Genomic DNA, 56,284 nt, shown 5'->3' on the forward strand with positions numbered 1-56,284 from the left:
ATCCCCGTGACCTTGCCACGCGGGATGCGAATATCGACATTATTGAAGATGCTGCGCGTACCGCGCTTGAAGGACACTCCCTTCAGCTCGACCGCGTAGGCGTTATCGGCGCTCATCTAAACTCCTTGCGATGCAGCCTCTGCCTCTCACCCGGACACCAAACTTCTTGTGAAGAAGCACGCGTTCCCTGGCGGGCCGAACTGGCGGCGAACTATACCACTGCTCATAGTGACCGCCCAAGACCGAAGGAGTGCCGGTTAAGTCTCAGTACAGTGAAATAAAGATGTTTTTTCTGCAAACACACGCGCACTTTGTAAGCACATGCAATAAAGCACAGCGATCAAGCGTGAGGGAACGCCACATAACCGCTATAATCGTTGCCTTTTCTCAGGCTACCCGACTTCAACCATGAGCCAATCCAGCGACCTGATCCAATCCGCCCAACGCACCATCCGCCTCGAACTGGAAGCCGTAGAGGGCTTGCTGACACATATCGACGCAGATTTCGTACGCGCTTGCGAGATGATTTTGGCCAGTAAAGGCCGGGTGGTCGTGGTCGGCATGGGCAAGTCAGGACACATCGGCAATAAAATTGCCGCAACCCTGGCCAGCACCGGCACCACGGCTTTTTTTGTCCACCCGGCAGAAGCCAGCCACGGCGACATGGGCATGATTACCCGCGATGACATTATCCTCGCACTGTCCAACTCCGGCTCGACCGCCGAAATCGTCACCCTGCTGCCACTGATCAAGCGCCTGGGCATCAAGCTGATCAGCATGACCGGCAACCCCGAATCGCCGCTGGCCAAGGCCGCCGATGTCAGCCTGGATGCCCGCGTGGCCCAGGAAGCCTGCCCGTTGAATCTGGCACCGACCTCGTCCACCACGGCAACCTTGGTGCTGGGCGATGCACTGGCTATTGCCCTGCTTGAAGCTCGCGGTTTTACTGCAGAAGATTTCGCCTTTTCCCACCCCGGCGGAGCACTGGGCCGACGCCTATTGCTGAAAGTGGAAAACGTCATGCACTCTGGCGATGAACTGCCGCAAGTCGTGCGCGGTACATTGCTCAAGGAGGCGTTGATGGAAATGACCCACAAGGGCCTGGGCATGACCGTCGTCATAGAAGAGGACGGTCGACTGGCCGGAATCTTTACTGACGGCGACTTGCGCCGCACCCTGGACCGCGAAATCGACATCCGCAACGCCACCATCGACGCGGTCATGACCCCGCACGGCAAAACCGCCCGCGCCGACATGCTGGCAGCCGAAGCCCTTAAAATCATGGAAGACCACAAAATCAGCGCGCTGGTGGTGGTCGACAAGCAAGATCGTCCGGTTGGCGCCTTGAACATGCACGATCTGCTACGCGCAGGAGTAATGTAATGACCCAGGAACTTCTCAAGCGCGGCAAGGGCATCAAGCTGGCCATTTTTGACGTTGACGGCGTATTGACCGACGGCCGCCTGTATTTCCTCGAAGATGGCAGCGAATTCAAGACCTTCAATACCCTCGACGGCCAGGGCATCAAGATGCTTATGGCCGCCGGTGTGCAAACGGCAATTATCAGCGGCCGCAAAACCCCGGTGGTCGAGCGTCGCGCACAAAACCTGGGCATCCCGTATCTGTACCAGGGCCGCGAAGACAAATTGGTCGTACTGGACGAGCTTCTTGGCCAACTCAACCTAAGCTATGAACAGGTTGCCTACCTGGGAGATGACTTGCCCGACCTGCCGGTTATCCGCCGGGTAGGTCTGGGCATGGCCGTGGCCAACGCTGCGGACTTTGTCCGCGAGCACGCCCACGGGGTAACCCGGGCGCGGGGTGGCGAAGGTGCCGCCCGTGAATTCTGCGAGCTGATTCTGCGTGCCCAGGGCAGCCTGGACGCAGCCCACGCCGCCTACCTATAGAGCTTTCTATGCTGAGCAAAAAGATTCGCCAAATAGTGCTGTTTACAGTGATTGCCTCGCTGTTTGCAGCTGCTGGCTACTGGAATATCAGGCCGGAACGTTTTCTCAATGCCCCTACCCTGGCGGTGGATGAAAACGCTATCGACTACTACGCCACCAATGCACACAGCCGTCAGTTTTTACCTGACGGCAAGCTGCAGTACGACATGACGTCCGAGAAGCTTGAACATTTGAAGGCTTCCGAGGTCACTCAGATGACCCAACCGAAAATGCAGCTCTACCGCGGCACGGCCTACCCGTGGAACGTGCAGAGCGAGCGCGGTGAAGTCAACCCGGATGGCACCGAGGTCGAGCTTATCGATTCGGTGCGCATCGCGCGCACTGACGAAAAAAACCGCACCACCATTATTACCAGTACCCGTATGACTGTATTCCCCCAGAAGGAATATGCGCAGACCGAGCGAGACGTTAGAATCGACGGCGCTGGCGGCGTAACCACTGGCAAGGGCATGAAAGCATATTTGAAAGACAGCAGGATGGACCTGCTGTCCAACGTAAGAGGACAGTATGAGTCTCGTTAAAACCCTCCCTTTATTGCTCAGCCTGAGCGCAGCACTGGGAAGCGTGAGCGCCTGGGCTCTGCCGAACGACACCGAACAACCTATTCGCATCCAGGCCAACGAGGCACAACTGGATGACAAGCAAGGTATTGCCACCTACAAGGGCGATGTCATCATCACCCAGGGCTCGATGAAAATCACCGGCAACACCGTCACCATCACCCGTAATGCTGCGGGCGAAATCGACGTGGTGACATCCGTCGGCAACCTGGCCTACTTCGAGCAACTGCAAAAAGCCACTGACCCCAAACCGGTACAGGCTTATGCCGTCACCATTCAATACCATGCACCACAAAACCGCATCGTACTGATTGACAAGGCCAAAGTGATCAACGACGGCAATACCACCGAGGGCGAGAAAATCGTCTACGACACGGTAAAACAGATTGCCAGTGCCGGTCGCGCCAATGGCGCCAATGTCACCGCACCTCGCCCGCGCATCGACATGGTGATCCAGCCCAAGAAGAAAACCGACCAGCAGAAGGCCCAGTAATGGCAACTCTGAAAGCCCAGCATCTGGCCAAAAGCTACAAGAGCCGTCAGGTAGTACGTGATGTCAGCCTGTCGATCGACAGCGGGCAAATCGTGGGCCTGCTCGGCCCCAACGGCGCGGGCAAAACCACCTGTTTCTACATGATTGTCGGCCTGGTGCACGCCGATCAGGGTCGCGTACTGATCGATGACCTGGACGTCAGCCACGAGCCCATGCATGGTCGCGCACGCGCCGGTATCGGTTACTTGCCACAGGAAGCCTCGATCTTTCGCAAGCTGTCGGTGGCCGACAACATCATGGCAATCCTCGAAACCCGCAAGGAGCTCGACAAGACCGGTCGTCGCAAGGAGCTGGAAAGCCTGCTGCAGGAATTCCATATCAACCATATTCGCGACAACCTGGGCATGAGCCTGTCGGGCGGTGAGCGCCGTCGGGTAGAAATTGCCCGCGCACTGGCCACGGCACCCAAGTTCATCCTGCTCGACGAACCCTTTGCCGGTGTCGATCCGATCTCGGTGGGCGACATCAAACAAATCATCTACCACCTCAAAGCCAAGGGCATTGGCGTGCTGATCACCGACCACAATGTCCGTGAAACCCTCGATATCTGCGAAACGGCCTATATCGTCAATGACGGGCAATTGATCGCTGAAGGCGATGCTGAAACGATTCTGGCCAACAAGTTGGTGCGGGAAGTTTACCTGGGTCACGAGTTCCGCCTATAAGCCCGGACACATCATGGGCAGCCAGGGCATCCGGGCAGTAAAAATGCGCCAGCATTTTATTGCCCGAATATTCAACGGGGTGCTCTCGATCAGTTCACCACCCGCAAACTAATTTAGACCGCCCCCTAGGCAAACGCACCGGTTTCAGGCATATAATTTGCTTATGTTTGGCGCTCACGCGCCCTGTAGTGGATGGCGCCATGTGCGCCGGCGAATAAGGTGTTAAGCCCCTGCCATGAAACCATCGCTAGTCCTGAGAATGGGCCAGCAGCTGACAATGACACCTCAGCTGCAACAGGCCATCCGCCTGCTCCAATTGTCGACCCTCGATCTGCAACAGGAAATCCAGGAAGCCCTGGAGTCCAACCCCATGCTCGAGCGCCAGGAAGAAGGCGACGACTTCGACAATGCAGACCCCCTTGCCGACAACATTGAGCAAAAGCCCAATCCCGACGTTCAAGAGCCCACCTACCAGGAAACTGCCCAGACCGTAGATAATCTGGAAGACGGTGACTGGGGTGAGCGCATTCCCAACGAACTGCCCGTGGACACTGCCTGGGAAGACATCTACCAGACCAGCGCCAGCAGCCTGCCAAGCAACGATGATGACGAGTGGGACTTCACCACCCGCACCTCGACCGGTGAAAGCCTGCAAAGCCACCTGCTGTGGCAATTGAACCTGGCTCCGATGTCCGACACCGACCGTCTGATCGGCGTAACCCTGATCGACTGCATCAACAACCAGGGCTACCTGGACGAAACCCTCGAAGAAATCCTCGAAGCCTTTGATCCGGAACTGGACATTGAACTCGATGAAATCGAAGCCGTCCTGCACCGCATCCAGCAATTCGAACCGGCTGGCATTGGCGCGCGCAACCTGGGTGAATGCCTGCTCCTGCAATTGCGCCAACTGCCTGCCAAGACCCCCTGGCTGAGCGAGGCCAAGCGCCTGGTCACCGACTACATCGACCTGCTGGGCGCACGCGACTACAGCCAGCTGATGCGCCGCATGAAGCTCAAAGAGGACGAACTGCGCCAGGTCATTGAACTGGTACAAAGCCTCAACCCGCGCCCGGGTTCGCAAATCGAATCCAGCGAAGCCGAATACGTCGTACCTGACGTGATCGTGCGCAAAGACAACGAGCGCTGGCTGGTCGAGCTTAACCAGGAGTCCGTACCGCGCCTGCGGGTGAACGCGCAATACGCCGGTTTCGTACGCCGAGCCGATACCAGCGCCGACAACACCTTTATGCGCAACCAGCTGCAGGAAGCACGCTGGTTTATCAAAAGCCTGCAAAGCCGCAACGAAACCCTGATGAAAGTGGCGACCCAGATCGTCGAGCACCAACGCGGCTTTCTCGAGCATGGCGATGAAGCCATGAAACCCCTGGTACTGCACGATATCGCCGAAGCGGTGGGCATGCACGAATCCACCATTTCCCGGGTTACCACACAAAAATTCATGCATACCCCACGGGGCATTTATGAACTTAAATACTTTTTCTCCAGCCACGTCAGCACCTCTGAAGGCGGCGAATGCTCCTCCACCGCGATCCGTGCCATCATCAAAAAACTGGTTGCAGCGGAAAATCAGAAAAAGCCGTTGAGTGACAGCAAGATCGCTGGTTTACTGGAGGCACAAGGTATTCAGGTAGCCCGTCGCACCGTCGCCAAGTACCGCGAATCCCTCGGGATAGCGCCTTCGAGCGAACGCAAGCGTTTGATGTAAGCCACGGACCCCGGCGTTTCAGTGGCAGGCTGCTCGGCCTGCCGCTTTATGCAATGGCATCAAAGGAGAAACTGTATGCAAGTCAACATCAGTGGACACCAACTGGAAGTCACCGAACCGCTACGCGCATACATCGGCGAAAAACTCGACCGACTGGAGCGTCACTTCGACAAGATTACCAACGTACAGGTAACGATGGCGGTCGAAAAACTGAAACAGAAAATCGAGGCCACCTTGCACATCCATGGAGGAGAAGTCGTTGCCAACGCCGAGCATGACGATATGTATGCCGCCATCGATCTGCTCACTGACAAGCTTGATCGCCAACTGAAAAAGCATAAGGAAAAGACCCAAAGCCTGCTCCAGGGCGCGACCGGTCGTTAATACTCCCTACCCATGATCCGACTTGAAAGTATCCTGACCCCCGGCCGTTCCCTGGTGAACGCGCCGGGCGGCAGTAAAAAGCGTGCACTCGAACATATTGCCAACCTGATCAGCCGCGAAGTGCCTGGTCTCGAAATGCAGGATGTTTTCGAGAGCCTTATTGCCCGTGAAAAACTGGGTTCCACCGGTTTTGGCAACGGCATCGCCATACCCCATTGCCGCCTCAAGGGCTGCGAGTCGCCTGTAAGCGCCTTGCTGCACCTCGACGCCCCCATAGATTTCGACGCCATCGATGGCGCGCCGGTCGACCTGCTTTTCGTTTTGCTGGTGCCAGAAGCGGCAACCGATGCACACCTGGAACTGCTCCGGCAGATTGCCAGCATGCTCGATCGCAAAGACGTGCGCGAAAGACTGCGCAACGCACCTAGCAACGAAGCGTTGTATCAGGTTGTTCTGGACGTACAGAACGGTCATTAATCATGCGCTTAGTCATAGTCAGCGGACGCTCCGGCTCCGGTAAAAGCACTGCCCTCGCCGTCCTTGAAGACAACGGTTTCTATTGCATCGACAACCTGCCAGCCGGCTTGCTGCCGGAACTGGCCGAACGCGCGTTGATTCACACTGAACTGGCCCAGCCACTGGTGGCCGTTTCGATCGATGCGCGCAACCTGCCGAGTCATTTGTCACGTTTTCCGCAGTTGCTTGAAGAGGTGCGTAACCGGCATATCCAGTGTGACGTGCTGTACCTGGATGCCGACGAAGAAACCTTGCTCAAGCGCTTCTCGGAAACCCGCAGGCGCCACCCGCTCAGCAGCGCGAGCCGCTCCCTTGCCGAAGCCATTCGCGATGAAACCCAGCTTTTGGGCCCCATTGCCGACCTTGCTGACCTGACCATCAATACCACCAATCTGAATCTGTATCAGTTACGTGACACCATCAAGCTGCGCCTGCTGAACAAGCCAGAGCCAGGCACCGCCTTTTTGGTGGAGTCGTTCGGTTTCAAGCGCGGTATGCCGGTGGATGCCGACCTGGTGTTTGACGTGCGCTGCCTGCCCAACCCGTACTGGAAACCCGAGCTGCGCGAGCAGTCAGGGCTGGACCAGCCGGTAGCCGATTATCTGGCGGCGCAACCTGATGTCGAAGAGATGTTCCAGGACATCTCCAGCTACCTGCTTAAATGGCTACCGCGCTTTGCAGCCAGCAACCGCGCCTATGTGACAATCGGAATCGGCTGCACGGGCGGGCATCACCGCTCCGTGTACCTGACCGAACGCCTGGGCAAATGCCTGCAAGAAACTCTGAAGAACGTCCAGGTTCGCCACCGCGACCTTACTTGAAGGATCTACCCCGCGATGCCTGCAGTGGAAATTGAAATCATCAACAAACTGGGCTTGCACGCCCGTGCATCGGCAAAGTTTGTCGGCATCGCAGGGCAGTTTCCATGTCAGATCCAGGCGGGTCGCACCCCTGAGTCGATGGTCGACGGCAAAAGCATCATGGCCATGATGATGCTGGCCGCCGGCAAGGGCACAACCATCCACATCAAGACCGAAGGTGAGAAGGATCAGGAGGCGCTGGACGCACTGGTTGCCCTGATCAACAACTACTTTGATGAAGGCGAATAAGCCTGAAGCTTTTTTGACGCAGCGGCAGGAAAACTGCCACCGTGGGAGGGAGCCTGTTCGCGAAGGTCGTTCGCGAGCAGGCTCCCTCCCACGGCAGGAATTGATCGACTAAAGAGTATCTGCAGAGATCGATTCAACCAAGCGCCGTATCCATCACCATCATCAAACAAAAGCCGACACACAGCCCCAGGCTCGCCAGCTTTTCGTGGCCATTGCGCCGCGACTCGGGGATGACTTCCTGGGTGACCACCAGCAGCATCGCACCGGCCGCTAATGCCAGACCCAACGGCAACAGCACCTCGGCCAAGTTGACCAGCCAGGCACAGAGCACCGCAAAGACCGGCTCAACCAAACCTGATGCCGCACCAATCAGGAACGCCTTGACCCGCGACATGCCCGCCCCTGCCAATACAAGGGCAATCACCAGGCCTTCCGGCACATCCTGCAACGCAATGCCCATCGCCAGGCTATCGGCATCCGGCATGCCGCCACCCGCCGACACCCCGACCGCCATGCCTTCAGGAATGTTGTGCGCCACAATGGCAATCACAAACAACCAGATGCGCGGCGCGATGACCGGCTCGCCGGGGCGACTGACAAATACCTCCGGCCCGGCGCCCGAGACCTTGCGATCCACCAGAAACAGGCAGAATGCGCCCAGCAGGATCCCTGCACTTATAAGCCCGCTGGCGGGCCAGGGTGACAACCCCAGGCTTTGCGCTGCCGCAATGCCCGGCACAATCAGCGAAAAGGCCGTGGCCGCCAGCATCACACCGGCCCCAAAGCCCAGCAGAGTGTCACTGACCGCCACCGGCATTTTTCGAATAACCAGGACAGGCACGGCGCCTAACGCCGTGCCCAGTGCACACAACGCACCGCCCTGCAGCGCCCGCAGCAGCCGGGGCTCCAGATCCAGCCAGACCAGCCCCTTGGCAACCAACAGGGCCGTACCCGCCAACAGCAAAAGCGTACCGAAGGCATAGCGAAACATTCGAACGCCACCGACCGCTAAAATTTGCGTGCCCATAATCCGCCTGAATCCTTTCGTTGCGCTTAGCCAATCGCCGCTTGATAGCGTCGCGCCACTTCCGGCCAGTTGATCACGTTGTAAAACGCGTTGATATACTCCGGGCGGCGGTTTTGATAGCGCAGGTAATACGCGTGCTCCCACACATCAAGCCCCAGGATCGGCGTATTGCCGTTCATCAGCGGGCTGTCCTGGTTGCCGCTGCTTTCGATTACCAGCGTTTTTTGCGGGGTCACGCTCAACCATGCCCAGCCACTGCCAAAACGCGTCAGCGCGGCTTTGGTAAAGTTTTCCTTGAACACCTCCAGACCACCCAACTGCTCATCAATCGCCTTGGCCAGCGCACCTTCGGGCTTACCCCCGCCTTTAGGGCTCATGACTTCCCAGAACAACGAGTGGTTGGCATGCCCGCCACCCTGGTTGATCACTGCAGCGCGCAGCTTTTCGGGCAACTGATGAACACTGGCCACCAGTTTTTCCACCGGCCACTTGGCCCATTCGGTGCCCTCTACGGCCGCATTGAGGTTGTTGATGTAGGTCTGGTGATGCTTGGTGTAGTGAATTTCCATGGTTTGCGCATCAATATGCGGCTCAAGCGCGTCATAGGCATAAGGCAATGCAGGCAAGGTGTAAGTCATTTCAATGTGCTCCTAAGTGATGGCCGCTAACTGTCGAGAACTCATGGCTGCTCTGAGCCACATTGCTTTTGAGCAACAGGTTGGAGCGCGGGTACTCGCCGTACTCACTGATAAAATTCAAAAGCTCTACGTAGGTCTTGCTGCTCTGACGCAGCGCCGCTTCACGCAATGCTGTCGGCAGGCGCGCGTTCTGCATGGTTTGCAACAATCGCTGATGAATCGCACAGAGGTACTCCACGCTCTCCTCCGGTTGATTGAGGCGCAAATGCAGATCCGCCAGGTTGTGGTGTGAAATGACGCAGGCGGCCACTGCTTCGTCGGCATCACTCCAGCGCTCGAACAGCACCTGGGCCAGGGCCAGCGCCTGCAGATAATGCTCGCGGGCATCGACCAGTTCGCCTTCGGCGAAACAGCGGTTGGCTCTTTCGATCGTGCGTTTCCAGTGATCCATGTGAACCTCCAAAGCAGTGTCGATGGATTAAACGCCGCCGGCGGTGAGTTTCTCGGGGTCGAGAAGGACCTCAAGCTGGCTGCGTGACAAATCCGTGTATTCAAGTGCCACATCGATTACCGGGCGCCCTTGCTGGTAAGCGGTCTTGGCAATTTCGGCGGCTTTTTGATAACCGATGATCGGGTTCAGTGCCGTTACCAGGATCGGGTTGCGCGACAGCGCTTCCTTGAGCTTGGCTTCATTGACCTTGAAGCTGGCGATGGCCTTGTCAGCCAACAGGCGGCTTGAGTTGGCCATGAGTTCGATGCTGCTCAACAGGTTGTGCGCAATCACCGGCAGCATGACGTTCAGTTCGAAATTGCCGGACTGACCTGCCACGGTGATCGCCGCGTCGTTGCCGATGACCTGGGCCGCGACCATCGCCGTGGCTTCCGGAATCACCGGATTGACCTTGCCCGGCATGATCGACGAGCCCGGCTGTAACGCCTCAAGTTCGATTTCGCCCAGACCGGCCAGGGGGCCGGAGTTCATCCAGCGCAGGTCGTTGGCGATTTTCATCAGTGACACTGCCGTGGCCTTCAACTGACCAGAAACAGCCACTGCGGTGTCTTGCGAACCAATCAAGGCAAACAGGTCCTTGCCCGGCGTGAAGGCCACCCCGGTCAGCTCGCTGAGTTGCTGACTGAATAACGCAGCAAACTGCGGGTGGGCGTTAATCCCGGTGCCCACCGCGGTACCGCCCTGGGCCAGGGCTTGCAGAGCTGGCTGCAGGTTGTGCAAATGCTCGATGTTAGCCTTGAGCTGCTGCGCCCAACCATTGAGCACCTGGCTCATGCGTACCGGCATCGCGTCCATCAAGTGGGTGCGCCCGGTTTTGACGTAGGCGTGAACCTCGATCGCCTTGCGCTCGATCACCTGCACCAGATGGCTCAGCGCCGGCAGTAACTGCTCGTGCAGGCCCAGTGCAGCGCTGACATGGATGGTGGTCGGGATAATGTCGTTGCTGCTTTGCCCGCAGTTGACGTGATCGTTGGGGTTCACCGGCTCGCCCAGCAGCCGCGTGGCCAGGGTTGCAATCACTTCGTTGGCATTCATGTTGGAGCTGGTGCCCGAACCGGTCTGGAAAATATCCACCGGGAAGTGCTCCATGAAATCACCGGTCAACAGGATCTGGGTGGCCTCGACAATCGCCTCGCCCTGGGCCGCGCTGATCTGCTTGAGTTCAACGTTGGCCAGGGCCGCTGCGCCCTTGGCCAGGATCAGGGCGCGAATGAATTGCGCAGGCATGCGTTGATGGCTGATGGGGAAGTTGTCGACTGCACGCTGGGTTTGCGCACCGTACAACGCGGATTCAGGCACACGCAACTCACCCATGCTGTCACGTTCGATACGAGTGTTACTCATCGGGAAATCCTTGCACCAGTTCTGTTAAAGAAATTGAAGGTTCGAGCTCGCAGGTTGCCAACTGCCAGGCAAAGCTTTGCCAGCGCTTGAGTCGGCAATTGCACAAGGCTTGGGTTTCGAGGTCGCGCAGCGGACGCCACGCGTTGTCCAGGCACAGATTGCGCCAGTGCCAAGGCAGCGCGGTGTCAGTGGCTGTATCTAGCATCAGGCGGAAGGTGGTGACCGCAATCAACCACGGGGAAGTGGCTGTACAGCCAGCAAGATAGCGGCCTTCAGCCAGGTAATGCTCGATCAGGCGCGGCTCGTCCGGCGCCAGCCCGCAGCGGATCTGGCGGCTCATCCAGCGCCAGCTTTCTAGATACGGCCCTTCACGCAACGCAGAACTCATGACCCAGGCTCACTCGATAATGAGATTCATTATTAAGCGATATTGATTATCAAAACAAGTCTGCTAAAGGACAGGATGCACAAACACAAAAAAGGCGTATCACCGTTGCAGTGATACGCCTTGGCATGGAACAGGCCAGTCTTAGCTGCCCGCCACCATCATGCGTTCAATCAGCACCGAACCGGTGCGGATGTTGCTGCGCAGCTCCAGATCGTTGCCCACGGCCACGATCTGTTTAAACATATCGCGCATATTGCCGGCGATGGTCACTTCCTGCACCGGGAACTGGATTTCGCCATTCTCGACCCAGAAACCCGCCGCGCCACGGGAATAGTCACCGGTGACCATGTTCAGGCCGCTGCCCATTAACTCGGTGACAAACAGACCACGCCCCATTTTGCGAATCAAGGCTGCCTGGTCTTCATCACCGTGTGTCACAAAGAGGTTATGCACGCCGCCGGCGTTGGCAGTGCTCGGCATGCCCAGTTTGCGCCCCGAGTAAGTGCTCAGGATGTACGAAACCAACTCGCCGTCCTTGATAAACGGTTTGGCGTAAGTGGCCAGGCCATCATTGTCGAACGACGAGCTGCCCATGGCGCGCATCAGGTGCGGGCGCTCATCCAGGGTCAACCATTCAGGGAAAATCTGCTGCCCCATTGCATCGAGCAGGAACGACGATTTACGGTACAGGTTGCCACCCGAGACTGCCCCCAGGAAACTGCCAAACAGGCCGCCAGCCAGTTCGGCCGAGAACAGCACCGGCACCTCGCACGTCGGTACCGGGCGCGAGCCCAGTCGCCGGGCAGCGCGCTCGGCGGCGCGCTGGCCAATGCTCACGGCGTCCATCAACAACTCGCCCTGGCAATTGACGTCATACCAGTAGTCACGCTGCATCTGGCCGTCGCCTTCGGCAATCATTACGCAACTGAGGCTGTGACGGGTCGAAGCCGAGCCGCCGATAAAACCATGGCTATTGCCGTACACGCGGCAGCCCTGATGGGTGCTGAGGGTGGTGCCATCGGCATTTTTGATCCGGCTGTCGGCCTCAAATGCAGCGGCTTCGCAGGCCAGGGCCTTTTCAATGGCCTGCTCGGGGGTGATGTCCCAGGTGTGGAACACATCAAAGTCTTTCAGTTCACGCGCCATCAGGCTGGCATCGGCCAAACCCGAGCTTTCGTCTTCCGAGGTGTGTTTGGCAATCGCCAGGGCGGCGGCGACGGTTTCGCGGATGGCATCCGGGCCGGTGGCCGAGGTGCTGGCCGAGCCTTTGCGCTGGCCTACATAGAGGGTGATGCCAAAACCCTGGTCACGGTTGAACTCTACGGTTTCAACTTCGCGCTGACGTACCGAGGTCGATAACCCCTGCTCCAGCGACACGGCGACTTCACAGGCGCTGGCACCCTGGCGCCTGGCTTCGGCGATGATTTGCTCGACCTGTTCCTGCAGTGCCGGCAAGGCCTGCGGGCCGACGCTTTGAACTGCACTCATGGTTTTCTCCACTCAAATTCTGTTTTCGGCAGGGCCGCCGAGCGACCGGGCCGGACAAGCGGCCCCCGACTGGTTATCATGGCGGCGTTTCTTTGCGGACTGCCACCATGGTTGATTCTTACGACGACGCCTTCGACGGCGAAAAAAGCAAATCGCAGGTCAAACGCGAGCTTCATGCTCTGGTTGATCTGGGCGAGCGTCTCACGACACTCAAGCCTGACTTGCTGAACAAAATGCCCCTGACTGACGCTATGCGTAAGGCTTTGGCAGATGCTCCAAAACACACGGCTCATATTGCGCGCAAGCGCCATATGATGTTCATCGGCAAACTGATGCGCGATCAACCGCTTGACGAAATTCTTGCCTTGATCGATCAAGTCGATGCCTCTTCTCGCCAGTACAACGAACGTTTTCACAACCTCGAGCGCTGGCGTGATCGCCTGATCGAGGGTGATGACGCTGTACTGGAAAAGTTTGTTGCCGAGTTCCCTGAAGCCGACCGCCAGCAAATGCGTTCGGTGATACGTCAGGCCAAACACGAGCTGGCTCATAACAAGGCACCGGCTTCAAGCCGCAAATTGTTCAAGTACATCCGTGGGTTGGACGAGACTCAACGCGGTCTGCGTTAAGACTCGTACCCGTGAAGGTTGCCTGGCAACCTTCACGGGACCTCCCCTCAACCGCCCGTACCGCCTACAGTGATCGCGTCAATCTTCAGGGTTGGCTGGCCGACACCTACCGGCACCGACTGCCCATCCTTGCCACACGTGCCTACGCCGCTGTCCAGCGACAGATCGTTACCGACCATCGACACCTTGCTCATTGCTTCCGGCCCGTTGCCAATCAGGGTCGCGCCTTTGACTGGGCGAGTGATTTTGCCGTCTTCAATCAGATAGGCTTCGCTGGTGGAGAACACAAACTTGCCGCTGGTGATATCGACCTGACCACCACCCAGATTGGCGCAGTAGATGCCCTTTTTCACCGAAGCGATGATTTCGGCAGGATCGCTTTCGCCGCCCAGCATGTAGGTGTTGGTCATGCGCGGCATCGGCAAGTGCGCATAGGATTCGCGACGGCCGTTGCCGGTGCGCGCCACGCCCATCAGACGGGCATTGAGCTTGTCCTGCATATAGCCCTTGAGCACGCCGTTTTCAATCAGGGTGGTGCACTCGGTCGGGGTGCCTTCGTCATCCACGCTCAGCGAGCCACGGCGGCCCGCCAGGGTACCGTCATCGACGATGGTGCACAGTTTGGAAGCAACCATTTCGCCCATGCGTCCGCTGTAGGCAGAACTGCCCTTGCGGTTGAAGTCCCCTTCCAGACCGTGACCCACCGCTTCATGCAACAGTACGCCGGACCAACCCGAGCCCAGAACCACCGGCATGGTGCCTGCCGGAGCCGGTACCGCTTCGAGGTTGACCAGGGCCTGGCGCAACGCTTCACGGGCGTAACCCATGGCACGATCGTCAGTGAGGAAATAGCGGTAGTCGGTACGCCCGCCACCACCATGACCGCCGCGCTCGCGACGGCCATTCTGCTCAACGATGACGCTGACGTTGAAACGCACCAGCGGCCGGATATCTGCCGCCAGCCCGCCATCGGTGGAGGCCACCAGAATCCGCTCCCAGACCCCGGCCATGCTCACGGTGACTTGCTGGATACGCGGATCTAGGGCGCGGGTGGCGGCATCGACACGCTTGAGCAGCTCGACCTTTTCTGCGCGGCTGATGACTTCCAGCGGGTTGTCCGGGCCATACAGCTGAGCCACGTCCTGAGTGGTGAACGCCTGCACCGTGCCGTTTTGCCCGGCACGGGAGATCGAACGGGCGGCGCGGGCGGCCTGACCCAATGCGTCCAGGGTAATGGCATTGCTGTAGGCAAAGCCGGTCTTCTCGCCAGACTGGGCGCGAACACCTACACCCTGGTCGAGGTTAAAGCTGCCTTCTTTGACGATGCCGTCTTCCAGCGCCCAGGATTCGGAAATCTGGCCCTGGAAATACAGGTCTGCCGCGTCGATACCCGGCCCGGCCAGGTCGCCCAATACGCTTTGCAGGCTTTCGATGGTGACACCTCCGGGTGCCAACAGGTGTTCGCTGACTGAGGTCAACAACTCGCTCATAATCACTCCGTCTTGGCCCCTGCTTCAGCATCTTTGAGTGCTGAACCCTCGGGCCTGAAAAATCTGTTCTGTGGGAGCGGGCTTGCTCGCGATGGCATCGATGCGGGGCAACGGTTACACCCTGTCGCCTGCATCGCGAGCAAGCCCGCTCCCACTTAAATTAGATGGGCGTTGAACCGCCGATGGCTCACCACCGGCATGCGCGCCCTGATATCCGCCTGCTCAAGCGCATCGCGGCGGGCCAGCAACACCCCCTCGCCCTGCGCCTGCTCGGCCAGCACCCGCCCCCAGGGATCGATAATGGCTGCATGCCCCCAGGTTTCTCGCGGGCCCGGATGCACGCCGCCCTGGGCCGCTGCAAGGATATAGCACTGGGTTTCAATGGCGCGGGCGCGTATCAGTATCTCCCAATGGGCCGCACCCGTGACAGCGGTAAAGGCCGAGGGCGCGGTAATCAGTTCAGCGCCCGCAGTGCGCAGCTCACTGTACAGCTCCGGGAAGCGCAGGTCATAACATACGCTCAGGCCCAGCTTGCCCACCGGGGTATCAACCACCACCACACGCTTGCCCCGGGCATAGTCATCAGACTCGCGATAGCGGCCACGGTTGTCAGACACATCCACATCAAACAAGTGCAATTTGTCGTAACGGGCCGCTTGCTCGCCCTCGGCGTTGATCAGCAATGAACAAGCATTGACCTTGGCTTCAGGCTGCCCCTCGGGGGGCAGAGGCAAAGTACCAGCCACTACCCATAACTTGAGGTCGCGGGCGGTCTGTTTCAACCAGGGCAGGATCGGGCCCTCGCCCAACGCCTCGGCGCGGCCGATGGCGGCAGTATCGCGACGGCCCATCGCGGCAAAGTTCTCGGGCAACACGGCCAGTTGCGCACCGCCTTGGGCAGCCTCTTCCAGCAGCCGGCGCGCCTGGGCCAGATTGGCCAGGACATCGCTCTGGCTGACCATTTGAATCACTGCCAGGGTCATGCTGCGCTCCTAGTGTTTCTCGAAAGGCTTGTCGAAAGTGATCTTCGGATCGTTCCACGGCCCTTGAATGCTGTATTGCACGCTGGCGAAGCGCGACACCTGGTCACCGATCAGCTTGTTGAGCAGGAACATCGCCCCGCCCGCTGCCGGCCCGCCCACCAACAGCGCTGCAAGGGGCAGGTTATTGGTCACGGGCAAGGTCACCAGCAGCTTGGCGTCGACCCGGTCGGTGACCATGTTCAATGTACCGTTAAGTTCCAGATTGGTGGACGGCCCGGTCATCAGGATCGGCTTGCCTGTGCTGTACACGCCGCTGCGGGCATTGAGCACGCCCTTGACCCGGTCATAGCTCAGGCCCTTGCCGAACAGGTCGGAGAAGTCCAGGCGCAGACGACGGCCAATGGCGTTGAAGTTGAGCAAGCCAAAAATGCGCAGCACCTGGGCGCTGCCGTCGACTTCCACAAACTGCCCCTTGTTGAGCGAGGCGTCCAGTGTGCCGGAGAAACGCTTGAGGCCAATCCACGCTGGCGAACCGGGCCAGTTGCCATCGATGTCCACATGAAAGTTGTCGCTGGTGACGCTGGGGGCAAAGCCCCAGTTCTTCAGCACCGTGGCCAGGTTGCCGCCACCCAGGCGCCCCTGGTACCAGCTTTTGCTGTTACCCGCCACGCCTTCCCAGCCGCCCGAACCTTCTAGCAGCATGCCCTTGAGCCCCAGATTGAGACTGGTAAGGCTGATGCCCCGGCTGTTGGGTCGAATGTTGAGTGACCAGGCACCAAGCAGGTCCGCCCCCTGGTAGAGCTGGCGAATAATGATGTCCAGGGCCGGTATTTTGCGCGGGTCGACCGCAGCCAGCGGGTCGGGGGCATTCTCGTCTGCCACCGTCTTGGGATCAGGCGCAGGCAGGCGAATGGTCTGCATGTTGACCACAATCGGTGCGTTGTTCGCATCCGGCAGGGTCACGGCGCCGATGGCCTGCTTGCTGTCGATTTGCAGCGCCCAGGAGGCGGCGACGCGCTTCATGACCAGGCGCACCTGATCCAATTGGGTGCCGAAGGCAATCAACTTGCCGACTTTAAAGTCCGCACTGCTGAGCAGTTGCTTGGCGCTGCCGCCGGGGTCATTGCCGGCATATCGTTCGACCAGCGCCTGCCAGGGGGCGACGTCCAGCTCCGACAGCACGCCGCGAATGCGCAGGCCCTTGGTCGTGGGCAAAACGGGTTTGCCATCGCCCAGGAACAACTCGCCACGCCCGTCTTCAAACTTGCCATTGGGGGCAGCAAAGGTCAGGTTGACCAGGTCGCCGTAGTCAAACCAGTACCGCCGCTCGGCCCCTTGCAGAGTCATGCGAAACACGCTGTTGCGGCTTTCATTGGCCGCCAGCCCGAAGGGTGCCGGCAAATCCACCACCGCGCCCTTGAGGCTGGAGCTGACGCGTAACTGGCTGTCGGCACCGTCCAGGGTCAGTTGCAACTGATAGGGCAAGTCACCGCTTACCGGGATCGGTTGATTGAACTTGAGCCAGTCCGTGAGTTTTTTCACCCCCACCTGACCGCTGGCCACCACCCGGGTGCTGATGCGGCCAGGCTTGCCGTCGGCAAAGATCTGCGCGGTGATCGGGCGATCGAACGCCCGGGCGCTGATGCCCTTGCCGCTCAGGCCCTTGGCACTGTCAAAGCGCAGGTCACCCTTGAGCTGGGTCAGTTCAAGCTCGGGTTCGCTGATTTTCAGGCGCGCCTTGTCGACGTTGAAGTCCACCAGGATTTTTGGCTCCACACCCTTTTCCAGCGGGATGTCCAGATCAACACGGCCCTTCAGCGAACCTTCACCCTGCCAGCCAGCGAACGTTTCTGCGGTACCTATCGGTGCTTCCTGAAGAATTTTCAGACCGTCCCCCAGCCCGCCCTCAAAGTCGCCATCCAGAAACAGATGGCTGACCTTGCCGGCAGGCACATGCGGGATGCTGACAGCCACGTTACGCACACGGGTGTCGAGTAGCTGACCTTTGCTGGCCATGATCCGCACACCGCTATCTTCAATAAACACATCGCCCGACACGTTACGCACATGGGGCCAGCCAGGCTGGAACGCCAGTTCTGCGCCATGCACCTTGAAAAACAGGCTGATATTGCGCGCCGCCGCAACGGCGTCATGGCTCAGCGAACCTTGATACTGGAAGAAGCCCTCTTCGACTGCGCCTTTGATAATCGCCGTGCTCAGCCACTCCGAAAGCGCCGGACTCAGTACTTCAGGCAGGTACTTGGGGGTAAAACGGCCGTCGCCATCTGTCAGGCCCACCCGCAGGTCCATGTAATCTTCCTGGGAATGGTCAAGGTGAATGCGGATCAAAAAGTCGGCCGCGATATTGCCCTCTTCCCCCAGCACTTTGATGTAGGGCGCAATCAGGGTGAAGCTGTCCTTGTTCAGGGTCCAGGTCAGCAGGGCATTGGCTTGCAGGTATTGCCAGGGCTTGGCGAAGATCGGGTCGAGGTGCAGCATGAAGTCTTTGCTGTCCAGGCGCAGTTCGCCCTTGCCCAGGTCGCCGCTGATCAGGCCACTGACATTGCGCGCCGCCGGAGCGCCGTGGGTGGCATTGAAGCCGACCTGCTCCAGATTGGCCGCAAAGCTGATTTTTTGATCGTCCGTGGCTGCTGGTCGATAATCAGCCAGCACATTGCGCAAGGTGCCGGTAACGCTCAATTGATCGATGACTTTGGCGACGGCTTCCGGCACGGGGGCCAGTGAGTCCATCAGCGGCGTGATCGGGGTCAGGTCCAGGCGGTCGGCCTGCAGGTGCCAACGCTCCTGCTCCTTGTCGGTGGCCGCGAACTGCTGCAGTTGCAGACGGGTTTCCCAACGGGTCTTGCCCAGGTTCATGGCCAGTGAGTCGAGCACCACCCTGAAACCCTGTTTGCCGCGCTCAGCCCAGGCATGCAGCGCCAGGTTCTCGATGGTCTCGGGTTTGCGATCGGCATAGGCACCACTGAACCGGGTCGCATTCAGGCGCGCCACCGCGCTCTGTACCGAGCCCTGGCTCCAGTTGAACCAGAACTCGCCTCCAGCCTTGAGCTCGGAGACTTTCCACGGTGCGATCAGCGTGGCCGGCAGCCACTTGGCCCAATCACTTTGCGGCAGGCTCACATAGGCCTGGGCCGCACCGTCACGCCAGTGGCTGGCCTGAACCTGTGTGCTGAGGCTCAGCGCCACGGGCTGGCCATCGGGCAAGGTCAGCCGCGCATCAAGACGCTGGTCCGACGCGCCGACGTCCAGCGTCAGCCCGACATAAGTCAGGGTCAGCGGGGATTGTTTGTAGGGTTCCAGGGTCACCTGGCTGTCGAGCACCGACAACCGCGCCACACGTTGCAGCTGGTTGAGCAACTGCTCAGGGTCAAGCGGCTGGTCATCCTGCACCGGCAGCCCTTCGAGTGCCCAGTGGCCGTGTTCATCCTGGCGCAAGCTCAGTTGCAGACCATTGAGTTGCACGTGACCAATACGGATATCACGGTTCAACAGGCTGGCCCACACATCGGGCACCACCTGCACTTCATCCAGACGCAGGGCGCTGTTGCCCTCACCGACCATGACGTCGTGGGCCTTCAATACCGGCGCCATGCCGCTCCAGCTTCCTTCCAGGCTGCCAATGGTCAATGGCATGCCCAGCGCTTCACGGGCTTTGCTCTGCACTTCAACGCGGTATTCGGCGATCAGGGGGGTCAATTCACGGCCGATACTGACGTACAACGCCGTCAGGACCAAAACCAGAGCGCACGCGCCCAGCCCCCAACGGGTCAGCGCGGCAAAAAAGCGTGTCAGACGCTCCATGTCAGGTGGCCCCTTAAATAATGATCGTAGGGGTCGGTTTCAGCCCCTTTTCGACGCTATGTGACGCTAGATACTTCAGAGCAGCACCACGTCGTATTGTTCCTGGGAGTACATGGTTTCGACCTGAAAACGAATCGTGCGACCGATAAACCCTTCCAGCTCCGCGACATTGCCTGACTCTTCGTCCAGCAAACGATCCACCACTTTCTGGTTGGCCAGCACACGATAGCCGGTCGCTTGATAAGCCCGGGCCTCTCGCAGGATCTCACGGAAGATTTCATAGCAGATGGTTTCGGGGGTTTTCAACTTTCCCCGGCCCTGGCAGCACACGCACGGCTCGCACAACACTTGCTCCAGGCTCTCGCGCGTACGTTTGCGGGTCATCTGCACCAGACCCAACTCGGTAATGCCGATGATGTTGGTCTTGGCGTGATCACGCTCCAGCTGTTTTTCCAGGGTGCGTATCACCTGGCGCTGGTGCTCTTCATCTTCCATGTCGATAAAGTCGATGATGATGATCCCGCCCAGGTTGCGCAGGCGCAGTTGCCGGGCAATCGCGGTAGCCGCTTCGAGGTTGGTCTTGAAGATGGTTTCCTCAAGGTTGCGATGCCCCACAAACGCGCCGGTGTTGACGTCGATGGTGGTCATGGCCTCAGCCGGGTCGACCACCAGATAACCGCCGGACTTGAGCGGTACCTTGCGGTCCAGGGCCTTCTGGATTTCGTCTTCAACGCCGTACAAATCGAAAATCGGCCGTTCGCCCGGGTAGTGCTCAAGGCGGTCGGCGATTTCCGGCATCAGTTCGGCAACAAATTGCGTGGTCCTCTGAAAGGTTTCCCGCGAATCGATGCGAATTTTCTCGATCTTGGGGCTGACCAGATCACGCAATGTACGCAGCGCCAGGCCCAGGTCTTCGTAGATCACCGTCGGCGCGCCAACCGTCTTGATCTGGGCACCGATCTGGTCCCACAAACGACGCAGGTAGCGAATATCCATCAGGATCTCATCCGCCCCGGCACCTTCGGCCGCCGTACGCAGGATAAACCCGCCGGCTTCCTTGATGCCTTCCTGGGCCACGCAATCACTGACCACCTGTTTAAGCCGTTCGCGCTCGGCTTCGTCTTCGATCTTCAGCGAAATGCCGACATGGGCAGTGCGCGGCATATACACCAGGTAGCGCGAGGGTATCGACAGTTGAGTCGTCAGGCGCGCACCTTTTGAACCTATCGGGTCTTTGGTGACTTGCACCACCAGGCTCTGGCCTTCATGCACCAGCGTACCGATGCTTTCAACGGCCTGGCCTTCACGCAGGGAAATTTCGGAGGCATGAATAAAAGCAGCACGATCCAGACCGATATCCACAAAGGCAGCCTGCATGCCGGGCAAAACCCTGACAATCTTGCCTTTGTAGATATTACCGACAATGCCCCGGCGCTGGGTACGTTCGACATGCACCTCTTGCAGAACACCGTTCTCTACCACTGCCACGCGCGATTCCATCGGCGTGATGTTGATCAGGATCTCTTCACTCATGGCTGGGTCTCGTTCAGGCGTCATCACAGTAGTGCCACGTCTCGTAGGTGCCGTATTCAGCGCACGGTAAGGTTTTGCCAACAGGGTATGCCGAAATGCCCGAGCAGTTCTGCGGTTTCGCACACAGGCAGGCCCACGACGGCGGAATAACTGCCATTCAGGCCCGCCACAAACACCGCAGCCAAGCCCTGAATGGCGTAGCCACCGGCTTTGTCCAGGGGTTCACCGCTGGCCCAATACAGGCTGGCTTCTTGTTTGCTGATGTTTCTAAAGCGTACCTGACTGCGTACCACTCGGGTTTCACAGCGCCCGGCGTCAATAATCGCGATCGCGGTCAACACCTCATGCTCCCGGCCAGACAGCGCCATGAGCATAGCCAAGGCGTCGGCCTCGTCGACCGGTTTACCGAGAATGTGTTCATCGAGCACCACGGCCGTGTCAGCCCCCAGTACGCAAAACGCAGCGTCCGGCATGGTCGTCAGCAGTTGTTGGCGCCCGGCCTGGGCCTTTTCGCGCGCCAGGCGCTCGACATAGGCCACAGGGGATTCATTCGGGAGGGGAGTTTCGTCAATGGCTGCGCTGACCGTTTCAAACGGCACGCCGATCTGAGTCAACAACTCGCGTCGGCGCGGTGAGCCAGAGGCCAGATAAAGCGAGGTCATCAAGACATCTCCCTGTCGAGGTGCACAAACCAGGAAATGGCTCGTATCCGGTTAATTGATTTTGAAGCGTCTGCACAGCCCGCGCAGCCCGTAACTGACCCAGGGCCACAGCAGGGCACTGACCACACCCGGCAACACCAGCGCCAGCGTTGGCTGGCGATTGCCGGTCAACGCACTGAGCCACAGTTGGGCAAGCTGCGCCAGGCCGAACACAACCAGAAGCACCAGGCATTGCTGCCACATCGGGAACACCCGCAAGCGCTGCTGAAGGGACAGCACCAGAAAGGTAATCAGGGTCAGGGTCAGGGCGTTCTGCCCCAGCAACGTGCCATACAGCACATCCTCCGCCAACCCCAGGCAAAACGCGGTGACCATGCCCACTTTGTGCGGCATGTACAAGGCCCAGAAAGCCAGTAGCAATGCCAGCCAGAGCGGGCGCAGGATTTCCATGAACTGGGGCATGGGTGAAATACTGAGCAACAGGCCAATGGCAAATGTCAGCCAGATGATCCAGCCGTTACGCGAACGGGTACTCGCCATTTATTGCCTCTCCCGGGTAGTGGCCGGCACGGCGGCTGGCGGCTTGGCGGCAGGGGTTGCAGCGGGCGCAGGTTTTTTCACGGTCTTGGGCTCGGCAACAGCCGCCGGAGCTGGAGCCACAGCCGCCGGGATAACGGCCGCTGCAGGCGCAACCGGCTTGGGCACCGTCGCCGGAATGATCGGCGGCGGTTCACCGTTTTGTTCAGCCTGCTGAGCCTTGGCCGCATCGTTGGCCCGCTCTTCAGGGGTACGGCTGTCACTGAACACCAGCAGCAGGTAACGGCTGCGATTCAGGGCTGCCGTCGGCACGGCCCGCACAATGGCAAAGGGCTGACCCGAATCGTGAATCACCTCCTTTACCGTTGCCACCGGATAACCGGCCGGGAAGCGCTGCCCCAGGCCCGAGCTGACCAACAGGTCACCCACCTTGATATCCGCCGTATCGGCAACATGACGCAGTTCAAGGCTCTCGGGGTTGCCCGTACCGCTGGCAATCGCCCGCAACCCGTTACGGTTGACCTGCACTGGAATGCTATGGGTGGTATCGGTCAGCAACAGGACACGCGAGGTGTAGGGCATCAACTCAACCACCTGCCCCATCAGACCGCGGGCATCGAGTACCGGCTGGCCCAGCACAACGCCGTCACGTTCACCCTTGTTGATGATGATGCGATGAGTGAAGGGGTTGGGATCCATGCCGATCAGTTCGGCCACTTCGACCTTTTCGTTGACCAGCGCCGAAGAGTTGAGCAACTCGCGCAGGCGAACGTTCTGCTCGGTCAAGGCCGCCAGCTTTTGCATGCGCCCCTGAAGCAGAAGGTTTTCGGTTTTGAGTTTCTCGTTTTCAGCCACCAGCTCAGTGCGGCTGCCGAACTGACTGGCCACGCCCTGCCACAAACGCTGCGGCAGATCGGTGATCCAGTAGGACTGCATCAGTACCAGAGACATCTGGCTGCGCACAGGCTTGAGTAACGTAAAGCGAGCGTCCACTACCATTAGCGCGACCGATAGCACGACCAGCACCAGAAAGCGCACGCCCAATGAGGGGCCTTTGGAAAAGAGCGGTTTAATAAGCCGCTCCTCCCGGGCAGGTGTTCAATTTATTCATACGGCTTCAAGCGGCCTGGATGAAGATTGACAGAAGATAAACGCCAAAAGGCAGCACTGCAAAGTGCTACCTTCTGATGATAACGAAAGGGCTGCATCACGCGATCTTATTCGCTGGAGAGCAGATCCATCGTGTGTTTATCCATCATTTCCAGCGCACGGCCACCGCCACGCGCAACACAGGTCAACGGGTCTTCGGCAACAATCACCGGCAGACCGGTTTCCTGAGCCAGCAACTTGTCGAGGTCACGCAGCAAGGCGCCACCACCGGTCAGTACCAGGCCACGCTCGGCGATGTCCGAAGCCAGCTCTGGCGGAGACTGTTCCAGCGCGCTTTTCACGGCCTGAACGATGGTTGCCAGCGACTCTTGCAGAGCCTCGAGCACTTCATTGGAGTTCAGGGTGAAGGCACGTGGTACGCCCTCTGCCAGGTTACGGCCGCGTACGTCGACTTCACGTACTTCACCACCCGGGTAGGCAGTGCCGATTTCCTGCTTGATGCGCTCGGCAGTCGATTCACCGATCAGGCTGCCGTAGTTACGGCGCACATAGGTGATGATTGCTTCGTCGAAACGGTCGCCACCTACCCGTACGGATTCGGCGTAAACCACACCGTTCAGGGAGATCAGCGCGATTTCAGTGGTACCGCCACCGATATCGACAACCATCGAGCCACGAGCTTCTTCAACCGGCAGGCCTGCACCGATGGCCGCAGCCATTGGTTCTTCGATCAGGAACACTTCACGGGCACCGGCACCGAGTGCCGATTCACGAATGGCGCGACGCTCTACCTGAGTCGATTTGCAAGGCACGCAAATCAAGACTCGCGGGCTAGGTTGCAGGAAACTGTTTTCATGCACCTTGTTGATGAAGTACTGCAGCATTTTTTCGCAAACGCTGAAATCGGCGATAACGCCGTCCTTCATCGGACGAATGGCAGCAATGTTGCCCGGTGTACGGCCAAGCATGCGCTTGGCCTCGGTGCCGACAGCAACGACACTTTTCTGGTTACCGTGTGTCCGAATAGCCACAACTGATGGCTCATTCAGGACAATACCGCGCTCGCGCACGTAAATAAGGGTGTTGGCAGTGCCCAGGTCGATGGAAAGATCGCTGGAAAACATGCCACGCAGTTTCTTGAACATGGGAAAGGGACCCTAGGCAACGCGTGGGTAAAAAAGTGCGGCAAACTCTAACAACGACAGGGATTTTGGGCAAGGCGCCAATATGTTAAATTGGGCGCTTTTCTGAGCACCAACACCCACAATCGCGGCCATATGACCGTAGAAATGCGGTAGTGTTCCGACAATCTAACACACGGATAGCATCCGTCCTGTTTTCCACTGGAGAATCCCATGGCGCTAGACCGCTCCGACGTGGAAAAAATCGCACATTTGGCCCGTCTTGGCCTCAATGATGCCGATATTCCACGCACCACCGAAGCCCTTAACAGTATTTTGGGGCTGATTGATCAGATGCAGGCCGTCGACACGACCGGTATCGAGCCTCTGGCCCACCCACTGGAAGCCAGCCAGCGCCTGCGTGCAGACGTCGTGACTGAGAGCAATCATCGCGAGGCGTATCAGTCCATCGCACCGGCGGTCGAAAACGGCCTCTATCTGGTTCCGAAAGTCATCGAGTAAAGGGAAAGCGCCTGCATGCATCAATTGACTCTGGCCGAGATCGCCCGCGGACTCGCCGATAAAAAGTTTTCTTCCGAAGAGCTGACCAAGACCCTGCTGGCGCGTATCGCCCAGCTCGATCCTCAGCTCAACAGTTTTATCACCCTCACCGAAGACCTTGCCCTGGAGCAGGCCAAGGCCGCTGACGCACGTCGCGCCAACGGTGAAAGCGGTGCCCTGCTGGGCGCCCCGATCGCTCACAAGGACCTGTTCTGCACCCTGGGCGTACGCACCAGCTGCGCCTCGAAGATGCTCGACAACTTCAAGGCACCGTACGACGCCACAGTGGTAGCCAAGCTGGCCGCTGCCGGCGCCGTAAGCCTGGGCAAGACCAACATGGACGAGTTCGCCATGGGTTCGGCCAACGAATCGAGCTACTACGGCGCGGTCAAAAACCCGTGGAACCTTGACCACGTACCCGGCGGTTCGTCGGGTGGTTCGGCCGCCGCCGTTGCCGCCCGCCTGTTGCCTGCCGCGACGGGGACCGACACTGGCGGATCAATCCGACAGCCGGCAGCCCTGACCAACCTCACAGGCCTGAAACCGACGTACGGTCGCGTTTCGCGCTGGGGCATGATCGCCTACGCCTCCAGCCTCGACCAGGCCGGCCCGCTGGCTCGCACGGCCGAAGACTGCGCCATCCTGCTGCAAGGCATGGCCGGTTTCGACCCGCAAGACTCCACCAGCATTGACGAACCCGTACCGGACTTCAGCGCCAACCTCAATGGCTCGCTGAATGGCCTGCGTATCGGCGTGCCTAAAGAGTTCTTCAGCGAAGGCCTCGACACGCGTATCGCCGAGCTGATCCACAACAGCATCAAGGAACTGGAAAAACTCGGCGCCGTGATCAAGCCGATCAGCCTGCCGAACATGCAGCACGCGATTCCTGCGTACTACGTCATCGCACCTGCCGAGGCCTCGTCCAACCTGTCGCGTTTTGACGGTGTGCGCTTCGGTCATCGCTGCGAAAACCCCAAGGACCTCACTGACCTGTACAAGCGCTCGCGCGCCGAGGGCTTTGGCCCGGAAGTACAGCGCCGGATCCTGGTGGGGGCCTACGCCCTGTCGGCGGGCTACTACGACGCTTACTACCTGCAGGCGCAAAAAATCCGTCGCCTGATCAAAAACGACTTCATGGCGGCATTCAACGAAGTCGACATCATCCTCGGCCCGACCACGCCTAACCCGGCCTGGAAAATCGGCGCTAAAAACAGCGACCCGGTTTCCGCCTACCTGGAAGACGTCTACACCATCACCGCCAACCTCGCGGGCCTGCCGGGCCTGTCGATGCCAGCCGGTTTTGTCGATGGCTTGCCAGTGGGCGTGCAGTTGCTTGCACCTTATTTCCAGGAAGGTCGCCTGCTCAACGTCGCCCACCAGTATCAGTTGAACACTGACTGGCACACGCGCTCACCTGCCGGCTTCTGAGGAGAAACATATGCAATGGGAAGTTGTGATCGGGCTGGAAATTCACTCCCAGCTCGCCACCCAATCGAAGATTTTCTCCGGTAGTGCCACCACCTTTGGTGCAGAACCGAACACCCAGGCCAGCCTGGTAGACCTGGGCATGCCCGGCGTATTGCCGGTACTGAACCAGGAGGCCGTGCGCATGGCCGTCATGTTCGGCGTGGCAGTAGATGCCGAGATCGGTCAGCACAACGTGTTTGCCCGCAAGAACTATTTCTACCCCGACCTGCCCAAGGGCTACCAGATCAGCCAGATGGAGTTGCCGATCGTCGGCAAGGGTCACCTGGACATCACTCTGGAAGACGGCACCGTCAAGCGGGTCGGTATTACCCGCGCGCACCTTGAAGAAGACGCCGGCAAAAGCCTGCACGAAGACTTCAGCGGCTCCACCGGCATCGACCTGAACCGCGCGGGCACACCGCTGCTGGAAATCGTTTCCGAACCGGACATGCGCAGCGCCAAAGAGGCCGTGGCCTACGTCAAAGCCATGCACGCCCTGGTACGTTACCTGGGTATCTGCGACGGCAACATGGCCGAAGGCTCGCTGCGTTGCGACTGCAACGTATCGGTGCGCCCGGTGGGTCAGGCCGAGTTCGGCACCCGCTGCGAGATCAAGAACGTCAACTCGTTCCGTTTTATCGAGAAGGCGATCAACAGCGAAATCCAGCGCCAGATCGAGCTGATCGAAGACGGCGGCAAGGTTATCCAGCAAACCCGCCTGTATGACCCGAACAAGGACGAAACCCGCGCCATGCGCAGCAAGGAGGAAGCCAACGACTACCGTTACTTCCCCGATCCCGACCTGCTGCCGGTGGTGATCGAAGATGCGTTTATCGAACAGGTTCGCGCCACCCTGCCAGAACTGCCACCGCAAAAGCGCGAGCGCTTCCAGTCGCAGTTCGGCCTGTCGGCCTACGACGCCAGCGTTTTGGCCTCCAGCCGCGAACAGGCGGACTACTTCGAAAAAGTCGTGAGCATCAGCGGCGACGCCAAGCTGGCGGCCAACTGGGTCATGGTTGAGCTGGGCAGCCTGCTTAACAAGCAAGGCCTGGACATCGACCAGTCACCGGTAAGCGCCGAACAGCTGGGCGGCATGCTGCAGCGCATCAAGGACAACACCATCTCCGGCAAGATTGCCAAAGTGGTGCTTGAAGCAATGGCCAATGGCGAGGGCAGCGCTGACGAGGTCATCGAAAAGCGCGGTCTCAAGCAAGTCACCGACAGCGGCGCCATTGAAAAGGTGCTGGACGAAATGCTGGCGGCCAACGCAGAGCAGGTCGAGCAATACCGTGCGGCAGACGAAGCCAAGCGCGGCAAGATGTTCGGTTTCTTTGTCGGCCAGGCGATGAAAGCGTCCAAAGGCAAAGCAAACCCGCAACAGGTCAACGAGCTGCTGAAAAGCAAACTCGAAGGCTAAGCCACTCAACTGTGGGAGCGGGCTTGCCCGCTCCCACAGATTTTTGTGGTTATTTCCCGCAACAGAAGGATTCCCCCATGAAGCAGCTACTCGGCGCCTGCGCCCTGCTCAGCTTGCTCGCCGGCTGTGCCAGCCATGACATAGACCCCCGCGGCTATGACAAAACCGGCATTGCCTCCTATTACGGCGCTCGCCACCACGGCAAGCGAACCGCCAGCGGTGAACCTTTCGACCAAAATGCCCTTACCGCTGCCCATCCCGCCCTGCCTTTCGGGACGCGGGTACTGGTCACCAACTTGAGCAACGACAAATCCGTCGTGGTACGCATCAATGACCGCGGCCCGCATACGCGCAGCCGCTTGATCGATCTTTCACGCCAGGCCGCCAGGCAGTTGGATATGCTGCGCAGTGGCACGGCTAAAGTCCGGGTCCAGGGCTTGAGCAACTAAGCGAGGGGGTCACTATTTTCGGCTTGAACGCATTATCTGCGTGGAGCGTGCTGCAACTGTTCGGCGGCCTGGTGCTGTTGATTGCAGGTGCGCAGCTGTTGGTGCGCTGCGCAGAGCACATTGCGAGCAAATTGAAGGTACGGCCACTTCTGGTCGGCTTGACCGTGGTAGCAATGGGCAGCAGCGCCCCCCAGATGACGGTCAGCCTGCAGGCCGCGCTCAATGACACCGCGGACATTGCCGTGGGCAGTGTCATTGGCAGCAATATTTTTAACATCCTCGTCACCCTCGGGCTTTCGGCGCTGATTATTCCACTGCGGGTGTCGCGACAGCTGGTGCGCCTGGACATTCCGTTGATGATTCTCGCCAGCATCATGGTGTTTGCACTGGCCCTGAACCATCAACTCGACCGCCTGGACGGCGCACTGTTGCTGGTCGGCTTGCTGGTGTACCTGTTCTTGCTGCTGCACCAATCCCGCCACAGCGGTCACCACCACCCCGGCCGCGACACCCCTCACGCTTCATGGCTACGCACACTCACGCAGATGGGCTGCGCCTTGCTCCTCCTCGGCTTTGCCGGCCACCTGCTGCTGGGCGCTGCCGTCGAGGTGGCGTCAGAGCTGGGCCTGTCCGAACGCATCATCGGCCTGACCATCATCGCCGTGAGTACCTCACTGCCCGAGCTGGCCACTTCCCTGATTGCTGCATTTCGCGGCCAGCGTGAAATTGCGGTGGGCAACGTCATTGGCAGCAACGTGTTTAACCTGCTGGGCGTATTGGGGCTCACCGCCCTGCTGGCGCCCGCGCCACTGTCGGTGTCGCCCAATGCACTGGCCTTCGACCTGCCGGTAATGCTGGGCGTCGCAGCACTGTGCCTGCCGGTGTTCTATAGCGGCTATCGGGTGACACGGGCGGAAGGCTTGCTGTTTCTCGGCTTGTATCTGGCGTATGGCCTGCACGTAGTGTCATTCACCACCGGCATGCCGCTGGCAGGCAAGCTCGAGCATCTGATGCTGTTTTACATTCTGCCGGCTTTGTTGCTGTTTCTGCTGTTCAGCACTTTGCGTGCATGGCGCCGACAACATTGAGGCGTGGTGACTACCACTTAATGCAGGAACAAAACCTACAACAAAGACAGTTACATCCTGCTGAAGTATTTAGATAACTCCCGTAAACATGGAGGATGCCGCGCGATACATGCGCCTCTGGTATTTACGGGCCTGCCATGAACTCACTTCGCTCCCTCGTTTTACTCGCCCTCACCCTGCTGACAAGCGGTTGCAGTTACGCATCGGATGCCGCGATGGCCTGCTTCATCAACAACGGTCAAGATTTCAGTAAAGTATTGGGCTGCTACAAACAGGCTCAAGCTGATCAGGCGCTGACGCATAAGTTCATCGGCTCAACATTGTTTCCCGGGGTGGAAAGACGTCGCTTCGAGCTTCAGTCCCAGCGCTGGACAGGGCATGACTTCGCTCGCCCGACCGACTGGGTTCACACTGTCGATATCTATATTCCGCAAGCTGCATTGAATAGCCAGGCACTATTGATCGCCAATAACGGGATCAATATCCCTGCAACCGACAAACCCCTGCAACCTTCAACAGACTTTACCGAAGAAATGGCACTCGGCATTGCCCGGCAAACGCAAACCATTGTGGTCTCTGTCAGCAATATCCCGAATCAGTACCTGACCTATACCGATGATGACCTGGCGCGTCGCGAAGATGACAGCGTGGCCCATAGCTGGTCTCTGTTTCTAAAAAACCCTGAGACCCGGCCATTTCTTTCGCTGCACATTCCCATGATGCTCACACTGGTCAAAGCCATGGACCTTGCCCAGCAGGAGCTCAAGCCATGGCAAATAGATCGTTTTATTGCTAGCGGCGCGTCCAAACGGGGGTGGGCGGTATGGATGACGGCGCTGACAGACTCGCGGGTGAGCGCAATAGCCCCCTTTGTTATCGATATTCTCAACACCAAAGCGGTTCTGAAACACACCTATGGTGCTTATGGTAAAAGCTGGCCGATTGCTTTCAATGCCTATCACCACGAAGGCATTACGCAACAGTTAGAAACGGCTGATTTCGACAAACTGATGCAGATAGAAGACCCTCTGCTCTATGTCAAATCATCAACCGACAGGATGACAATCCCCAAGTACATCGTGAATGCCAGCAGCGATGACTTTTTTCTCCCGGACAACGCACGGTTTTATTTTGACGCGTTGCCTGGAACAAAAATGCTCCGTGTCGCACCCAACGCAAGCCATTACGGGATCAAGGCATTTATCGAGAGTTCGTTGATTGCTTTACCAACCGACTGCAACAGAAACGTCCATTACCGACCCTAACAACCATCGAAAAAACCGAATCGGCAAGTTCAAAAATGCAACTTGGGTTTTCTGAACGCCCCACCAAACTGGTTCAATGGCGCGCGTTCAATCTCAATGATCGTGATTTCCGACTGGCCTGCGGTATCAGGTACGAAGCCACCTCGATTGTCATGACCGAAAACAACACGCTTACCGTTGAGTTGAACTCACCCGAAGAGGGCTGGAGCGCCAACTACATAGAGGCCACGATGGCCGACGGCCTGGTCATCAGTACGCCTGTACTGGTTTTGCCGCACACCTATCCGACCTGGACACCCAAACAAATCGGGCCTGCATGCAGAAACCTGAACGATCCAGCCTGAGATTAAATCCAGCCGCCCCACTGCAACACAAAAATCCCGATATTGGTGGTGATAGCCGCCATCAAGGTGGTGATCACGATAATCGCTGCTGCCAGCTCGTGATTACCATTGGCTGCCCGCGCCATGACATAACTGGCAGCCGCCGTAGGGCTGGCGAAGTACAGGAACAAAATCCCCAGTTCCGGCCCGCGAAAACCGCAGATCCAGGCGCCGAGGGTTGCCAGCAGCGGCATGCTGACCATTTTCACCAGGCTGGCGCTCAGCGCCATGTCGCCACTTTTGCGCAGGCTCGCCAATGACAGCGTGCCACCGATGCAAATCAGCGCCAGCGGCAAGGTCATCGCCGCCAGATACTCACCCGATGCCTGCAACCAGCCAGGCAAGCTGATCTTGAACAGCGCAAAGGGCACTGCAGCCAGAACACTGATGATCAGCGGGTTCTTGACCACACTTTTGCAGATACTCCACGGATCGGACTTGATGACCGGGCTGTAAACCGCCAATACGATGGTCGACAGGGTGTTGTAGAGCAGGATCACCAGGCCGGCGAGCACTGCCCCCAGTGAAATCCCGTAGTCGCCGTACATGCTGGCCGCCAGAGCCAGGCCGATAACCCCGTTATTACCGCGAAAAGCGCCCTGGGTGTAGATGCCGCGATCTTCCCGCGGGCAGCGCCAGATTGACCAGCCCCACGCCAGGGCAAAGCTGAACAGGGTCGCCGCGACAAAATACGCCAGCACCTTGGGCTGCAAGGCAGCCCTGAGGTCGGCGTGCAAAATACCCAAAAACAACAACGCCGGCATGGTGACGTTAAACACCAATGCCGACGCCGTATGGATAAAGTTGTCATTGATCCAGCCCACGCGCTTGAGCACCACGCCTAAAAACAGCATGGCAAACACGGGAGCCGTAATGGAGAGCGTCTGAAGGAATATAGCCAGCATGTCGGCGCTCTCGTGAAGACAGGACAGGTTGAAGCCTTCCAGGGGTCAGCTTCAACGACCTTTATTACATACCTTTGACGGCATAAATGCCGGCAGCATTACGCCAGTAGCCTTTGTAGTCCATACCATAGCCAAACACGTAACGGTCAATGCAAGGCAAGCCCGTGTAGTCGGCCTTCAGGTCAGGACGCGCCTTGCGGTCATGTTCCTTGTCGATCAATACCGCGGTATGCACCTGACGGGCACCGGCGTGTTTGCAGAAATCAACGATCGCGCTCAGGGTGTGACCTTCATCGAGGATGTCATCGATGATCAGTACATGACGGTCTATAAACGAGACTTCAGGCTTGGCTTTCCAGAACAGGTCACCACCCGTGGTTTCATTGCGATAGCGTGTCGCATGCAAATACGACGCTTCAAGCGGAAATTGCAGATGGGTAAGCAGCTTGCCGGAAAAAATCAGGCCGCCGTTCATCACACAAAATACCACTGGATTGGTCTCGGCCATTTCAGCCGTGATTTGCGCGCCAACGCGGGCAATGGCTGCCTCGACTTCAGCTTCGGTGTACAGGCAGTCAGCCTCTCGCATGATTTGACGGATATGCTCGAGATCAGCAGACATGACGCTCTCCAGGGGGTGTTGTGCAAGAAAAGCGGGCAAAGGTACGCATCCGCTTGGCTCAGATCAAGCATTTATGGACTAACGTGCAGTAATGTCTGTAGGACATCACCCCGGATTAGATTAATCTAGGCCGGTTTTTTTGCCTGCCCCCGGAGTTTTTCCCTATGCCTATCCGTGAGATACGCCATCCGCTAATCCGTCACAAACTCGGCCTGATGCGTCGTGCTGACATTAGCACGAAGAATTTCCGCGAGCTCGCTCAGGAAGTCGGCGCGTTGCTGACCTATGAAGCCACAAGTGACCTGACCCTCGAAACCTACGATATCGACGGCTGGTGTGGCACTGTTCAAGTTGAAAAAATCGCCGGTAAGAAAATTACCGTCGTCCCGATCCTGCGTGCAGGTATCGGCATGCTTGAAGGCGTCCTTAGCCTGATCCCGGGCGCCAAGGTCAGTGCTGTCGGCATTGCCCGCAATGAAGAAACCCTCCAGGCCCACACTTACCTGGAAAAACTGGTACCGGAAATCAACGAGCGTCTGGCGATGATTATCGACCCGATGCTGGCCACCGGTTCCTCGATGGTTGCCACCATTGATCTGCTGAAAAAAGCAGGCTGCAAGGAAATCCGCGCCATGGTGCTGGTTGCTGCGCCTGAAGGGATTGCAGCTGTTGAAGCCGCTCACCCGGACGTAACCATCTACACCGCCTCCATTGATGAGCGTTTGAACGAGCACGGCTACATCATTCCGGGCTTGGGTGATGCCGGCGACAAGATCTTCGGCACCAAGCAAAAGGACATTTAACATGCAGGACGAGTTCAACGACCCGCTCTGGCGCCAGATCATATCTGGCGCGCAGATGCTCTTCGTGGCCTTTGGCGCGTTGGTGTTGATGCCTTTGATTACAGGCCTGGACCCTAACGTTGCGCTGTTCACGGCGGGTCTCGGGACTCTGCTGTTCCAGATCGTGACCCGGCGCCAGGTGCCGGTCTTTCTGGCTTCGAGTTTCGCTTTCATTACTCCGATCATTCTCGCCAAGGGTCAGTTCGGCCTGGCCGCGACCATGGGCGGCGTGATGGCAGCCGGTTTCGTGTACACCTTTCTCGGTTTCGCGGTAAAGCTCAAGGGCACCGGTTTTATTGACCGCCTGCTGCCACCCGTGGTGATTGGCCCGGTGATTATCTCGATCGGCCTCGCGATGGCACCCATTGCTGCACACATGGCCATGGGTCGCGCTGAAGATGGCACCGAGCTGATTCACTATCAGACGGCCATGCTGATCTCGATGCCAGCACTGCTGACCACCTTGATCGTGGCCGTATTCGGCAAAGGGATTTTCCGTCTGGTGCCGATCATTGCCGGCGTGCTGGTAGGTTTTGGCATGGCGTTCTACTTCGGTGTTGTCGACACCGCCAAGATCGCTGCCGCCCCCTGGTTTGCGCTACCGCACTTCACCGCGCCCGAATTCAACTGGCAGGCGATTCTGTTTATCGTCCCCGTGGCACTTGCCCCGGCCATTGAACATATCGGCGGTGTCATTGCCGTAGGCAGCGTAACCGGTCGCGACTACCTGAAAAAACCGGGCCTGCACCGCACACTGTTCGGTGACGGCATTGCCACCACTGCAGCCGGCTTGCTGGGTGGCCCACCCAACACCACGTACGCCGAAGTGACAGGCGCGGTGATGCTGACCAAGAACTACAACCCGAAAATCATGACCTGGGCGGCGATCTTCGCCATCAGCCTGGCATTTATCGGCAAGTTCGGCGCACTGCTGCAAAGCATTCCAGTGCCGGTGATGGGCGGGATTCTGTGCCTGCTGTTCGGTTCGATTGCGGCGGTGGGCATGAACACCCTGATCCGCCATCAAGTCGACCTGAGCGAAGCACGCAACCTGGTAATCGTCTCGGTGACCCTGGTATTCGGGATTGGCGGCGTACTGATCGGTACGGGGATGGGGCCTGAGGACTTCGGTCTCAAAGGCATCGCGCTGTGCGCCATTGTGGCGATTGCGCTGAACCTGATCCTGCCGGGCAATGACAGCTGGAAGCACAAGAAAAAAGGTGACGGCCCCGTCATCTGACCTGTAATCCTTGTGGGAGCGGGCTTGCTCGCGATGGCATCACCTCTATCCAACAGATAGACCGCGTTGACTGCATCGCGAGCAAGCCCGCTCCCACAGGGGTTTTCTACAGGGCCAGCGGCGCCCTCTCACACAACGTGTTCAACGCCTGCGCCCACTGCGGGTGGTCATTGAGACACGGCACCAGCACCAACTCCTCGCCCCCCGCCTCGATAAACTGCTCGCGTCCGCGATCGCCAATCTCTTCCAGGGTTTCAATGCAATCGGCCACAAACGCCGGGCACATCACCAGAATCTTCTTTACCCCTTGCTTGGCCAACGCATCCAGACGCGCCTCAGTGTAGGGTTCAATCCACTTGGCCCGGCCCAGACGGGACTGGAACGCCACCGACCACTTCCCTTCAGGCAAGCCCATGCGCTCGGCAAAGGCCTGTGCGGTGCGCAGACACTGCGCCCGATAACAGGTGGCAAGTACCGCAGGCGATGCATTCTTGCAGCAGTCATCATTTTTGAAGCAGTGGTTGCCGGTCGGATCCAGCTTGTGTAAATGCCGCTCGGGCAAGCCGTGAAAGCTCAGCAGCAAGTGATCGTAATCCTGCTCCAGATGCGGTTGGGCACTTGCCACGAGAGCATCGAGGTATTCGGGCTGATCATAGAACGGTTGCAGGATGGAGAACTGGACAGGCAGCTTTTTGGCCTTTACCACCCGCTTGGCCTCTTCAATCACCGTGGTCACGGTGCTGTCGGCGAACTGCGGGTAAAGCGGCGCCAGAGTGACCTTTTTGATGCCCTGCGCAGCAATACGGGTCAACACGGTTTCAATCGATGGCTCGCCGTAACGCATTGCCAGCTCGACCGGGCCCTGGCTCCACTCTTTGGTCATGGCCTGTTGCAAACGGCGGCTCAGTTCCACCAGCGGCGAACCTTCCTTCCACCAGATCGAGGCATAGGCATGGGCCGATTGCTCGGGCCGCTTGATCAGAATCAGCGACACCAGCAAGCGTCGCACCGGCCACGGCAGATCGATGACGTACGGGTCCATTAAAAACTGATTCAAGTAGCTGCGTACATCCGCTACCGAAGTAGACGCCGGCGAACCCAGGTTAACCAGCAACAGCGCGTGATCGGTCATGCAACTTCCTATTTCAGGGGCGGGCGGCGACATCTTCGAGCGCCGCACGCAAATCGGTGAACTGAAAAGTAAAACCCGCTGCCAGCAGTTTTGCCGGTTGAGCCCGCTGGCCACCCAGCAACAAACCGGCCATCTCGCCGAGCAGCACACGTAACACAAAGGCAGGCATGGGCATAAAGGCCGGGCGGTGCAACACGCGACCCAGCACCTGAGCAAATTCGCCATTGCGTACCGGATGCGGCGCGCAGGCATTATAAGGACCGCTTGCGGCATTCTCATGCACAAGAAAATCAATCAGGGCGATTTGGTCATTGATATGAATCCACGGCATCCATTGCCGACCATTGCCTATCGGCCCGCCCAGCGCCAGCTTGAACGGCAACAACAGGCGCGACAAAAAGCCGCCTTCGGCCGCCAGCACCAGCCCCGTGCGCACCAGGACCACGCGCCCCCCCAAAACCTGTGCCCGCTGAGCGGTCTCTTCCCAGGCGATACACAAGTGGCTGGCGAAATCCTCACTCACCGTCGGCGACTCTTCTGTCAGCTCGCGCTCACCACCGTCGCCATACCAGCCCACCGCCGAACCCGATACCAGCACTGAAGGCTTTTGCGCACGACTTTGCAACCAACCCACAAGGGTCTCGGTCAAGGTGATGCGGCTGCTCCACAACAAAGCCTTGCGCTTGCGGGTCCAGGGCCGATCGGCAATCGGCGCGCCGGCCAGGTTGATCACCGCATCAATCGGCTCCTCACCAAGCTCTTCAAGCAGGGCAATCCCTTTGACCTGGGCACCGCATAATTGAGCCACCTGTTCGGGGCGCCGGCTCCACACACTGAGGCGATGGCCTTGCGCCAGCCAGTGACGACAGAGCTGACGCCCTATCAAGCCTGTACCGCCGGTCAGCAAAATGTGCATGAGTTGATCCTCACAAGGAGTTTTATCGGGAGCACTGGTCTATTTTTATATAAAGACCTTTTATCGGTCGTTGAGCTGATTTAAGAATAGGCCACATGGATCTGAAGCAAACACTAAAACCTATACTAAAAAACATAATTGTACAGGTATTGCCGACGGCGTAGTCTGTGCAAACAGAGATCGGGGGCCACAATGACTGTACCCATCGCAATTATCGGTGCCGGCATAGCCGGGCTGTCAGCCGCAAATGCCCTGCACAAGGCGGGGCATGCAATTCAATTGTTCGATAAAAGCCGGGGCAGCGGTGGACGCATGTCGAGCAAGCGCAGTGATGTCGGGGTACTGGACCTGGGGGCTCAGTATTTCACCGCACGCGACCGCCGTTTTGTCGATGAAGTCCAGCAATGGCAAGCCGAAGGCTGGGCCGCCGAGTGGGAACCGCACCTGTACCACTATAAAAATGGCCTGTTAAGCCCCTCACCCGACGAGCAAACCCGCTGGGTGGGCACGCCGCGCATGAGCGCCATTACCCGAGGCCTGCTGGGCCATTTGCCCGTGAGTTTCTCCTGCCAGATCACCGACCTTATACGCGGCGAAAAACGCTGGCACTTGCTGGATGCCGAAGGTGAGGAACACGGCCCGTTCAGCCACGTCATCATCGCCACTCCGGCACCACAAGCCACGTCCCTGCTGGCCAGCGCACCCAAGCTCGCAAGCGCTGCTGCCGGTGTGAAAATGGAACCGGCCTGGGCCGTGGCACTGGCGTTCGAATCCCCCCTCGACACGCCCATGGAAGGCTGCTTCGTGCAAGGCAGCCCGCTGGACTGGCTGGCCCGTAACCGCAGCAAACCCGGGCGCGACAGCCAGCCTGACACCTGGGTCCTGCACGCCACCAGTGCCTGGAGCAAACAGAACCTCGACCTGCCCAAAGAGTCAGTGATCGAACATCTGCACGGCGCATTTGCCGAGTTGATGCACTTCCCTACTCCCGCACCGATTTTCAGCCTGGCCCACCGCTGGCTCTACGCCCGCCCTGCTGCGGCGCATGAATGGGGCGCGCTGGCCGACTCCGATCTGGGCCTGTATGCCTGTGGGGACTGGTGCTTGTCAGGTCGCGTGGAAGGCGCCTGGCTCAGCGGCCAGGAAGCAGCGCGACGGCTGATCGAGCATCTGGATTGAAGCCACAACACGCGCCGCAGCAGCTGCCGCAGGAACGAGCAGCTGCTACGCGGGGTTAACAACCCTCCAAATACCTGTACAAGAAATTTGACTTGTACAACATCTGGCATATGATGAACTCAAGTTGTACATCACCAAAAAGATGTACAAGTAATTCTTGGAGGTTCGTCACATGCCCAGCCCCGCATCTGCCCGGCACAAACCCAAAATAGCCATCAGCGCCTGCTTGTTGGGGGCTGAAGTGCGGTTCAACGGCGGGCATAAAGAGTCACGCCTGTGCAGCCAGGCCCTGACCCAACACTTCGAATTTGTCCCGCTTTGCCCCGAGGTCGCCATCGGTCTGGGCATTCCGCGCCAGCCGGTGCGATTGGTGGGCAACCCCTTACAACCCCAGGCTGTCGGCACGGTCGACAGCACGCTGGACGTGACCCGGCCCCTGCACGACTACGGCGTGGAAATGGCCGCGGCGCACACCGATATCTGCGGCTACATCTTCATGCAGAAGTCACCTTCCTGTGGCCTGGAGCGGGTCAAGGTGTATCAGGACGGCGGACGCCCTGCCGAACTGAGCGGGCGCGGCATCTACGCCCGGGCATTCTGTGACGCTCAACCCGATTTACCCGTGGAAGAAGACGGCCGTTTGAACGACCCGGTGCTGCGGGAAAACTTCATGACCCGGGTGTACGCCTACAGCGCCTGGCAGGCACTACTCAAACAGGGCGTTACCCGCCGCTCACTGACCGAGTTTCATGCCCGCTACAAATATCTGCTGATGGCCCATCATCCGGTGCAGTACAAAACCCTCGGCAACCTGCTCGGCAGCCTTGGCAAGCAAGACCCTATGGGCATCGCACCGCAGTACTTCAGCGAACTGATGAAAGCCCTGAAAAAATGCGCCACCCGCCGCACCCACACCAATGTGCTGCAACATATCAGCGGCTACCTCAAGCAAGCCATCAGCGCCGAAGACAAGCAGGAAGTCCAGCAACTGATTGGCCAGTACCTGCACGGCATCGTGCCACTGGTGGTCCCGTTGACCCTGCTCAAGCATCACTTTCGCCTGCACCCCCACCCGTACATCTCGCGCCAGGTTTACCTGCAGCCGCACCCGGAAGACCTCAGCCTGCGTAATGCCATCTGACCATGAATGATGACCTGATCATGTCCAACACCCCTGGTACGGACTACAGCCAGGCACTGGCCGAAGGCTGGTTGCCCATCCGCGAAGTATCGCGCATCACCGGAGTGAATGCCGTGACCCTGCGTGCCTGGGAACGCCGCTACGGCTTGATCGTGCCGCACCGCACGGCCAAGGGCCATCGCCTGTTCTCGACCGAGCATATCCAGCGCATCCAGCAGATTTTGTTGTGGCTCAACCGTGGCGTGTCGGTCAGCCAGATCAAGCCGCTACTCAACGCGCCGCCTACTCTCGCCCCGGCACCTGACAGCGACTGGCAGGCGTGGCGGCAAACCATGATTGAAGCCATCAGTGAGCTGGCCGAACGCCGCCTCGACGACTGCTTTAACCAGGCAATGTCGCTCTACCCTGCCCGCCCGCTCTGCGAACAACTGCTGCTGCCTCTTTTGAGCGAGCTGGAACAACGCTGGCAAGGGCAGTTCGGTGCGCAATTGGAGCGGGTGTTTTTCCACTCCTGGCTGCGCAGCAAGCTGGGGGCACGGATTTATCACAACAACCGTTCGCTCAAGGGCGCGCCGGTACTGCTGATCAATCATTCCGACCTGCCCTTCGAGCCGCAACTGTGGCTGACCGCCTTGCTGGTCAGCAGCAGCCACTGCCCGGTCGAAGTCTTCGACGCACCTGTGCCCGGCGGCGAACTGGGCCTGGCTGTCGAGCATTTGAAGCCCCGCGCCGTGGTGCTGTATTCCAGCAAAACCCTCAATACCCATCAACTGCCCCGACTGCTGCAGGGTATCGACTGCCCGATCCTGATCGCCGGACCGACGGTATGCATCCACTTCGACCAGTTGTCCGTAAGTACAACCGAGATCGCAGGATTGTATCTGGCCCACAACCCGGTAGAGGCCCATCAACGCCTCAGCCAACTCGGCCTTTATCGCTAGGAAATGATATGCAACTGATCTGGCTGCGCACCGACTTGCGCCACGACGACAACACCGCCCTGAGCGCCGCTGCCAAACGCGGCCCCACCCTGGCCGTATACCTGATCAGCCCCGAGCAATGGCTGGCCCATGACGATGCGCCAAGCAAGGTAGACTTCTGGCTGCGCAATCTGCGCACGCTGAGCAACAGCCTGCAACAGCTCAATATTCCTTTGCTTATTCGTACTGCGCCCAGCTGGGACCAGGCGCCTGCGGTGCTCCTTGAGCTGTGCCAGCAGCACGGAGTTGAGGCGGTACACACCAACCAGGAATATGGCATCCATGAAACCCGCCGCGACCAGGCAGTTGCCCGGGCCCTTGAAGCCCAGGGCATCGAGTTTCACGGTTACCTCGACCAACTGTTGTTCCAGCCGGGCAGCATCCTCACGCAGTCGGGCTCGTACTTTCAGGTCTTCAGCCAGTTTCGCCGCATCTGCTACAACCGCCTGCACATGGCCTTGCCCAAGCTGGTTGCCAGGCCTGAAAAACAATCACCGCTGAATATCCAGAGCGACGTCATACCCAAGTCTGTCAGCGGTTTCGCCGTACCCAGCGATTCGCTGCGCGCATTGTGGCCAGCAGGCGAGGATCAGGCTCGCCAACGCCTGGCACAGTTTGCCGATGAGCAGATCCACTACTATCAGGACGAACGCGACCTGCCCGCCAAACCCGGTACCAGCCAGCTGTCGGCCTACCTCGCGGCAGGCGTGATCTCACCCCGCCAATGCCTGCACGCCGCATTGCAAAGCAACAACGGCGAGTTTGAAAGCGGCAGCCCGGGGGTATTTACCTGGATCACCGAGCTGCTGTGGCGCGAGTTCTACAAACATATCCTGGTGGGCTACCCACGGGTCTCACGTCACCGCGCCTTTCGTCCGGAAACCGAATACCTGCCCTGGCGCCACGCGCCGGATGAACTGGCCGCCTGGAAACAGGGCCGCACTGGCTTCCCGATTATCGACGCGGCCATCAGGCAACTGCTGGAAACCGGTTGGATGCACAACCGCCTGCGCATGGTAGTGGCTATGTTCCTGACCAAAAATCTGCTGATCGACTGGCGCGAGGGCGAGCGCTTTTTTATGCAGCATCTGATCGACGGTGATCTGGCCGCCAACAATGGCGGCTGGCAGTGGAGTTCATCCACGGGAACCGACTCGGTGCCGTATTTCCGTATTTTCAACCCGATCACCCAGTCCGAACGCTTCGACCCCGAGGGTAAATTTATCAAGCACTGGCTGCCCGAACTGGCCGAGCTGAACAAAAAACAGGTGCACAACCCCGCGTCGGTGGGCGGGCTGTTTGGCGTGGCGAATTACCCGGCGCCCATCGTCAACTTGAGCCAAAGCCGCGACCGCGCCTTGAGCGCGTTCAAAAATCTGCCCTCCCGGCAAATGCTGGAGGCCAGCCATGGCTGATCGGCGGCGGATCTGGCTCACGGGCGCGAGCAGCGGCATTGGTGCGCAAATGGCCGAAGAGTTGCTCAGTAGTGGCGCCCGGCTGGCATTGACAGCCCGCACGCTGGCGCCTTTGAAAGCCTTGTCCGACCGTTACCCCGGACAGGTCTTGCTGGTGCCCGGCGACCTGACCGACAGCCTGCAGGTACGCGAAATTGGCAAGCGCATCATCCAGGCCTGGGGCGCGCTGGACACCGTAATCCTCAATGCAGGCACCTGTGAGTATGTTGATGCCCGCCACTTCGACGCCGCACTGGTCGAGCGCGTGGTGCGCACCAACCTGCTGGCCAACAGCTATTGCCTGGAAAGCGCACTGCCACTGCTGCGCGCAGGCTCGCGCCCGCATCTGGTGGGAGTGGTCAGCTCGGTCACCTTATGGCCATTGCCACGGGCCGGGGCCTACGGTGCGTCAAAAGCCGGCCTGCGCTACTTGCTCGAATCGTTGCGCATCGATCTGGCCCAGGAACAGATCGATGTCACCCTGGTCAGCCCCGGCTTTGTCGATACCCCGCTCACTGAACACAATGACTTCCCGATGCCCATGCGCTGGCCTGCACACAAGGCGGCACGGCATATTTGCCAGCGCCTGGAAAAACGCCCGCTGGAGATCGCCTTCCCGACGCTGTTCATTGCCTCCTTGCGGCTGCTGGCAAACCTGCCAAAGCGCCTGCAAGTGGCGTTAGGCAAGCGTCTGGCACGTACATCCGACGGTAAGCCATCATGAAAATAGCGATCATTGGCAGCGGGATTTCAGGGCTGACCTGCGGCTACCTGCTGCATAAAGAACATGATGTCAGCGTGTTCGAGGCCAGCGACTGGATCGGCGGGCACACCCATACCGTCAATGTGAGCGTCAAAGGCCAAACCTATGCCGTGGACACCGGCTTTATTGTGTTCAACGATTGGACTTACCCTAATTTCATCAAATTGATGGAGCAATTGGGTGTTGGCTCCAAAGCCACTGAAATGAGTTTTTCAGTCCACGACACCGACAGCAACCTCGAATACAACGGCAATACCCTCAACAGCCTGTTCGCCCAGCGCAGCAACCTGTTGTCGCCCAGGTTCTGGGGCATGTTGCGCGATATTTTGCGTTTCAATCGCGAGGCCATTCGCGACCTGGACGAACAACGTATTGCCAGCAACACCCGGTTGGGCGACTACTTGCGACTGCGGGGTTATGGCTCGCGCTTTATCGAACACTATATCGTGCCGATGGGGGCTGCGATCTGGTCGATGTCCCTGGTCGAGATGCAGGCCTTTCCATTGCAGTTCTTTGTGCGCTTTTTCAAGAATCACGGCCTGCTCAGCGTCAGCAATCGCCCGCAATGGCGTGTGATTGAAGGCGGTTCCAGTAGCTACCTAAAACCCTTGAGCGCAGGATTTGCCGACAGGATTCGCCGCAACTGCACGGTTCTCCAGGTTGAACGCAATGCCGAAAGCGTTCTGGTGCACAGCGTTGGCGGTACTGAATCTTTCGACAAGGTGATCTTTGCCTGTCACAGCGACCAGGCCCTGAAGCTGCTGTCCAAGCCCTCGGTTGCCGAACAACAGATTCTGGGAGCCATGCCATACGCCGACAACGAGGTCGTGCTGCACACCGATACCCGATTACTACCCGACCGAAAGCTGGCTTGGGCTAGCTGGAATTATCGCCTGGGCGGTGCAGGGCAAAAACGTGCAGCCGTAACCTACGATATGAACATCCTGCAAGGGATTCAGAGCGAGACCACTTTTTGCGTCAGTCTCAACCAAACCGCAGCAATTGACCCGCTCAAAGTGCTGGCCAGCTACACCTATGCCCACCCGCAATACAGCCTGGACGCCGTCGCCGCGCAAGCGCGCTGGCAAGAACTGCTGGGCGCACAGCACAGCTACTTTTGTGGCGCTTATTGGGCCAACGGCTTCCATGAAGACGGCGTGGTCAGCGCCTTGCGCGTGGCCCAGGCCTTTGGTCAGCAATTATGAACAGCGCCCTGTACAGCGGCTGGATCGGCCATCGGCGCTTTGCTCCAAAGCCCCATGCCTTTCGCTATCAGATCGGCCTGTTGTATCTGGATCTGGATGAGCAAGACGCTGTACTGGGGCTTTCACCACTGGCAGGCAAAAGTCGCTTTGCGCCCTTCTCGTTTCGTGAAACCGATTACCTGAAAACCTTCACCGCAACCGGCATGCGCCTGATTGATGCGGTACGCCAGCAAGTTTCCAGCGCTTTGGGTTATACGCCGCAAGGCCCGATATGCGTGCTCACACAAGCCCGCAGTTGGGGGCTGTCCTTCAACCCGGTGAGCTTCTTCTATTGTTACGAAGCTGACGGAAAACTGGCCGCCCTCCTGTGTGAAGTCACCAATACGCCTTGGCGCGAACGTTATCACTATGTGCTTCCCGCCAATGGAGACGGTTTTTCCCACGTTGCCGTGGCCAAAGCCTTCCACGTATCACCTTTTCTGCCACGGGATCTGGAATACCACATGAGCTTCAGCCCGCCCCAGGCCCGGCTCGGGGTGCATATGGCCGACTGGCAAGGTGATCTGAAACTGTTTGATGCCACCCTCAACCTGCAACGCACTCCCCTGGACCGCCCGGGCCTGCACCGCTATCTGCGGCAGTTCCCGTGGATGACCGCCAAAACCTGCCTGGCCATTTACTGGCAAGCGTTGCGCCTGTTTCTTAAACGCACACCGATTTTTTCCCACCAGGCCGCCGACGGCGCCTTTCGCATTGCCGCCCTGCAACCCAAGGATCAACGCCATGAAGAGCCCTAGCCTGGTGAGCAAAACCTCACTGTCGACTACCCATAACCTGACCAGCGCACTACTGCGTCGCGGGGTGCTGCGCCAGCTCAGTCAATTGAAAAGCGGGCATCTGGTGGTCACCGAAAACGGTGAACGCCTGATCTTCGGTGACAGCGGCGCGGGCCTGGTCGGCGAGGTGCAGATTCACGATACAAGTGTCTGGGGCATGATCGCCAGCAACGGCTCGATTGGCGCCGGCGAAGCCTTTATTCATGGCTACTGGAGTTCACCTGACCTGACCAAAGTGATCCGCGTACTGGTCAGCAACATGGACGTGCTTGATGCCATGGAAGGTGGCCTGGCCCGCCTGGGTCGCCCGCTGATACGCGGCTTGCACTGGATCAATCGCAACACCCGCAAGGGCTCGCAAAAAAACATTGCTGCGCATTACGACCTGGGTAATGACATGTTCGAGCAATTCCTCGACCCGACCATGATGTATTCCGCCGCGCAGTTCTTAACGGCTGACGACACCCTGGAGCAAGCCCAGCTTAACAAGCTGCAGCGCATCTGCCAGAAGCTCGACCTCAAGCCCGCAGACCATTTGCTGGAAATCGGTACCGGCTGGGGCAGCATGGCGCTGTATGCAGCGCAACATTACGGCTGCAAGGTGACGACGACTACATTGTCCAAAGAGCAATTCGACTACACCCAAACCCGCATCGAGGCGCTGGGCTTACAAGAGCAAGTAACGTTACTGCTGGAGGATTACCGCGACCTGACCGGGCAATACGACAAGCTGGTGTCGATCGAGATGATCGAAGCAGTCGGCCATCACTTCTTGCCCAGTTACTTCAAGCAATGCGCCCGCTTGCTCAAGCCCCACGGCCTGATGCTGCTGCAAGCCATCACCATTCGCGAGCAGCGTTACGAGCAGGCAAAAAGTAGCGTGGACTTTATCCAGCGCTACATCTTTCCCGGTGGTGCACTGCCTAGCGTGCAAAAAATGCTCGAAATTGTCGGCAAGGACACCGATATGAATCTGATGCATATGGAGGATTTTGGCCTGCACTACGCCAAAACCCTGCGCTTGTGGCATGAGAACTTTCGCCGCGCACACGGCCGTTTAACGGAATTGGGCTACGACGAATACTTTCTGCGCCTGTGGGAGTTTTACCTGTGCTACTGCGAGGGCGGCTTTCTCGAGCGCAGCATCGGCACCGCACAATTGTTGCTGGCCAAGCCGGCGGCCATGCCCGAACCATTGCTTGGCCGGTTCAATGCTTAAAAACCTGGTAAATGCCGGGCTGTTCCAGCTCGGCTGGTTTGCCTGTGTACTGGGAGGCAACAGCCTGTGGTTGCTGCTGGCCGCGGGCGCCCTGCTGGTGCATCTGCTGTTTATCAGCCGCTCATTGGCAGAAGTGCGCCTGGTAGTGGTCGTGTGCGTGCTCGGCAGTACGGTGGACAGCCTGTTGCTCAATGCCGATGTTTTCGCCTTCAAGCAGCCCGGCATAGTGATTCCGTTCTGGCTGATGTTGCTTTGGGCCCTGCTGGCCATCACCTTGAACCACTGCCTGGCGTGGACTGCCAAGCCCTGGTGGCGTGCTGTTTTGCTGGGAGCCATCGGTGGACCGCTGTCGTATTACGCCGGGCAACGTCTGGGCGCGGTGCAATTCCCGCTGGGCCTGTGGCCGACGCTGGCCGGGTTGAGCCTGTTGTGGGCTGGGTTGTTTGCGGTCCTTGTAGCGATTGCCGACAGGCTACGTCCGGTTGCGCAGCAAGCGTAAATCCTGAGAGCGAGTTTCATCTGGCAAACCGCAATGGCTGACTTTACGACGGCTGCGGCAGCTGCAAGGTCTGAAGGAAATTTTAACTGTGGGAGCGAGCCTGCTCGCGAAAGTCGTTCGCGAGCAGGCTCGCTCCCACAGGGAGGGTTGACCGGCAACAGAGTATCTACGGGGGGTTATACATCTGCGTTCATCAGCACATTCACACCTGATGCCAGCACTGCCTTACACTGCACGCCTATGACCAACATCCCCCTGACCGAAATTACCGAACCCGCCGTTACCTGTTCAACGTGCGCGGCATGCTGCTGCCAGCTGGAAGTGATGCTGATCACCGATACCGGTGTGCCCGAGCGTTTTATTGCAGAGGATGACTGGGGCGGCGAAGTGATGCTGCGCCTGGATGATGGTTGGTGTGCGGCTTTGGACCGCAACACCATGATGTGCACCATCTATGAGCTTCGACCACTGATTTGCCGCGAGTTCGAAATGGGCGAAGTCGAATGCCTCAATGAACGCCAGGGCATTGCCACGGCGTATCGCTAAATACCTGCCCCTACAGCGGCATGGTGTAGTGCAGCGCATAGCTTTCTACGCCGTCATTGGTGCTGGAGATCCCGGCATTGGAATAGTGGGTCGCACGTATCCCGACCTCATGACCACCGGCAAAGCGCAGGCCAAACCCCAAACGGTCTTCAAACTGGAAAGCTGTTCCCAGACGGTTGCCCTCCACTTCAGTGTGCGAGAACAACGCCACCCCGATCCCGGCTTCGAGATAGGGCTTAACGCTTCCACCGGCAAATTCGTACACCAGCACGGGCGAGAACGACAGGCTATTACTCGCGGATGACTTGTCACCTTCCCAGTAGGTGTAAGCCCCATCCCAATAGCCGGTCAGACGCCCCACATCACTTTGTAGCCAGCTTTTGTCCCAATCAGATTTCAAGCCCAGACGGTAGGTCATGGTCGATTCGCTGGTGTGCCCCACCGCAAATTCAAGCCCGGCAGCCTGTGCAGTAAAACTTTGCCCCAGTGCAGCGGCTGCAAGCGCAGCCAAACAAAACAGTCGCTTCATAAGAAAATCCTATTTTCATATGCCCATGTCAGTAGTTATGCGCTTCATCAGGCAGGTGTCATGAAGCATAAGTTCTGTTTTTTTACAGACCGAAGCTTCGCACAACGCCAGATTTATTCCACAACACAGGCAGGATATTTCCTAAGTGTTCAGGAGAAGCGCTGGTCCAGAACTGCGTTTCAGCAGGCGGGCCAGCTGCCAGCAAGCCGCGCTCAGCCAACAATCGCTTGAGCTGGCGCGCCACGGCGGCACCGGTGTCGATCAGGGTAATCGAACCAGGAAGCATCTGGCTTAGCAGAGGCTTGAGGAAGGGGTAATGCGTACAGCCAAGAATAATGGTGTCACAGCCCGCGGCCAGCAACGGTTCGACATAACCGCGCAACAAAGTACGCAAGGTATCGCTGTGCAGGTCGCCGGTTTCGATCAGCTCCACCAGGCCCGGGCATGGCTGAGTGACAACCCGCACATCGCTGGCAAAACGATCGAGCAAGGCAGCAAATTTGGCGCTCTGCAATGTGCCGGTCGTGGCGAGTACGCCTACCACTCCACTGCGGGTGGCCGCTGCCGCCGGTTTGACCGCTGGCTCCATACCGACCATGGGCCAGGTCGGGTAACGCTGACGCAAATCCGCCACCGCAGCCACCGTTGCAGTATTACAGGCCAGCACCAGCGCCTTGGCGCCTTGCTGCTGGAAAAATTCAGCCATTACCGCGCAGCGCTGACGAATGAATTCGGGGCTTTTTTCGCCATAGGGGATATGCCCGCAGTCCGCCACATATAGCAGCGACTCGTTGGGCAATAGCGCGTGGATCTCCTTGAGTACCGACAAGCCACCGACGCCGGAGTCGAAAACGCCAATCGGCGCCTCACTCATGGCCAGTACCGCATACGCTGCAGGCCGGGTCGCGCTTGACCCGCAATTCGCGAAAACGCGTGCTCGAGGCATCGACCAGCAACAGCCGGCCCACCAGTGGCTCACCAAACCCGGCCAACACCTTGAGCGCTTCAAGGGCCTGCAAGCTGCCGATCACCCCCACCAGGGGACCAATGACGCCGGCTTCGCTGCAGGTCAGCTCCTCTTCGCTGCCATGCCCGTACAGGCAGTGATAGCAAGGACTGGCGCTCTGGCGCGAGTCAAACACCGACAGCTGCCCCTCAAGGCGAATCGCCGCGCCACTGACCAACGGCTTGCGCGCCGCAACACAGGCCTTGTTCACCGCTTCACGGGTGGCAAAGTTGTCGCAGCAGTCGAGCACCAGATCCACCGCGGCAACGGCCTCGGCCAGCGAATCGGCATCCAGCGCCGAGCGGTGGGCAACCAGCTTGAGATGCGGATTGATCAGGCGCAGTCGGCGCAACGCCGAGTCCACCTTGCTCTCGCCAACATTGGCAGTGTCATGAATGATCTGACGCTGCAGATTGGTCAGGTCAACGCTGTCAAAGTCAGCCAGATGCAGCTCGCCGACACCGGCGGCGGCCAGGTACAGCGCGACGGGCGAGCCCAGCCCACCCAGCCCGACAATCAGCACACGGCTGTTTTTCAGCTTCAGCTGGCCATCGATATCAACCTGTTGCAACAGGATCTGTCGGCTATAGCGCAACAGCTCCTCGTCGGTCAGCACGGCAGGCGGCCCAATGTAATGCGTTCGTGGCCGCCCAGGTCCGTGCGGCTTTCAACCTCGGCAAAACCTGCGTCCTGCAACAGTTGGCGCACAGCTGCAGCCTGATCGTAACCGTGCTCCAGCATCAACCAGCCACCTGCATTCAAGTGCTGCGCAGAAGCGGTAATGATCTGGCGGATATCGTCCAGGCCATCGGCACCGGCAACCAGAGCGCTTTCAGGTTCGAAACGCACATCGCCTTGCGCCAGGTGAACATCACCGGCAGCAATATAGGGCGGGTTGCTGATAATCAGGTCAAAACGCTGGTCGTCCAGCGCGCTGAACCAATGGCTGGTAAACACATTGACGTTGTCGAGCTGCAAACGCTGGCGATTGCGCTCGGCCAGAGCCACGGCCTCAAGCACGCGGTCAACTGCCGTAACGTGCCAGGCGGCACGTTCACTGGCCAAAGCCAGGGCGATTGCGCCGCTGCCAGTGCCCAGGTCCAGCACTTTGGCCGGGGTTGCGGGCAGCAGGGCCAGCGCGGTTTCCACCAGCAGTTCGGTGTCCGGGCGCGGGATCAACGTATGCGGCGCCACTTCCAGATCAAGGTTCCAGAAACCCTGCTGCCCCAGAATATAGGCCACCGGCTCACCGGCACGGCGGCGCAGCAAGTACTCGGCGAAGGTCAAGGCGGCTTCGCTGCTGACGATTTTTTCGGGCCATGTGTGCAGATAGCTGCGCGACTTGCCCAGGGCAGCGGCCAGCAGCAGCTCCGCATCAAGACGGGCCGTAGGTGAATCAGGCAGTTCAGCAGCACGCAACAAGCTGGCAATAATAGTCATTTATTCACCCAGGGCTGTCAGTTGATCAGCCTGAAACTCCGCCAATAAAGGCTCGATAACGGCATCAACGCCGCCAGCCAGTACGTCATCCAGGGAATACAGGGTCAGGTTGACACGATGGTCAGTCACTCGCCCCTGCGCGAAATTGTAAGTGCGGATGCGCTCGGAACGATCCCCCGAGCCCACCAGCGACTTGCGCTCGCTGGCAATGGCATTAGCCGCGGCGCTGGTTTGCTGGTCATTCAATTTGGCCGAGAGCCAGGACATCGCCCGCGCCCGGTTTTTATGCTGGGAACGCTCTTCCTGACACTCCACCACAATGCCCGAGGGCAAGTGAGTAATGCGGATAGCCGAGTCGGTCTTGTTGACGTGCTGGCCACCGGCTCCGGAGGAACGGTAGGTATCCACACGCAAATCGGCCGGGTTGATCTCGATGGCTTCCTGCTCATCGGGCTCTGGCAGCACCGCCACGGTACAGGCCGAGGTATGGATACGACCCTGGGATTCGGTTGCAGGTACACGCTGCACGCGGTGTACACCGGACTCGAACTTCAGCTTGGCGTAAACATTCTCACCTTCGACACGGGCAATGACTTCTTTATAGCCACCATGCTCGCCGATGCTTTCGGACAGGATTTCAACCCGCCAGCCACGGCGCTCGGCGTAGCGCGAGTACATGCGAAACAGGTCACCGGCAAAAATCGCCGCTTCATCGCCACCGGTGCCGGCGCGAATTTCCAGAAACACGTTGCGCCCGTCATTCGGATCCTTGGGCAGCAGCATGCGTTGCAGGTCTTTTTCCAGTTCGATCAATCGCTCTTTGGCTTCACGAACTTCCTCGACCGCCATTTCGCGCATGTCCGGGTCGTTGTCCTTGAGCAACGCCTGGGCGCCTTCAAGGTCGGCCTGCACTTTGAGCCACTGCGCGTAAGCGGCAACAATGGGTTCAACTTCCGAGTATTCCTTGGAATAGGCGCGGAATTTGGTTTGATCGGAAATGACTTCGCCATCGCCAAGCAATGCGGTCAGTTCTTCAAAACGGTCCTGGAGGATGTCCAGTTTATTAAGCAGTGACGCTTTCATTACTATTTTTTATCCGCAGAGCTATGCGATGAGCCCTCACCGAGGGCAAAAAGTTCTTGGGCCATGGCCAGCGCATCGAGGCGGCCTTCGGCGGAAAGTTTTTTCAGTTGTACGCTGGGGGCATGAAGCAATTTGTTGGTCAGCCCGCGCGCCAGTTGTACCAGCACATCTTCCGGATTGCTGCCGTTGGCGAGCATGCGCTGGGCCTTTTGCAGCTCTTCGTCACGCAGGCGTTCGCTTTGCTGGCGGTAGGCCTTGAGCACATCCACAGCCGCCAGTTCACGCAGGCGCACCATAAAATCGTCAGCGCCTATGCTCACCAGCTCTTCTGCCGCCTGGGCCGCGCCCTGACGGCTCTTGAGGTTTTCCGCAACCACTTCATGCAAGTCATCGACGGTATAGAGGTACACGTCGTCCAGCTCACCGACTTCAGGCTCGATATCCCGGGGAACGGCAATATCGACCATAAAGATCGGTTTGTGCTTGCGCAGCTTCAGGGCGCTTTCGACCGCGCCCTTGCCCAAAATCGGCAATTGGCTGGCCGTGGAGCTGATCACGATGTCGCTGTGTACCAGCTCCTGGGGAATATCCGACAGCAGTACCGCGTGGGCGCCAAACTGCTCAGCCAGGGTACTGGCGCGTTCCAGGGTACGGTTGGCCACCACGATACGCTTTACTCCCAGGTCATGCAGGTGGCGGGCGACCAGGGTAATCGTCTCGCCCGCACCGATCAGCAAGGCCTGGCTGCGCTGCAGATCGCTGAAGATCTGCTTGGCCAGGCTCACCGCGGCAAAGGCCACCGAAACCGGGTTTTCACCGATGGCGGTGTCGGTGCGCACCTGTTTGGCCGAGTTGAACGTGGCCTGGAACAAGCGCCCCAACAACGGCCCGACCGTGCCCGCCTCACGCGCCACGGCATAGGCAGACTTCATCTGGCCGAGAATCTGCGGTTCGCCCAACACCAGCGAATCCAGGCCTGAAGCCACGCGCATCATGTGACGAACGGCTGCGTCGTCTTCATGGATATAGGCGCAGGCACGCAGTTCATCGAGGCTCAGGTCATGATAGTCCGCCAGCCATTGCAGCACACGGTCTGCCGAAAGGTGGTCCTGCTCTATATAGAGCTCGCTGCGATTGCAGGTGGAGAGGATCGCAGCTTCGCGACTGTCGGTTAGGCGGCAGAGCTGCTGCAAGGCCTCAACCAACTGCTCCGGAGTAAAAGCCACGCGCTCGCGGACGTCTACTGAAGCAGTCTTGTGGTTAATACCGAGTGCGAGGAAGGCCATTCAAGATCGCTGATGATGACAAGAAGCCGACAATTGTCCTACTTCGCCAGATTCAGAACAACCATTGCTGACTATTGTCTCTATAGTTAACGTCTGTTGAACACATCATCAGCCCCGGATATCGATAGTCGCACCTGTTATGGTTTGCACCATTGCATGTGTCATGATGCCCAGACCGCAGGTAAGTCGCCCATCTCTTATATGAATAGATCCTCCGCGTTGCTCCTCGCTCTCGTCCTTCTCAGTGGCTGCCAGGCTCTGGCCCCCACGTCCCCGGATGACTCATCCGCGGCAGAAGACGTTTCCTCCACCCCGGAAAAACCCACGGTCTACAGTTCGTTCAGCGAAGACACGCTGTACAGCCTGTTGAGCGCCGAGCTGGCCGGCCAGCGCAATCGTCTGGATATCGCCCTCGATAACTACGTGACGCAAGCGATCAACACGCAGGATCCGGGAGTTTCCGAACGCGCTTTCCGTATCGCCGAGTATCTGGGCGCCGACCAGGCCGCACTGGATACCTCGCTGATCTGGGTGAAAAACGCGCCGGACGATATCGAGGCGCAACGTGCTGCAGCCATTCAGCTGGCGCGCAACGGCCGTTATGACGAATCCCTGGTCTACATGGAAAAAGTCCTGCAGGCCAAGGGTGATACTCACTTCGATTTCCTGGCCCTGGCGGCCATAGAAACCGATGCGGATACCCGGGCAGGTCTGCAAAAAAGTTTTGACAGCCTGCTGGCCAAGCACCCGGACAACGGTCAGCTGATTTTCGGCAAGGCCTTGTTGATGCAACAGGACGGTGATGCCGAAGGCGCGCTGAAGCTACTGGAAAAGAACCCGCCGCAAAACGGCGAAGTCGCCCCGATTCTGTTGCGCGCCCGTTTGTTGCAAAGCCTCAACCGCGGCGATGAAGCGTTGCCCCTGCTGAAAAAAAGCGTCAGCCAGTACCCCGATGACAAGCGCCTGGGCCTGACCTATGCGCGCACCCTGGTCGAGCAGAACCGCATGACCGAGGCAAAAGTGCAGTTTGCCAGCCTGGTGGAGCAATACCCCGAAGACGATGAGCTGCGATTCTCGCTGGCACTGGTTTGCCTGGAAGGCAAATCCTGGGACGAAGCCGAAGGCTATCTGCAAGAGCTGATCGAGCGCGACAGCCATGTCGACTCGGCGCATCTGAACCTGGGCCGCATCGCCGAAGAACGCAATGATCCCGAGGGCGCACTGGTTGAGTACGCATTGGTAGGTCCCGGCAGCGAATACCTGCCCGCACAACTGCGCCAGGCGGACATCCTGATCAGCCATGGTCGCGGCGCCGAAGCCTCGAAAAAACTGGCCTCGGCCCGTGGTGCACAGCCCGACTACGCCATCCAGCTGTACTTGATAGAAGCCGAAACCCTGGCGGCGAACAACCAGAGCGATCGCGCCTGGAACACGCTGCAACAAGCACTCAAGCAATACCCGGACGATCTCAACCTGCTGTATTCACGCGCCATGCTGGCCGAGAAACGTAACGATCTTGATCAGATGGAGCGCGATTTACGCGCCATCATCAAGCGTGAACCTGACAACGCCATGGCATTGAACGCCCTGGGCTATACGCTTTCGGATCGAACCACTCGCTACACGGAAGCCAAGGCGCTGATCCAGCAAGCCTACGATCTGAACCCGGACGACCCTGCTGTGCTCGACAGCCTGGGCTGGGTAAATTATCGCCTTGGCAATCTGGATGAGGCCGAACGCTTGCTGCGCCAGGCACTGGAGCGTTTCCCTGATCAGGAAGTAGCCGCTCATCTGGGCGAAGTGCTGTGGGCCAATGGCAAGCAGCGTGAAGCGAAAAAAATCTGGGGCACTTTTCTTAAAGAAAATCCTGACAGCCCTATTCTGCGCAAAACCATTTTGCGCCTGACCGGATCAGAGACTCTTTAACTCATGTTTTATCGTCACTTGCGCCATCTCGTGGTTTTCAGCCTGATTGCCGTGCTCGCCGGTTGCGCGGGCTTCGGCGCCCGCGAATCCGTAGAAGGCCACGGCAGCCCTGCCCTGTGGTCAGCCCACAAACAGCAATTGACCCGGCTCGACGGCTGGCAAATCAGCGGCAAAGTCGGCATTCGCGCCCCTAAAGAATCGGGCAGCGCCACGCTGTTCTGGCTGCAGCGCCAGGACTATTACGACATACGCCTTTCCGGTCCGCTGGGCCGCGGAGCCGCTCGCCTGACCGGGCGCCCGGGCAGCGTGCTTCTGGAAGTGGCCAATCAGGGCCGCTATGAAGCACCGACCCCTGAAGCGCTTTTGGGCGAACAATTGGGCTGGAGCCTGCCAGTGTCACATCTGGTCTGGTGGGTACGCGGCTTGCCTGCGCCCGGCAGCAAAAGCCGGGTAACATTGAATGGTGACAGCCGCCTGGCCAACCTGGAACAGGACGGCTGGAAAATCGAATATTTGAGCTATGTCGAGCAAAACGGCTTCTGGCTGCCTGAGCGGGTCAAGCTGCACGGCCCGGATCTGGATGTCACGCTCGTGGTTAAAGATTGGCAACCTCGCTTGTTGGGTCAATAAGATGCAAGACCGTCTGAATCGAAACACTCTGGTTTTGCCCTCCCCGGCAAAGCTTAATCTGATGCTGCACATTCTCGGTCGTCGCGAAGATGGCTATCACGAACTGCAAACGCTGTTTCAATTTCTCGACTACGGCGATGAAATGACCTTTGCCGTGCGTGACGACGGAATCATTTGCCTGCACACCGAATTCCCCGGTGTTGCTCATGACGACAATTTGATCGTCAAGGCCGCAAAAAAGCTTCAGGCACAATCCGCTTGCCCGCTGGGGATCGATATCTGGATCAAAAAAGTGTTGCCCATGGGCGGCGGCATCGGTGGCGGCAGTTCCAATGCCGCCACAACACTGCTCGCGCTCAACCATCTTTGGCAACTGGCCTGGGATGAAGACCGGCTGGCAGCGCTGGGCCTGACTCTTGGGGCCGACGTCCCGGTTTTCGTTCGTGGCCACGCCGCATTTGCTGAAGGTGTCGGCGAAATTCTTACGCCTGCCGAGCCAGAAGAACCCTGGTATCTGGTGCTTGTCCCGCAAGTATCTGTAAGTACTGCAGAAATATTTTCAGATCCGTTGTTGACACGTGACTCTTTGCCCATTAAAGTGCGCCCCGTTCCCAAGGGAAACAGCCGAAACGACTGCGAAGCAGTAGTGAAGGAGCGTTATCCAGAAGTACGTAACGCTTTGAATTTGTTAGGTAAATATACCGAAGCAAAATTAACTGGAACTGGAAGTTGTATATTTGGGGCCTTCCCAAACGAAGCAGATGCTGATAAAGTGCTGCACCTTCTTACAGAGACCCTTACAGGGTTTGTAGCAAAAGGAAGCAACGTTTCGATGTTGCATCGCAAGCTGCAAAATTTGTAAAAGGAAACGGGTACACGGTACTCGTAGCAACAGATACAGGGGCGTCGCCAAGCGGTAAGGCAGCAGGTTTTGATCCTGCCATGCGTTGGTTCGAATCCAGCCGCCCCTGCCATTTCTTATACTCATCCAGGTTACCCTCAGCCTTCAGGTACTGCGCGTGTCCAAGATGATGGTCTTTACGGGGAACGCTAACCCCGATCTGGCTCGGCGTGTCGTACGTCAGCTGCATATCCCACTCGGTGACATCTCTGTCGGCAAGTTTTCCGACGGCGAAATTACCGCTGAGATTAATGAAAATGTCCGCGGTAAAGACGTTTTCATCATTCAGCCGACTTGTGCTCCGACCAACGATAACCTGATGGAACTCGTCGTGATGGCTGATGCCTTCCGCCGCTCCTCAGCGACTCGTATTACTGCTGTTATTCCTTACTTTGGTTATGCCCGTCAGGATCGCCGTCCGCGTTCCGCACGTGTGGCTATCAGCGCAAAAGTTGTTGCTGACATGCTTACCGTAGTCGGCATCGATCGTGTTCTCACGGTTGATTTGCATGCTGACCAAATCCAGGGTTTCTTCGATATTCCTGTAGATAACATCTATGGCTCCCCAGTTTTGGTGGATGACATCGAAGATCAGCGCTTTGAGAACC

57 protein-coding genes, 1 tRNA gene and 1 pseudogene (2 of these 59 cut by a window edge) are annotated in these 56,284 nt (G+C 58.6%); 34 read left to right on the forward strand and 25 right to left on the reverse strand.

Features of this window, described 5'->3' with window-relative positions; translation table 11 throughout:
• Positions 1-116: the 5' portion of an ATP-binding cassette domain-containing protein gene (locus tag HBN79_RS12345; RefSeq protein WP_095001145.1), read on the reverse strand. Its footprint begins 694 nt before the window's first position; the window shows 116 of its 810 coding nt (coding positions 1-116); the start codon lies at positions 114-116; the stop codon falls past the left edge of the window.
• 292 nt (positions 117-408) lie between these two features.
• On the opposite strand from HBN79_RS12345, the gene HBN79_RS12350 reads away from it, so the two are divergent.
• The 10 genes from HBN79_RS12350 to HBN79_RS12395 all read left to right on the forward strand — a co-directional run bounded on the left by HBN79_RS12350 (position 409) and on the right by HBN79_RS12395 (position 7,483).
• Positions 409-1,383, forward strand: coding sequence for a KpsF/GutQ family sugar-phosphate isomerase (locus HBN79_RS12350; RefSeq protein WP_095001144.1), 975 nt, complete (start codon positions 409-411; stop codon positions 1,381-1,383).
• Positions 1,383-1,907, forward strand: a complete 525-nt coding sequence (locus HBN79_RS12355; RefSeq protein WP_095001143.1) for an HAD family hydrolase — start codon at positions 1,383-1,385, stop codon at positions 1,905-1,907. Before HBN79_RS12350 ends, HBN79_RS12355 begins: the two co-directional genes overlap by 1 nt.
• A gap of 8 nt (positions 1,908-1,915) precedes the next feature.
• Complete coding sequence (gene lptC, locus HBN79_RS12360; RefSeq protein ID WP_169916756.1) at positions 1,916-2,488, forward strand: LPS export ABC transporter periplasmic protein LptC; 573 nt, start codon at positions 1,916-1,918, stop codon at positions 2,486-2,488.
• Entirely contained in the window at positions 2,475-3,020 is a 546-nt protein-coding gene (lptA, locus tag HBN79_RS12365) for a lipopolysaccharide transport periplasmic protein LptA (RefSeq protein WP_095001141.1), read from the forward strand. The genes lptC and lptA overlap by 14 nt, the downstream gene beginning before the upstream one ends.
• On the forward strand, positions 3,020-3,745 hold the full coding sequence (gene lptB, locus HBN79_RS12370) for an LPS export ABC transporter ATP-binding protein (protein WP_095001140.1): 726 nt from the start codon (positions 3,020-3,022) through the stop codon (positions 3,743-3,745). Before lptA ends, lptB begins: the two co-directional genes overlap by 1 nt.
• A 235-nt stretch (positions 3,746-3,980) precedes the next feature.
• Positions 3,981-5,474: an RNA polymerase factor sigma-54 gene (locus HBN79_RS12375; protein WP_095001139.1), complete on the forward strand. Its 1,494-nt coding sequence runs from the start codon at positions 3,981-3,983 to the stop codon at positions 5,472-5,474.
• A 75-nt stretch (positions 5,475-5,549) separates the two neighbouring features.
• On the forward strand, positions 5,550-5,858 hold the full coding sequence (gene raiA / locus HBN79_RS12380; RefSeq protein ID WP_016781796.1) for a ribosome-associated translation inhibitor RaiA: 309 nt from the start codon (positions 5,550-5,552) through the stop codon (positions 5,856-5,858).
• A 12-nt stretch (positions 5,859-5,870) separates the two neighbouring features.
• The gene (ptsN, locus tag HBN79_RS12385; RefSeq protein WP_095001138.1) at positions 5,871-6,335 is read left to right on the forward strand and encodes a PTS IIA-like nitrogen regulatory protein PtsN; all 465 of its coding nucleotides are present in this window, start codon (positions 5,871-5,873) and stop codon (positions 6,333-6,335) included.
• A 2-nt stretch (positions 6,336-6,337) separates the two neighbouring features.
• Entirely contained in the window at positions 6,338-7,195 is an 858-nt protein-coding gene (gene rapZ, locus HBN79_RS12390) for an RNase adapter RapZ (RefSeq protein ID WP_019825031.1), read from the forward strand.
• A 15-nt stretch (positions 7,196-7,210) separates the two neighbouring features.
• Positions 7,211-7,483 (forward strand): HPr family phosphocarrier protein, encoded by a 273-nt coding sequence (locus tag HBN79_RS12395; protein ID WP_095001137.1) that lies wholly within the window; start codon positions 7,211-7,213, stop codon positions 7,481-7,483.
• Between the two features lie 133 nt (positions 7,484-7,616).
• On the opposite strand, the gene HBN79_RS12400 is transcribed toward HBN79_RS12395, so the two are convergent.
• The 6 genes from HBN79_RS12400 to pmbA form a co-directional block, all read right to left on the reverse strand.
• Positions 7,617-8,510 carry a ZIP family metal transporter gene (locus HBN79_RS12400; RefSeq protein WP_095001136.1) on the reverse strand — a complete coding sequence of 298 codons (894 nt, stop codon included), beginning with the start codon at positions 8,508-8,510 and terminating at the stop codon, positions 7,617-7,619.
• 26 nt (positions 8,511-8,536) lie between these two features.
• Positions 8,537-9,148: a superoxide dismutase gene (locus HBN79_RS12405; protein WP_153326378.1), complete on the reverse strand. Its 612-nt coding sequence runs from the start codon at positions 9,146-9,148 to the stop codon at positions 8,537-8,539.
• 1 nt (position 9,149) lies between these two features.
• Positions 9,150-9,599, reverse strand: coding sequence for a hypothetical protein (locus HBN79_RS12410; RefSeq protein WP_095001134.1), 450 nt, complete (start codon positions 9,597-9,599; stop codon positions 9,150-9,152).
• A gap of 27 nt (positions 9,600-9,626) precedes the next feature.
• Complete coding sequence (locus tag HBN79_RS12415) at positions 9,627-11,003, reverse strand: class II fumarate hydratase (protein WP_095018241.1); 1,377 nt, start codon at positions 11,001-11,003, stop codon at positions 9,627-9,629.
• On the reverse strand, positions 10,996-11,391 hold the full coding sequence (locus HBN79_RS12420; RefSeq protein ID WP_095001132.1) for a FagA protein: 396 nt from the start codon (positions 11,389-11,391) through the stop codon (positions 10,996-10,998). Before HBN79_RS12420 ends, HBN79_RS12415 begins: the two co-directional genes overlap by 8 nt.
• 141 nt (positions 11,392-11,532) lie before the next feature.
• Complete coding sequence (gene pmbA, locus HBN79_RS12425) at positions 11,533-12,879, reverse strand: metalloprotease PmbA (RefSeq protein WP_169916757.1); 1,347 nt, start codon at positions 12,877-12,879, stop codon at positions 11,533-11,535.
• 107 nt (positions 12,880-12,986) lie between these two features.
• Here pmbA and yjgA point away from each other — a divergent pair, with 107 nt between their 5' ends.
• Positions 12,987-13,508, forward strand: a complete 522-nt coding sequence (yjgA, locus tag HBN79_RS12430; protein ID WP_016781786.1) for a ribosome biogenesis factor YjgA — start codon at positions 12,987-12,989, stop codon at positions 13,506-13,508.
• 47 nt (positions 13,509-13,555) lie between these two features.
• Here the strand turns inward: yjgA and tldD are convergent, their stop codons facing one another.
• The 8 genes from tldD to mreB form a co-directional block, all read right to left on the reverse strand.
• Complete coding sequence (gene tldD, locus HBN79_RS12435; RefSeq protein WP_016781785.1) at positions 13,556-14,998, reverse strand: metalloprotease TldD; 1,443 nt, start codon at positions 14,996-14,998, stop codon at positions 13,556-13,558.
• Positions 14,999-15,153: 155 nt separating this feature from the next.
• Positions 15,154-15,981 (reverse strand): carbon-nitrogen hydrolase family protein, encoded by an 828-nt coding sequence (locus HBN79_RS12440; protein ID WP_095001129.1) that lies wholly within the window; start codon positions 15,979-15,981, stop codon positions 15,154-15,156.
• Positions 15,982-15,990: 9 nt separating this feature from the next.
• On the reverse strand, positions 15,991-19,803 hold the full coding sequence (locus HBN79_RS12445; RefSeq protein WP_095026598.1) for a YhdP family protein: 3,813 nt from the start codon (positions 19,801-19,803) through the stop codon (positions 15,991-15,993).
• Positions 19,804-19,878: 75 nt separating this feature from the next.
• Positions 19,879-21,336: a ribonuclease G gene (gene rng / locus HBN79_RS12450; protein WP_095001127.1), complete on the reverse strand. Its 1,458-nt coding sequence runs from the start codon at positions 21,334-21,336 to the stop codon at positions 19,879-19,881.
• 56 nt (positions 21,337-21,392) lie between these two features.
• On the reverse strand, positions 21,393-21,998 hold the full coding sequence (locus HBN79_RS12455; RefSeq protein WP_095018244.1) for a Maf family protein: 606 nt from the start codon (positions 21,996-21,998) through the stop codon (positions 21,393-21,395).
• Between the two features lie 51 nt (positions 21,999-22,049).
• On the reverse strand, positions 22,050-22,538 hold the full coding sequence (mreD, locus tag HBN79_RS12460) for a rod shape-determining protein MreD (protein WP_095001125.1): 489 nt from the start codon (positions 22,536-22,538) through the stop codon (positions 22,050-22,052).
• Complete coding sequence (gene mreC, locus HBN79_RS12465; protein ID WP_095001124.1) at positions 22,539-23,609, reverse strand: rod shape-determining protein MreC; 1,071 nt, start codon at positions 23,607-23,609, stop codon at positions 22,539-22,541.
• A 143-nt stretch (positions 23,610-23,752) separates the two neighbouring features.
• Positions 23,753-24,790 carry a rod shape-determining protein MreB gene (gene mreB / locus HBN79_RS12470; RefSeq protein ID WP_002555108.1) on the reverse strand — a complete coding sequence of 346 codons (1,038 nt, stop codon included), beginning with the start codon at positions 24,788-24,790 and terminating at the stop codon, positions 23,753-23,755.
• Between the two features lie 210 nt (positions 24,791-25,000).
• Here mreB and gatC point away from each other — a divergent pair, with 210 nt between their 5' ends.
• The 6 genes and pseudogenes from gatC (at position 25,001) to HBN79_RS12500 (ending at position 31,357) form a co-directional block, all read left to right on the forward strand.
• The gene (gatC, locus tag HBN79_RS12475; protein WP_016781778.1) at positions 25,001-25,288 is read left to right on the forward strand and encodes an Asp-tRNA(Asn)/Glu-tRNA(Gln) amidotransferase subunit GatC; all 288 of its coding nucleotides are present in this window, start codon (positions 25,001-25,003) and stop codon (positions 25,286-25,288) included.
• Between the two features lie 15 nt (positions 25,289-25,303).
• Entirely contained in the window at positions 25,304-26,755 is a 1,452-nt protein-coding gene (gene gatA, locus HBN79_RS12480; RefSeq protein ID WP_095018245.1) for an Asp-tRNA(Asn)/Glu-tRNA(Gln) amidotransferase subunit GatA, read from the forward strand.
• Positions 26,756-26,765: 10 nt separating this feature from the next.
• Positions 26,766-28,211, forward strand: a complete 1,446-nt coding sequence (gatB, locus tag HBN79_RS12485) for an Asp-tRNA(Asn)/Glu-tRNA(Gln) amidotransferase subunit GatB (protein ID WP_095018246.1) — start codon at positions 26,766-26,768, stop codon at positions 28,209-28,211.
• A 77-nt stretch (positions 28,212-28,288) separates the two neighbouring features.
• Positions 28,289-28,660, forward strand: coding sequence for a septal ring lytic transglycosylase RlpA family protein (locus HBN79_RS12490; protein ID WP_095001121.1), 372 nt, complete (start codon positions 28,289-28,291; stop codon positions 28,658-28,660).
• Positions 28,661-28,707: 47 nt separating this feature from the next.
• Positions 28,708-29,748 carry a calcium/sodium antiporter gene (locus HBN79_RS12495; protein WP_169916777.1) on the forward strand — a complete coding sequence of 347 codons (1,041 nt, stop codon included), beginning with the start codon at positions 28,708-28,710 and terminating at the stop codon, positions 29,746-29,748.
• 215 nt (positions 29,749-29,963) lie between these two features.
• Positions 29,964-31,357, forward strand: a pseudogene (locus HBN79_RS12500) (PhoPQ-activated protein PqaA family protein).
• 2 nt (positions 31,358-31,359) lie between these two features.
• Here the strand turns inward: HBN79_RS12500 and HBN79_RS12505 are convergent.
• Positions 31,360-32,301: an AEC family transporter gene (locus HBN79_RS12505; protein WP_095001119.1), complete on the reverse strand. Its 942-nt coding sequence runs from the start codon at positions 32,299-32,301 to the stop codon at positions 31,360-31,362.
• A gap of 64 nt (positions 32,302-32,365) precedes the next feature.
• Positions 32,366-32,923 (reverse strand): hypoxanthine-guanine phosphoribosyltransferase, encoded by a 558-nt coding sequence (locus tag HBN79_RS12510; RefSeq protein ID WP_095018249.1) that lies wholly within the window; start codon positions 32,921-32,923, stop codon positions 32,366-32,368.
• Positions 32,924-33,087: 164 nt separating this feature from the next.
• On the opposite strand from HBN79_RS12510, the gene upp reads away from it, so the two are divergent.
• On the forward strand, positions 33,088-33,726 hold the full coding sequence (upp, locus tag HBN79_RS12515) for a uracil phosphoribosyltransferase (RefSeq protein WP_095001117.1): 639 nt from the start codon (positions 33,088-33,090) through the stop codon (positions 33,724-33,726).
• Position 33,727: 1 nt separating this feature from the next.
• Positions 33,728-35,005 (forward strand): uracil-xanthine permease family protein, encoded by a 1,278-nt coding sequence (locus HBN79_RS12520; RefSeq protein ID WP_095001116.1) that lies wholly within the window; start codon positions 33,728-33,730, stop codon positions 35,003-35,005.
• Positions 35,006-35,111: 106 nt separating this feature from the next.
• Here HBN79_RS12520 and hemH read toward each other — a convergent pair whose 3' ends face one another.
• Positions 35,112-36,137, reverse strand: coding sequence for a ferrochelatase (gene hemH / locus HBN79_RS12525; RefSeq protein ID WP_095001115.1), 1,026 nt, complete (start codon positions 36,135-36,137; stop codon positions 35,112-35,114).
• A 13-nt stretch (positions 36,138-36,150) separates the two neighbouring features.
• Positions 36,151-37,053 carry a TIGR01777 family oxidoreductase gene (locus tag HBN79_RS12530; RefSeq protein WP_169916758.1) on the reverse strand — a complete coding sequence of 301 codons (903 nt, stop codon included), beginning with the start codon at positions 37,051-37,053 and terminating at the stop codon, positions 36,151-36,153.
• A gap of 192 nt (positions 37,054-37,245) precedes the next feature.
• Between HBN79_RS12530 and HBN79_RS12535 the strand changes: the two genes are divergently transcribed.
• The 10 genes from HBN79_RS12535 (at position 37,246) to HBN79_RS12580 (ending at position 46,875) form a co-directional block, all read left to right on the forward strand.
• Positions 37,246-38,232 (forward strand): FAD-dependent oxidoreductase, encoded by a 987-nt coding sequence (locus tag HBN79_RS12535; RefSeq protein ID WP_095001113.1) that lies wholly within the window; start codon positions 37,246-37,248, stop codon positions 38,230-38,232.
• 172 nt (positions 38,233-38,404) lie between these two features.
• Positions 38,405-39,373: a DUF523 and DUF1722 domain-containing protein gene (locus tag HBN79_RS12540; RefSeq protein WP_095001112.1), complete on the forward strand. Its 969-nt coding sequence runs from the start codon at positions 38,405-38,407 to the stop codon at positions 39,371-39,373.
• Between the two features lie 2 nt (positions 39,374-39,375).
• On the forward strand, positions 39,376-40,314 hold the full coding sequence (locus HBN79_RS12545; protein ID WP_095001111.1) for a MerR family transcriptional regulator: 939 nt from the start codon (positions 39,376-39,378) through the stop codon (positions 40,312-40,314).
• Between the two features lie 8 nt (positions 40,315-40,322).
• The gene (gene phrB, locus HBN79_RS12550) at positions 40,323-41,768 is read left to right on the forward strand and encodes a deoxyribodipyrimidine photo-lyase (RefSeq protein WP_095018250.1); all 1,446 of its coding nucleotides are present in this window, start codon (positions 40,323-40,325) and stop codon (positions 41,766-41,768) included.
• Positions 41,761-42,531 carry an SDR family NAD(P)-dependent oxidoreductase gene (locus tag HBN79_RS12555; protein WP_095018251.1) on the forward strand — a complete coding sequence of 257 codons (771 nt, stop codon included), beginning with the start codon at positions 41,761-41,763 and terminating at the stop codon, positions 42,529-42,531. The genes phrB and HBN79_RS12555 overlap by 8 nt, the downstream gene beginning before the upstream one ends.
• A complete protein-coding gene (locus HBN79_RS12560; protein WP_169916759.1) occupies positions 42,528-43,775 on the forward strand; it encodes an FAD-dependent oxidoreductase in 1,248 nt (415 codons plus the stop codon). Before HBN79_RS12555 ends, HBN79_RS12560 begins: the two co-directional genes overlap by 4 nt.
• On the forward strand, positions 43,772-44,572 hold the full coding sequence (locus tag HBN79_RS12565) for a DUF1365 domain-containing protein (protein ID WP_095020519.1): 801 nt from the start codon (positions 43,772-43,774) through the stop codon (positions 44,570-44,572). Before HBN79_RS12560 ends, HBN79_RS12565 begins: the two co-directional genes overlap by 4 nt.
• On the forward strand, positions 44,559-45,830 hold the full coding sequence (locus tag HBN79_RS12570; RefSeq protein WP_095020518.1) for a cyclopropane-fatty-acyl-phospholipid synthase family protein: 1,272 nt from the start codon (positions 44,559-44,561) through the stop codon (positions 45,828-45,830). Before HBN79_RS12565 ends, HBN79_RS12570 begins: the two co-directional genes overlap by 14 nt.
• Entirely contained in the window at positions 45,823-46,329 is a 507-nt protein-coding gene (locus tag HBN79_RS12575; RefSeq protein WP_095018254.1) for a DUF2878 domain-containing protein, read from the forward strand. The genes HBN79_RS12570 and HBN79_RS12575 overlap by 8 nt, the downstream gene beginning before the upstream one ends.
• Positions 46,330-46,569: 240 nt before the next feature.
• Entirely contained in the window at positions 46,570-46,875 is a 306-nt protein-coding gene (locus HBN79_RS12580; RefSeq protein WP_095001104.1) for a YkgJ family cysteine cluster protein, read from the forward strand.
• Between the two features lie 10 nt (positions 46,876-46,885).
• On the opposite strand, the gene HBN79_RS12585 is transcribed toward HBN79_RS12580, so the two are convergent.
• The 6 genes from HBN79_RS12585 to hemA all read right to left on the reverse strand — a co-directional run bounded on the left by HBN79_RS12585 (position 46,886) and on the right by hemA (position 52,219).
• Positions 46,886-47,404, reverse strand: a complete 519-nt coding sequence (locus HBN79_RS12585; protein ID WP_095001103.1) for an acyloxyacyl hydrolase — start codon at positions 47,402-47,404, stop codon at positions 46,886-46,888.
• A gap of 82 nt (positions 47,405-47,486) precedes the next feature.
• Positions 47,487-48,278 (reverse strand): glutamate racemase, encoded by a 792-nt coding sequence (gene murI, locus HBN79_RS12590; protein ID WP_095038778.1) that lies wholly within the window; start codon positions 48,276-48,278, stop codon positions 47,487-47,489.
• Positions 48,271-49,026, reverse strand: coding sequence for a molybdopterin-synthase adenylyltransferase MoeB (locus HBN79_RS12595; protein WP_133144318.1), 756 nt, complete (start codon positions 49,024-49,026; stop codon positions 48,271-48,273). The genes murI and HBN79_RS12595 overlap by 8 nt, the downstream gene beginning before the upstream one ends.
• The gene (prmC, locus tag HBN79_RS12600) at positions 49,020-49,850 is read right to left on the reverse strand and encodes a peptide chain release factor N(5)-glutamine methyltransferase (RefSeq protein ID WP_095003172.1); all 831 of its coding nucleotides are present in this window, start codon (positions 49,848-49,850) and stop codon (positions 49,020-49,022) included. Before prmC ends, HBN79_RS12595 begins: the two co-directional genes overlap by 7 nt.
• Entirely contained in the window at positions 49,851-50,933 is a 1,083-nt protein-coding gene (prfA, locus tag HBN79_RS12605; RefSeq protein WP_095003173.1) for a peptide chain release factor 1, read from the reverse strand.
• 2 nt (positions 50,934-50,935) lie between these two features.
• A complete protein-coding gene (hemA, locus tag HBN79_RS12610) occupies positions 50,936-52,219 on the reverse strand; it encodes a glutamyl-tRNA reductase (RefSeq protein WP_095003174.1) in 1,284 nt (427 codons plus the stop codon).
• Positions 52,220-52,420: 201 nt separating this feature from the next.
• On the opposite strand from hemA, the gene HBN79_RS12615 reads away from it, so the two are divergent.
• The 5 genes from HBN79_RS12615 to HBN79_RS12635 form a co-directional block, all read left to right on the forward strand.
• Positions 52,421-54,145, forward strand: coding sequence for a tetratricopeptide repeat protein (locus HBN79_RS12615; RefSeq protein ID WP_095019653.1), 1,725 nt, complete (start codon positions 52,421-52,423; stop codon positions 54,143-54,145).
• 3 nt (positions 54,146-54,148) lie between these two features.
• Positions 54,149-54,775 carry a lipoprotein insertase outer membrane protein LolB gene (lolB, locus tag HBN79_RS12620; RefSeq protein WP_095021221.1) on the forward strand — a complete coding sequence of 209 codons (627 nt, stop codon included), beginning with the start codon at positions 54,149-54,151 and terminating at the stop codon, positions 54,773-54,775.
• 13 nt (positions 54,776-54,788) lie between these two features.
• On the forward strand, positions 54,789-55,637 hold the full coding sequence (gene ispE, locus HBN79_RS12625; RefSeq protein ID WP_095003219.1) for a 4-(cytidine 5'-diphospho)-2-C-methyl-D-erythritol kinase: 849 nt from the start codon (positions 54,789-54,791) through the stop codon (positions 55,635-55,637).
• 37 nt (positions 55,638-55,674) lie between these two features.
• Positions 55,675-55,749, forward strand: a tRNA-Gln gene (locus HBN79_RS12630).
• Between the two features lie 45 nt (positions 55,750-55,794).
• Positions 55,795-56,284, forward strand: the 5' portion of a protein-coding gene (locus tag HBN79_RS12635; protein ID WP_019825119.1) for a ribose-phosphate pyrophosphokinase. 452 nt of this gene lie beyond the right edge of the window; the window shows 490 of its 942 coding nt (coding positions 1-490); its start codon is at positions 55,795-55,797; its stop codon lies beyond the right edge, outside the window.

The organism is Pseudomonas sp. WS 5051, from assembly GCF_012985715.1.
Classification (GTDB): Bacteria; Pseudomonadota; Gammaproteobacteria; order Pseudomonadales; family Pseudomonadaceae; genus Aquipseudomonas; species Aquipseudomonas bubulae.

Coding starts and splice junctions, on each gene's coding strand:
- HBN79_RS12350 (WP_095001144.1), top strand. CDS start 409: ATGAGCCAATCCAGCGACCTGATCCAATCCGCCCAACGCACCATCCGC.
- HBN79_RS12355 (WP_095001143.1), top strand. CDS start 1,383: ATGACCCAGGAACTTCTCAAGCGCGGCAAGGGCATCAAGCTGGCCATT.
- lptC (WP_169916756.1), top strand. CDS start 1,916: ATGCTGAGCAAAAAGATTCGCCAAATAGTGCTGTTTACAGTGATTGCC.
- lptA (WP_095001141.1), top strand. CDS start 2,475: ATGAGTCTCGTTAAAACCCTCCCTTTATTGCTCAGCCTGAGCGCAGCA.
- lptB (WP_095001140.1), top strand. CDS start 3,020: ATGGCAACTCTGAAAGCCCAGCATCTGGCCAAAAGCTACAAGAGCCGT.
- HBN79_RS12375 (WP_095001139.1), top strand. CDS start 3,981: ATGAAACCATCGCTAGTCCTGAGAATGGGCCAGCAGCTGACAATGACA.
- raiA (WP_016781796.1), top strand. CDS start 5,550: ATGCAAGTCAACATCAGTGGACACCAACTGGAAGTCACCGAACCGCTA.
- ptsN (WP_095001138.1), top strand. CDS start 5,871: ATGATCCGACTTGAAAGTATCCTGACCCCCGGCCGTTCCCTGGTGAAC.
- rapZ (WP_019825031.1), top strand. CDS start 6,338: ATGCGCTTAGTCATAGTCAGCGGACGCTCCGGCTCCGGTAAAAGCACT.
- HBN79_RS12395 (WP_095001137.1), top strand. CDS start 7,211: ATGCCTGCAGTGGAAATTGAAATCATCAACAAACTGGGCTTGCACGCC.
- HBN79_RS12400 (WP_095001136.1), bottom strand. CDS start 8,510: ATGGGCACGCAAATTTTAGCGGTCGGTGGCGTTCGAATGTTTCGCTAT.
- HBN79_RS12405 (WP_153326378.1), bottom strand. CDS start 9,148: ATGACTTACACCTTGCCTGCATTGCCTTATGCCTATGACGCGCTTGAG.
- HBN79_RS12410 (WP_095001134.1), bottom strand. CDS start 9,599: ATGGATCACTGGAAACGCACGATCGAAAGAGCCAACCGCTGTTTCGCC.
- HBN79_RS12415 (WP_095018241.1), bottom strand. CDS start 11,003: ATGAGTAACACTCGTATCGAACGTGACAGCATGGGTGAGTTGCGTGTG.
- HBN79_RS12420 (WP_095001132.1), bottom strand. CDS start 11,391: ATGAGTTCTGCGTTGCGTGAAGGGCCGTATCTAGAAAGCTGGCGCTGG.
- pmbA (WP_169916757.1), bottom strand. CDS start 12,879: ATGAGTGCAGTTCAAAGCGTCGGCCCGCAGGCCTTGCCGGCACTGCAG.
- yjgA (WP_016781786.1), top strand. CDS start 12,987: ATGGTTGATTCTTACGACGACGCCTTCGACGGCGAAAAAAGCAAATCG.
- tldD (WP_016781785.1), bottom strand. CDS start 14,998: ATGAGCGAGTTGTTGACCTCAGTCAGCGAACACCTGTTGGCACCCGGA.
- HBN79_RS12440 (WP_095001129.1), bottom strand. CDS start 15,981: ATGACCCTGGCAGTGATTCAAATGGTCAGCCAGAGCGATGTCCTGGCC.
- HBN79_RS12445 (WP_095026598.1), bottom strand. CDS start 19,803: ATGGAGCGTCTGACACGCTTTTTTGCCGCGCTGACCCGTTGGGGGCTG.
- rng (WP_095001127.1), bottom strand. CDS start 21,336: ATGAGTGAAGAGATCCTGATCAACATCACGCCGATGGAATCGCGCGTG.
- HBN79_RS12455 (WP_095018244.1), bottom strand. CDS start 21,998: ATGACCTCGCTTTATCTGGCCTCTGGCTCACCGCGCCGACGCGAGTTG.
- mreD (WP_095001125.1), bottom strand. CDS start 22,538: ATGGCGAGTACCCGTTCGCGTAACGGCTGGATCATCTGGCTGACATTT.
- mreB (WP_002555108.1), bottom strand. CDS start 24,790: ATGTTCAAGAAACTGCGTGGCATGTTTTCCAGCGATCTTTCCATCGAC.
- gatC (WP_016781778.1), top strand. CDS start 25,001: ATGGCGCTAGACCGCTCCGACGTGGAAAAAATCGCACATTTGGCCCGT.
- gatA (WP_095018245.1), top strand. CDS start 25,304: ATGCATCAATTGACTCTGGCCGAGATCGCCCGCGGACTCGCCGATAAA.
- gatB (WP_095018246.1), top strand. CDS start 26,766: ATGCAATGGGAAGTTGTGATCGGGCTGGAAATTCACTCCCAGCTCGCC.
- HBN79_RS12490 (WP_095001121.1), top strand. CDS start 28,289: ATGAAGCAGCTACTCGGCGCCTGCGCCCTGCTCAGCTTGCTCGCCGGC.
- HBN79_RS12505 (WP_095001119.1), bottom strand. CDS start 32,301: ATGCTGGCTATATTCCTTCAGACGCTCTCCATTACGGCTCCCGTGTTT.
- HBN79_RS12510 (WP_095018249.1), bottom strand. CDS start 32,923: ATGTCTGCTGATCTCGAGCATATCCGTCAAATCATGCGAGAGGCTGAC.
- upp (WP_095001117.1), top strand. CDS start 33,088: ATGCCTATCCGTGAGATACGCCATCCGCTAATCCGTCACAAACTCGGC.
- HBN79_RS12520 (WP_095001116.1), top strand. CDS start 33,728: ATGCAGGACGAGTTCAACGACCCGCTCTGGCGCCAGATCATATCTGGC.
- hemH (WP_095001115.1), bottom strand. CDS start 36,137: ATGACCGATCACGCGCTGTTGCTGGTTAACCTGGGTTCGCCGGCGTCT.
- HBN79_RS12530 (WP_169916758.1), bottom strand. CDS start 37,053: ATGCACATTTTGCTGACCGGCGGTACAGGCTTGATAGGGCGTCAGCTC.
- HBN79_RS12535 (WP_095001113.1), top strand. CDS start 37,246: ATGACTGTACCCATCGCAATTATCGGTGCCGGCATAGCCGGGCTGTCA.
- HBN79_RS12540 (WP_095001112.1), top strand. CDS start 38,405: ATGCCCAGCCCCGCATCTGCCCGGCACAAACCCAAAATAGCCATCAGC.
- HBN79_RS12545 (WP_095001111.1), top strand. CDS start 39,376: ATGAATGATGACCTGATCATGTCCAACACCCCTGGTACGGACTACAGC.
- phrB (WP_095018250.1), top strand. CDS start 40,323: ATGCAACTGATCTGGCTGCGCACCGACTTGCGCCACGACGACAACACC.
- HBN79_RS12555 (WP_095018251.1), top strand. CDS start 41,761: ATGGCTGATCGGCGGCGGATCTGGCTCACGGGCGCGAGCAGCGGCATT.
- HBN79_RS12560 (WP_169916759.1), top strand. CDS start 42,528: ATGAAAATAGCGATCATTGGCAGCGGGATTTCAGGGCTGACCTGCGGC.
- HBN79_RS12565 (WP_095020519.1), top strand. CDS start 43,772: ATGAACAGCGCCCTGTACAGCGGCTGGATCGGCCATCGGCGCTTTGCT.
- HBN79_RS12570 (WP_095020518.1), top strand. CDS start 44,559: ATGAAGAGCCCTAGCCTGGTGAGCAAAACCTCACTGTCGACTACCCAT.
- HBN79_RS12575 (WP_095018254.1), top strand. CDS start 45,823: ATGCTTAAAAACCTGGTAAATGCCGGGCTGTTCCAGCTCGGCTGGTTT.
- HBN79_RS12580 (WP_095001104.1), top strand. CDS start 46,570: ATGACCAACATCCCCCTGACCGAAATTACCGAACCCGCCGTTACCTGT.
- HBN79_RS12585 (WP_095001103.1), bottom strand. CDS start 47,404: ATGAAGCGACTGTTTTGTTTGGCTGCGCTTGCAGCCGCTGCACTGGGG.
- murI (WP_095038778.1), bottom strand. CDS start 48,278: ATGAGTGAGGCGCCGATTGGCGTTTTCGACTCCGGCGTCGGTGGCTTG.
- prmC (WP_095003172.1), bottom strand. CDS start 49,850: ATGACTATTATTGCCAGCTTGTTGCGTGCTGCTGAACTGCCTGATTCA.
- prfA (WP_095003173.1), bottom strand. CDS start 50,933: ATGAAAGCGTCACTGCTTAATAAACTGGACATCCTCCAGGACCGTTTT.
- hemA (WP_095003174.1), bottom strand. CDS start 52,219: ATGGCCTTCCTCGCACTCGGTATTAACCACAAGACTGCTTCAGTAGAC.
- HBN79_RS12615 (WP_095019653.1), top strand. CDS start 52,421: ATGAATAGATCCTCCGCGTTGCTCCTCGCTCTCGTCCTTCTCAGTGGC.
- lolB (WP_095021221.1), top strand. CDS start 54,149: ATGTTTTATCGTCACTTGCGCCATCTCGTGGTTTTCAGCCTGATTGCC.